The organism is Brevibacterium yomogidense, assembly GCF_900163715.1.
GTDB classification, from domain to species: Bacteria; Actinomycetota; Actinomycetes; order Actinomycetales; family Brevibacteriaceae; genus Brevibacterium; species Brevibacterium yomogidense_A.
In genome coordinates this window covers 461372-518286 of sequence record NZ_FWFF01000017.1, presented here as the reverse complement: position 1 = coordinate 518286, position 56915 = coordinate 461372, and the positions used below count along the sequence as shown (strand labels likewise).

56 protein-coding genes and 2 tRNA genes (2 of these 58 running past the window's edge) are annotated in these 56915 nt (G+C 69.4%); 12 read left to right on the top strand and 46 right to left on the bottom strand.

Features of this window, described 5'->3' with window-relative positions:
• The 6 genes from rlmN to rpsB form a co-directional block, all read right to left on the bottom strand.
• Positions 1-54, bottom strand: partial view of a 23S rRNA (adenine(2503)-C(2))-methyltransferase RlmN gene (rlmN, locus tag FM105_RS11285; protein WP_087008196.1) — the 5' portion only. The gene continues 1320 nt to the left of window position 1, outside the view; 54 of the gene's 1374 nt are visible here — the first part of the coding sequence; its start codon is at positions 52-54; its stop codon lies off the left edge, out of view.
• 72 nt (positions 55-126) lie between these two features.
• On the bottom strand, positions 127-1251 hold the full coding sequence (locus FM105_RS11280; RefSeq protein ID WP_306298591.1) for a phosphatidate cytidylyltransferase: 1125 nt from the start codon (positions 1249-1251) through the stop codon (positions 127-129).
• Positions 1252-1257: 6 nt separating this feature from the next.
• Positions 1258-1815: a ribosome recycling factor gene (gene frr, locus FM105_RS11275; RefSeq protein WP_087008194.1), complete on the bottom strand. Its 558-nt coding sequence runs from the start codon at positions 1813-1815 to the stop codon at positions 1258-1260.
• A 116-nt stretch (positions 1816-1931) separates the two neighbouring features.
• Positions 1932-2690, bottom strand: a complete 759-nt coding sequence (pyrH, locus tag FM105_RS11270) for a UMP kinase (protein WP_087008193.1) — start codon at positions 2688-2690, stop codon at positions 1932-1934.
• Between the two features lie 287 nt (positions 2691-2977).
• Entirely contained in the window at positions 2978-3805 is an 828-nt protein-coding gene (tsf, locus tag FM105_RS11265; protein ID WP_087008191.1) for a translation elongation factor Ts, read from the bottom strand.
• 67 nt (positions 3806-3872) lie between these two features.
• Positions 3873-4805: a 30S ribosomal protein S2 gene (rpsB, locus tag FM105_RS11260; protein WP_087008189.1), complete on the bottom strand. Its 933-nt coding sequence runs from the start codon at positions 4803-4805 to the stop codon at positions 3873-3875.
• A gap of 482 nt (positions 4806-5287) precedes the next feature.
• Here rpsB and FM105_RS11255 point away from each other — a divergent pair, with 482 nt between their 5' ends.
• Entirely contained in the window at positions 5288-6370 is a 1083-nt protein-coding gene (locus FM105_RS11255) for a D-alanyl-D-alanine carboxypeptidase family protein (protein WP_256970354.1), read from the top strand.
• A gap of 4 nt (positions 6371-6374) precedes the next feature.
• On the opposite strand, the gene FM105_RS11250 is transcribed toward FM105_RS11255, so the two are convergent.
• The 22 genes from FM105_RS11250 to coaD form a co-directional block, all read right to left on the bottom strand.
• Positions 6375-7436: a tyrosine recombinase XerC gene (locus FM105_RS11250; protein WP_087008187.1), complete on the bottom strand. Its 1062-nt coding sequence runs from the start codon at positions 7434-7436 to the stop codon at positions 6375-6377.
• An 18-nt stretch (positions 7437-7454) separates the two neighbouring features.
• Positions 7455-8732 carry a DNA-processing protein DprA gene (gene dprA / locus FM105_RS11245; RefSeq protein ID WP_256970353.1) on the bottom strand — a complete coding sequence of 426 codons (1278 nt, stop codon included), beginning with the start codon at positions 8730-8732 and terminating at the stop codon, positions 7455-7457.
• A gap of 3 nt (positions 8733-8735) precedes the next feature.
• On the bottom strand, positions 8736-10304 hold the full coding sequence (locus FM105_RS11240) for a YifB family Mg chelatase-like AAA ATPase (protein ID WP_087008186.1): 1569 nt from the start codon (positions 10302-10304) through the stop codon (positions 8736-8738).
• Positions 10301-10657, bottom strand: a complete 357-nt coding sequence (locus FM105_RS11235; RefSeq protein WP_087008184.1) for a YraN family protein — start codon at positions 10655-10657, stop codon at positions 10301-10303. Before FM105_RS11235 ends, FM105_RS11240 begins: the two co-directional genes overlap by 4 nt.
• 176 nt (positions 10658-10833) lie before the next feature.
• The gene (locus FM105_RS11230) at positions 10834-11151 is read right to left on the bottom strand and encodes a DUF2469 domain-containing protein (RefSeq protein ID WP_087008183.1); all 318 of its coding nucleotides are present in this window, start codon (positions 11149-11151) and stop codon (positions 10834-10836) included.
• A 25-nt stretch (positions 11152-11176) separates the two neighbouring features.
• On the bottom strand, positions 11177-11872 hold the full coding sequence (locus FM105_RS11225) for a ribonuclease HII (protein WP_256970352.1): 696 nt from the start codon (positions 11870-11872) through the stop codon (positions 11177-11179).
• Positions 11873-12565 carry a signal peptidase I gene (gene lepB / locus FM105_RS11220; RefSeq protein ID WP_256970351.1) on the bottom strand — a complete coding sequence of 231 codons (693 nt, stop codon included), beginning with the start codon at positions 12563-12565 and terminating at the stop codon, positions 11873-11875.
• A gap of 36 nt (positions 12566-12601) precedes the next feature.
• Positions 12602-13249, bottom strand: coding sequence for a signal peptidase I (gene lepB / locus FM105_RS11215; protein WP_087008181.1), 648 nt, complete (start codon positions 13247-13249; stop codon positions 12602-12604).
• Positions 13250-13268: 19 nt separating this feature from the next.
• Positions 13269-13610: a 50S ribosomal protein L19 gene (gene rplS / locus FM105_RS11210; protein ID WP_087008179.1), complete on the bottom strand. Its 342-nt coding sequence runs from the start codon at positions 13608-13610 to the stop codon at positions 13269-13271.
• Positions 13611-13778: 168 nt separating this feature from the next.
• Positions 13779-14603 carry a tRNA (guanosine(37)-N1)-methyltransferase TrmD gene (gene trmD, locus FM105_RS11205; protein WP_087008177.1) on the bottom strand — a complete coding sequence of 275 codons (825 nt, stop codon included), beginning with the start codon at positions 14601-14603 and terminating at the stop codon, positions 13779-13781.
• On the bottom strand, positions 14603-15172 hold the full coding sequence (gene rimM / locus FM105_RS11200; protein WP_087008176.1) for a ribosome maturation factor RimM: 570 nt from the start codon (positions 15170-15172) through the stop codon (positions 14603-14605). Before rimM ends, trmD begins: the two co-directional genes overlap by 1 nt.
• Before the next feature lie 246 nt (positions 15173-15418).
• The gene (locus FM105_RS11195; RefSeq protein ID WP_087008174.1) at positions 15419-15649 is read right to left on the bottom strand and encodes an RNA-binding protein; all 231 of its coding nucleotides are present in this window, start codon (positions 15647-15649) and stop codon (positions 15419-15421) included.
• A gap of 2 nt (positions 15650-15651) precedes the next feature.
• Positions 15652-16080, bottom strand: coding sequence for a 30S ribosomal protein S16 (rpsP, locus tag FM105_RS11190; RefSeq protein ID WP_087008172.1), 429 nt, complete (start codon positions 16078-16080; stop codon positions 15652-15654).
• A gap of 170 nt (positions 16081-16250) precedes the next feature.
• Positions 16251-17855 (bottom strand): signal recognition particle protein, encoded by a 1605-nt coding sequence (ffh, locus tag FM105_RS11185; protein ID WP_087008170.1) that lies wholly within the window; start codon positions 17853-17855, stop codon positions 16251-16253.
• Positions 17856-17939: 84 nt separating this feature from the next.
• A complete protein-coding gene (ftsY, locus tag FM105_RS11180; RefSeq protein ID WP_087008168.1) occupies positions 17940-19100 on the bottom strand; it encodes a signal recognition particle-docking protein FtsY in 1161 nt (386 codons plus the stop codon).
• Positions 19101-19147: 47 nt separating this feature from the next.
• Positions 19148-19549 (bottom strand): hypothetical protein, encoded by a 402-nt coding sequence (locus FM105_RS11175; RefSeq protein WP_087008167.1) that lies wholly within the window; start codon positions 19547-19549, stop codon positions 19148-19150.
• Between the two features lie 208 nt (positions 19550-19757).
• Positions 19758-23504, bottom strand: a complete 3747-nt coding sequence (smc, locus tag FM105_RS11170) for a chromosome segregation protein SMC (RefSeq protein ID WP_087008165.1) — start codon at positions 23502-23504, stop codon at positions 19758-19760.
• A 55-nt stretch (positions 23505-23559) separates the two neighbouring features.
• The gene (mutM, locus tag FM105_RS11165; protein ID WP_087008163.1) at positions 23560-24483 is read right to left on the bottom strand and encodes a bifunctional DNA-formamidopyrimidine glycosylase/DNA-(apurinic or apyrimidinic site) lyase; all 924 of its coding nucleotides are present in this window, start codon (positions 24481-24483) and stop codon (positions 23560-23562) included.
• Entirely contained in the window at positions 24476-25186 is a 711-nt protein-coding gene (rnc, locus tag FM105_RS11160) for a ribonuclease III (protein WP_087008161.1), read from the bottom strand. The genes mutM and rnc overlap by 8 nt, the downstream gene beginning before the upstream one ends.
• A gap of 7 nt (positions 25187-25193) precedes the next feature.
• Positions 25194-25397, bottom strand: a complete 204-nt coding sequence (gene rpmF / locus FM105_RS11155) for a 50S ribosomal protein L32 (protein ID WP_087008160.1) — start codon at positions 25395-25397, stop codon at positions 25194-25196.
• A gap of 2 nt (positions 25398-25399) precedes the next feature.
• Positions 25400-25921, bottom strand: coding sequence for a YceD family protein (locus FM105_RS11150; RefSeq protein WP_087008158.1), 522 nt, complete (start codon positions 25919-25921; stop codon positions 25400-25402).
• 299 nt (positions 25922-26220) lie between these two features.
• A complete protein-coding gene (gene coaD / locus FM105_RS11145) occupies positions 26221-26736 on the bottom strand; it encodes a pantetheine-phosphate adenylyltransferase (RefSeq protein WP_087008443.1) in 516 nt (171 codons plus the stop codon).
• A 251-nt stretch (positions 26737-26987) separates the two neighbouring features.
• On the opposite strand from coaD, the gene FM105_RS11140 reads away from it, so the two are divergent.
• The 4 genes from FM105_RS11140 to ehuA all read left to right on the top strand — a co-directional run bounded on the left by FM105_RS11140 (position 26988) and on the right by ehuA (position 30179).
• A complete protein-coding gene (locus tag FM105_RS11140; RefSeq protein ID WP_087008157.1) occupies positions 26988-27905 on the top strand; it encodes a transporter substrate-binding domain-containing protein in 918 nt (305 codons plus the stop codon).
• A gap of 108 nt (positions 27906-28013) precedes the next feature.
• Complete coding sequence (ehuC, locus tag FM105_RS11135; protein WP_087008155.1) at positions 28014-28745, top strand: ectoine/hydroxyectoine ABC transporter permease subunit EhuC; 732 nt, start codon at positions 28014-28016, stop codon at positions 28743-28745.
• A complete protein-coding gene (gene ehuD / locus FM105_RS11130) occupies positions 28742-29404 on the top strand; it encodes an ectoine/hydroxyectoine ABC transporter permease subunit EhuD (protein ID WP_087008154.1) in 663 nt (220 codons plus the stop codon). The genes ehuC and ehuD overlap by 4 nt, the downstream gene beginning before the upstream one ends.
• On the top strand, positions 29391-30179 hold the full coding sequence (ehuA, locus tag FM105_RS11125) for an ectoine/hydroxyectoine ABC transporter ATP-binding protein EhuA (protein ID WP_087008152.1): 789 nt from the start codon (positions 29391-29393) through the stop codon (positions 30177-30179). Before ehuD ends, ehuA begins: the two co-directional genes overlap by 14 nt.
• A gap of 7 nt (positions 30180-30186) precedes the next feature.
• Here ehuA and rsmD read toward each other — a convergent pair whose 3' ends face one another.
• From rsmD to FM105_RS11105, 4 genes are all read right to left on the bottom strand, one after another.
• On the bottom strand, positions 30187-30837 hold the full coding sequence (gene rsmD / locus FM105_RS11120; RefSeq protein ID WP_256970350.1) for a 16S rRNA (guanine(966)-N(2))-methyltransferase RsmD: 651 nt from the start codon (positions 30835-30837) through the stop codon (positions 30187-30189).
• A gap of 112 nt (positions 30838-30949) precedes the next feature.
• Positions 30950-33181: an ATP-dependent DNA helicase RecG gene (locus FM105_RS11115; RefSeq protein WP_179207132.1), complete on the bottom strand. Its 2232-nt coding sequence runs from the start codon at positions 33179-33181 to the stop codon at positions 30950-30952.
• Entirely contained in the window at positions 33174-34796 is a 1623-nt protein-coding gene (locus FM105_RS11110) for a DAK2 domain-containing protein (RefSeq protein WP_087008148.1), read from the bottom strand. Before FM105_RS11110 ends, FM105_RS11115 begins: the two co-directional genes overlap by 8 nt.
• Entirely contained in the window at positions 34797-35957 is a 1161-nt protein-coding gene (locus tag FM105_RS11105; RefSeq protein WP_087008440.1) for a thiamine-phosphate kinase, read from the bottom strand.
• Between the two features lie 217 nt (positions 35958-36174).
• Between FM105_RS11105 and FM105_RS11100 the strand changes: the two genes are divergently transcribed.
• The gene (locus tag FM105_RS11100; RefSeq protein ID WP_101599426.1) at positions 36175-36705 is read left to right on the top strand and encodes a DUF3515 domain-containing protein; all 531 of its coding nucleotides are present in this window, start codon (positions 36175-36177) and stop codon (positions 36703-36705) included.
• Between the two features lie 21 nt (positions 36706-36726).
• Here the strand turns inward: FM105_RS11100 and FM105_RS11095 are convergent, their stop codons facing one another.
• From FM105_RS11095 to leuC, 7 genes are all read right to left on the bottom strand, one after another.
• Entirely contained in the window at positions 36727-37848 is a 1122-nt protein-coding gene (locus FM105_RS11095; RefSeq protein ID WP_087008146.1) for a D-alanine--D-alanine ligase family protein, read from the bottom strand.
• A 9-nt stretch (positions 37849-37857) separates the two neighbouring features.
• Positions 37858-38385, bottom strand: a complete 528-nt coding sequence (locus FM105_RS11090; protein ID WP_087008145.1) for a YbhB/YbcL family Raf kinase inhibitor-like protein — start codon at positions 38383-38385, stop codon at positions 37858-37860.
• A 34-nt stretch (positions 38386-38419) separates the two neighbouring features.
• The gene (locus FM105_RS11085) at positions 38420-39424 is read right to left on the bottom strand and encodes an NAD(P)H-dependent glycerol-3-phosphate dehydrogenase (protein WP_087008143.1); all 1005 of its coding nucleotides are present in this window, start codon (positions 39422-39424) and stop codon (positions 38420-38422) included.
• A complete protein-coding gene (locus FM105_RS11080) occupies positions 39421-40299 on the bottom strand; it encodes a lysophospholipid acyltransferase family protein (protein ID WP_218777945.1) in 879 nt (292 codons plus the stop codon). Before FM105_RS11080 ends, FM105_RS11085 begins: the two co-directional genes overlap by 4 nt.
• Entirely contained in the window at positions 40296-41624 is a 1329-nt protein-coding gene (gene murA, locus FM105_RS11075; RefSeq protein ID WP_087008141.1) for a UDP-N-acetylglucosamine 1-carboxyvinyltransferase, read from the bottom strand. Before murA ends, FM105_RS11080 begins: the two co-directional genes overlap by 4 nt.
• A gap of 127 nt (positions 41625-41751) precedes the next feature.
• Entirely contained in the window at positions 41752-42348 is a 597-nt protein-coding gene (gene leuD / locus FM105_RS11070) for a 3-isopropylmalate dehydratase small subunit (protein ID WP_087008139.1), read from the bottom strand.
• Between the two features lie 2 nt (positions 42349-42350).
• Complete coding sequence (gene leuC / locus FM105_RS11065; protein ID WP_087008138.1) at positions 42351-43895, bottom strand: 3-isopropylmalate dehydratase large subunit; 1545 nt, start codon at positions 43893-43895, stop codon at positions 42351-42353.
• Positions 43896-44110: 215 nt separating this feature from the next.
• On the opposite strand from leuC, the gene FM105_RS11060 reads away from it, so the two are divergent.
• Positions 44111-44833: an IclR family transcriptional regulator gene (locus tag FM105_RS11060; protein ID WP_087008136.1), complete on the top strand. Its 723-nt coding sequence runs from the start codon at positions 44111-44113 to the stop codon at positions 44831-44833.
• Between the two features lie 503 nt (positions 44834-45336).
• Here FM105_RS11060 and FM105_RS11055 read toward each other — a convergent pair.
• From FM105_RS11055 to FM105_RS11040, 4 genes are all read right to left on the bottom strand, one after another.
• Positions 45337-45409: transfer RNA gene (locus FM105_RS11055), tRNA-Glu, on the bottom strand.
• 44 nt (positions 45410-45453) lie between these two features.
• Positions 45454-45525: transfer RNA gene (locus tag FM105_RS11050), tRNA-Gln, on the bottom strand.
• Positions 45526-45671: 146 nt separating this feature from the next.
• A complete protein-coding gene (gene gltX / locus FM105_RS11045; RefSeq protein WP_087008134.1) occupies positions 45672-47153 on the bottom strand; it encodes a glutamate--tRNA ligase in 1482 nt (493 codons plus the stop codon).
• A 77-nt stretch (positions 47154-47230) separates the two neighbouring features.
• Positions 47231-48040: a fumarylacetoacetate hydrolase family protein gene (locus tag FM105_RS11040; protein WP_087008132.1), complete on the bottom strand. Its 810-nt coding sequence runs from the start codon at positions 48038-48040 to the stop codon at positions 47231-47233.
• Positions 48041-48203: 163 nt separating this feature from the next.
• Between FM105_RS11040 and FM105_RS11035 the strand changes: the two genes are divergently transcribed.
• Positions 48204-51164 (top strand): ATP-dependent helicase C-terminal domain-containing protein, encoded by a 2961-nt coding sequence (locus FM105_RS11035; protein ID WP_256970368.1) that lies wholly within the window; start codon positions 48204-48206, stop codon positions 51162-51164.
• A 61-nt stretch (positions 51165-51225) separates the two neighbouring features.
• A complete protein-coding gene (locus tag FM105_RS14725; protein ID WP_087008128.1) occupies positions 51226-51447 on the top strand; it encodes a hypothetical protein in 222 nt (73 codons plus the stop codon).
• A gap of 100 nt (positions 51448-51547) precedes the next feature.
• Here FM105_RS14725 and FM105_RS11025 read toward each other — a convergent pair whose 3' ends face one another.
• Complete coding sequence (locus FM105_RS11025) at positions 51548-52435, bottom strand: LysR family transcriptional regulator (protein ID WP_087008126.1); 888 nt, start codon at positions 52433-52435, stop codon at positions 51548-51550.
• Between the two features lie 91 nt (positions 52436-52526).
• Here FM105_RS11025 and FM105_RS11020 point away from each other — a divergent pair, with 91 nt between their 5' ends.
• The 3 genes from FM105_RS11020 (at position 52527) to FM105_RS11010 (ending at position 55796) form a co-directional block, all read left to right on the top strand.
• Positions 52527-53552, top strand: coding sequence for a malate dehydrogenase (locus FM105_RS11020; protein ID WP_087008124.1), 1026 nt, complete (start codon positions 52527-52529; stop codon positions 53550-53552).
• 142 nt (positions 53553-53694) lie between these two features.
• Positions 53695-54717 (top strand): 3-methyladenine DNA glycosylase, encoded by a 1023-nt coding sequence (locus FM105_RS11015; protein WP_256970349.1) that lies wholly within the window; start codon positions 53695-53697, stop codon positions 54715-54717.
• A gap of 29 nt (positions 54718-54746) precedes the next feature.
• Positions 54747-55796: an alcohol dehydrogenase catalytic domain-containing protein gene (locus tag FM105_RS11010; RefSeq protein WP_087008122.1), complete on the top strand. Its 1050-nt coding sequence runs from the start codon at positions 54747-54749 to the stop codon at positions 55794-55796.
• A 116-nt stretch (positions 55797-55912) separates the two neighbouring features.
• On the opposite strand, the gene FM105_RS11005 is transcribed toward FM105_RS11010, so the two are convergent.
• Both FM105_RS11005 and thyX read right to left on the bottom strand, forming a co-directional pair.
• A complete protein-coding gene (locus FM105_RS11005; protein WP_087008121.1) occupies positions 55913-56659 on the bottom strand; it encodes a maltokinase N-terminal cap-like domain-containing protein in 747 nt (248 codons plus the stop codon).
• A gap of 6 nt (positions 56660-56665) precedes the next feature.
• Positions 56666-56915, bottom strand: partial view of an FAD-dependent thymidylate synthase gene (thyX, locus tag FM105_RS11000; RefSeq protein WP_087008119.1) — the final stretch only. 536 nt of this gene lie beyond the right edge of the window; only the last 250 of its 786 coding nucleotides appear in the window; the start codon falls outside the window, past its right edge; its stop codon occupies positions 56666-56668.

Sequence of the window (56915 nt, the reverse complement as noted above, 5' to 3'; positions counted from 1 at the left end):
CTGCTTCCGCGAGGAGGTCCGCCTGGGCACCGAGGAGGGAGTGGTCTCAGACATATGCGTTGATTATCTCATGCTCATGGGCTTCTGACGGGGAACGTCGCCTGACGCGCGCCTGGGAGGTGTCCGTCAGTCCACGAAGCCGGGCAGGAAGCTGAAGAGGACCAGGACGACCGGAGCGGTCGGCAGGATCGAGTCGAGGCGGTCCATGATCCCGCCGTGCCCGGGCAGGAGCGAGCCCATGTCCTTGAGCTCGAGGTCTCGCTTGATCATGGACTCGGAGAAGTCGCCCAGTGTGGCGAATGCGGGCACCAGCACCCCCAGAGCGATCCCGGTCCACATCGGCGCGTCGAAGGCCCAGATCGCCATCGCGACGCCCACCGCGGTGGACAGGAGCGCCGACCCCGCGTAGCCCTCCCACGACTTCTTGGGCGAGATCGACGGCGCGATGGGGTGCTTGCCGAAGAGGACCCCTGCGATGTACCCGCCGATGTCGCTCGCGACGACGAGTGCGAGGAAGCAGATGACCAGCAGATTCCCGTCCGGCAGCGTGAGCAGGTAGACGATGAGGCTGGCCATGAGGCCCACGTATGTGAGTGCGAAGAGGCTCAGGCAGACGTCCTTGACGGCGTTCCCGGTGCGCCTCTCCAGCAGAGCGAAGAGCAGGACGGCGCCGGCTCCCGCGGTGAAGGCGACCCACAGGGCCTCACGGCCACCAGCGTAGGTCGCGAGGACCATGCAGGCGCTCGCGACGATCACCGGGATGCGCGACACGTGAGCACCGGAGCGGGACAGCGCCTCCGCCAGTTCCCACATGGCGAGGCACACGCCGACCAGCACGATGATGAGGAATGAGGGGGGATAGAAGATGAGCGACGCGAGGACGGAACCGCCCAGCACGACGCCCACGCCGATCGCCGCGGGCAGGTTGCGGCCGGCCTTCCCGTAGTCCCTGGGCGCGACCGGCTCCTCCGCCGGCTGTCCACGGGTCCCGCTCGGTGCGGCCGGGGTCACGAAGCCGTGGCCGATCGGGATCCCCGCGGTCGACGGGTCGGTCGGGATCCCCGCGGTAGACGGGTCGGTCGGGGTTACGCCCTCCGCCGCGTCACGGGACGCGACGGCGCGCCGCAGGAGCTCGTCCTGCGGCAGCGGCCCCTCGCCGCGCGCTTCCGCCTCCTCCGCGATCCGGCGCAGCTCTCGCCGTGATGGGAGCGGGGAGTCAGCGGTGTGCGCGGCGTCCTGAGTCTCTGCCACGTCCGGTCAGACCTCGAGGAGTTCGGCTTCCTTGGCATCGAGCAGGCGGTCGACCTCGTCCGCCTTCGACTTCGTGATCTCGTCGAGCTCCTTGATGCCGCGGTCCGCCTCGTCCTCGCCCACGTCGCCGTCCTTGGACATGCGCTCGAGGGTCTCCTTCGCCTTGCGGCGGATGTTGCGGATGGACACCTTGCCGTCCTCCGCCTTCGTCTTCACGAGCTTGACGTACTCCTTACGGCGCTCCTCGGTGAGCTGCGGCAGCACCACACGGATGACGTTTCCGTCGTTCGCCGGGTTCGCCCCCAGATCGGAGTTGCGCAGGGCGTTCTCGATGTCGCCCATCGCGCTGCGGTCGTACGGGGTGATGAGGACGGTACGGGCCTCCGGCACCTGGAACGATGCGAGCTGCTGCATCGGGGTGGGCGAACCGTAGTACTCGACGGTGAGGTTCGCGAAGAGCGCCGGGTTCGCGCGTCCGGTGCGCACGGCTCCGAACTCCTCCTGCGTCACCTCGACCGCCTTGTCCATCTTCTGACGAGCCTCTGTCAGAGTCTCTTTGATCACGGTGTCCTCGATTCCTCGATCATGCCGGGACCCCGGGTGCGTCTCATGCTGGTCCGGCCGGCAGGGGTGTGGTCAGTGCTGGTGTCGATTCTACGGTCTCAGTGCCGTCCGGGTGGTCAGGCGGTGACGAGTGTGCCGATCGGGTCGCCCGCGATGGCCCGGCCGAGGTTCCCGTCGCCCTCCATGCCGAACACGCGCATCGGCAGCGCATTGTCCATGCAGAGGGAGAACGCCGTCGCGTCGACCACCTTGAGGCCGCGCACCAGCGCATCCTGGTAGGTGAGGGTGTCGAGCTTGACCGCGTCGGGGTTGCTCCGAGGATCGTCGTCGTAGACACCGTCGACACCGTTCTTGGCGATCAGGACCTCGTCCGCGCTGATCTCCAGCGCCCGCTGCGCGGCGACGGTGTCCGTCGAGAAGAACGGCATCCCCGCTCCCGCGCCGAAGATGACGATCCGGTCCTTCTCCATGTGGCGGATCGCCCGGCGCGGAATGTACGTCTCCGCGACCTGCGACATCGGGATCGCGGTCTGCACACGGGTGTCCACGCCCGCCTGCTCGAGGAAGTCCTGCAGGGCGAGGCAGTTCATCACCGTGCCGAGCATCCCCATGTAGTCCGCGCGCGTGCGGTCCATGCCGCGCTGTGACAGTTCGGCGCCCCGGAAGAAGTTGCCGCCGCCCACGACGATGCTCACCTCGACCTCGGGGATGGTCGTCGCGATCTGACGAGCCACCTGCGACACGACGTCCGGGTTCACACCGACGGACCCGCCGCCGAACACCTCACCGGACAGCTTGAGCAGTACGCGCCTCTTGTGCGTCCTCAGCGACGGGGCGTTGTCGCGGGATGAGGTGTGGACCGGCGTGTGGTTCATTGTCGTATCTCCTGCGAGCTCGGGGGCCACCATTCCGCTGGCAGTCCGCTCGAGCGGATCATCGCCCAGCGGACCGCCGCCGATTCTACCGGTCGCCGATCGCGCGCACGCACGCGCCACCGGTGAGCCCGGAGAACGAGCCCGGAATGCCGACAGGGCGGCACCCGTCGGGTGCCGCCCTGTCGTGGCGGAGTGAGTCCGCCGATGCTACCTCAGTGAGGAGATTCCCGTCAGAGACGAGGCTCCCTCAGAGAGGAGGCTCCCTCAGAGAGGGATCGGGTTCCGTATCAGGAGCCCACGCGGAAGCGCACGAAGCCCGTGGCCTTGACGCCGGCCTCCTCCAGGACGGAGGCGACAGACTTCTTCGGCTCCTTGGCGAAGCCCTGATCCAGCAGGACGTTCTCCTTGAAGAAGCCGTTCACGCGACCTTCGATGATCTTCGGCATGGCCTGCTCGGGCTTGCCCTCGTTGCGAGCAGTCTCCTCAGCGATCGCACGCTCCTTCTCGACCAGTTCGGCCGGCACCTCTTCGCGCGAGAAGTAGGTGGGCGTGAGAGCGGCGATGTGGACTGCCACATCATGTGCGGCAGTCGCGTCGTCACCCTCGTACGCGAGGAGCACGCCGACCTGCGGGGGCAGGTCCTTGTTCGTGCGGTGCAGGTACGACTCGACCTTGGCGCCCTCGACGCGGACGACGCGCTTGAGCTCGACCTTCTCGCCCAGCGATGCGCCGCCCTCGGTGATGATCTGCGAGACCGGCTTGCCGTCGATCTCCAGAGCGGAGAAGGACTCCGCGTCCGTTGCGCCGTGCTCGACTGCGAGAGCGAGGATGCTGTCCGCGAGTTCGATGAACTTGTCCGACTTCGCGACGAAGTCCGTCTCGGAGTTGAACTCGATCATCGTGCCGACGCCGCCTTCGACGTGCGTCGCGACGAGTCCGTCCGAGGTCGAGCGGCCCTCACGCTTGGTCGCGCCCTTGAGGCCCTTCACGCGGAGGATCTCGATCGCCTTCGCGTGATCGCCGTCGGACTCGTCGAGAGCCTTCTTGACGTCCATCATGCCCGCGCCGGTCTTCTCGCGGAGCTCCTTGATGTCAGCTGCGGTGTAGTTGGCCATACGCACTCCTTCTTCTGGGAGGTCTGTGCCCGCAGCCGGCCGGTGGGCCGGCTGCGGGCGGGAACGATCAGGCTTCGGTCGACTCGGCGTCAGCCGCAGCGGCTTCGGTGGTCGCCTCAGCAGCGGGGGCCTCGGCGGCCTCGGCGGCGGGGGCTTCAGCTGCGGGTGCCTCTGCAGCAGGTGTCTCAGCAGCAGGTGTTGCTGCCTCAGCGGCCGGTGCCTCGTCGGACGATCCCTCGAGGAGCTCGCGCTCCCACTCCGGCATCGGCTCGACGGCGGAGACGTTCTTCTCGCCGCCCTCGTCGACACCGTGGCGGGTGATGAGGCCCTCCGCGACTGCATCCGCGATGACGCGGGTCAGCAGGCCGACGGAGCGGATCGAGTCGTCGTTGCCGGGAACCGGGTAGTTGACCTGGTCCGGGTCGCAGTTCGTGTCGAGGATCGCGATGATCGGGATGCCGAGCTTGCGCGCCTCATCGACTGCGAGGTGCTCCTTGTTCGTGTCGACGATCCACACGGCGGACGGGGTCCGCTGCATGTCACGGATGCCGCCGAGCGTGCGCTCGAGCTTGTCCTTCTCGCGACGGAGGATGAGGAGTTCCTTCTTCGTGTACATCGACGATGCGACGTCGTCGAAGTCGACCTCCTCGAGCTCCTTCAGACGCGCGAGGCGTCCGGAGATCGTCTGGAAGTTCGTGAGCATACCGCCCAGCCAGCGCTGGTTGACGAAGGGCTGGCCGACGCGCTTCGCCTGCTCGGCGATGGCCTCCTGGCCCTGCTTCTTCGTGCCGACGAAGAGGATCGAACCGCCGTGTGCGACGGTCTCCTTCACGAAGTCGTACGCGGAATCGATGTAGCCCAGCGTCTGCTGGAGGTCCACGATGTAGATGCCGTTGCGCTCGGTGAAGATGAAGCGCTTCATCTTCGGGTTCCAACGGCGGGTCTGGTGTCCGAAGTGGACGCCGCTGTCGAGCAGCTGGCGCATGGTGACGACGGCCATGCCGACGACTCCTTCCACGTGCGCCCCGCTTCCGCGGCTGCGCACGTCTGTCAGGCTGAGTGCACGGACGCCCGCGCGCACACCCGGATGTGGAAGCCATATCTGGGGGTGAGCGGAAGGGTCCGTTTCAGCGTTTCCGGTTTGTGCCTGGCATCCGCGATCCCCACCGGCGAGCAGTTGCTCGCACCGTCGGCCGGGATCGTAGAGATCGGATGCGCGAAGTCAGTCCGTGACCGTGCTTCCGGGAGCCGGCCGCGCGACCGGAGTCGCACGGCGAGAGCCTGAGAGCAGACGGACACAGTACTGCTGTCCGTATCGTACTGCCGTCCGCACGGCGAACCAAACGGCGAGGTCGGGGCGCGCACTGCGGCTGTGGGTCGCACACGTATCCGTGCGCACGCGCGGCTGTGCAGGAGCGGTGATCCGTCCACAGCTGTCGCGGCGCTCTGGTCGCGCCGCGGCGTCAGGGCTTTCCTGTGCACATGGACACGCGTCGGCACCCCGCACCAGGATCACCGCCTCCCGCACTGGGACGGTCATCCCCTCTGGGACGCAGCACCCGACGGCTCGTCGCAGCGGTGTGCTTCGTCCTGACCATGGTGATCGGTCCAGCTGTGGCGGCCGGGCAGGTGCTCGCCGCAGCGCCGCCCGCTCCAGCCGCCGATCAGTCGAGCCTGGATCCGGCAGCGCATCCCACCGACTGGATCGCACCGGTCCCGTCGCCGACCGTCGTGCGCGGATTCGATCCCCCGGACGCCGACTGGCACACGGGCCATCGCGGCGTCGACCTCGCGGCGCTCCCCGGAGAATCGATCCGCGCACCCGCCGCCGGCACGGTCCGCTTCGCGGGCGTGGTGGGCGGGAAGCCGGTCGTGAGCGTGGCAGTGGGTGCATGGGTCCTCAGCGTCGAGAACGTCGATGCCACGGTCAGCACAGGCGATCAGGTGCATCCCGGGCATCCGATAGGCGCCGTGGCCACTCCCGCGCACTGCTCGGACGGGTGTGTGCACGTCGGTGTCTGGCCCCAGGACAGGAAGACCGAGTACGTCGATCCCATGCCGTTCTTCGGCCGGGGCGACATCATCCTGCTCCCGGAGGCGGAGGCGCCGGAAGAGCTCCCCGAGGTCCCTTCCGATTCAGGTCACTCCGGTGCAGGCCCGTGGGGCGGGCATCGCAACGGCCGGATCCCCGCCGTCGCACTCTGCGCGGTGCAGACTGCACCGGGACACCTCCTGCGCTGCGACGCGGCACGTGCCTTCGACGAGATGAGTCACGCGTATGCACAGCGATTCGGCGCGCCGATCTCTGTCACGGACTCGTATCGCGACTACGACACGCAGGTGATCCTGAAGCGGAGGAAGGGACGCATGGCGGCCGCCCCGGGAACGTCGAACCACGGGTGGGGACTGGCCATGGATCTGGGCGGTGGGATCAACCGCTTCGGTGCGGAGACCCACATCTGGATGCAGACGAATGGGCCGCGCTTCGGGTGGATCCACCCGTCATGGGCACGGCAGAACGGATCGCTGCCGGAGGCGTGGCACTGGGAGTTCGCGGGCGGATGACGCGTCAGGCCCGGGGATGCGCTCGGTCGTACACCGCGGCGAGCCGGCCCAGCGACACGTGGGTGTAGATCTGGGTCGAGCTGAGTGCCGCATGCCCCAGATACTCCTGGACCTGACGGATGTCAGCGCCGTTCTCGACCATGTGGGTCGCAGCCGAATGACGCAGGCCGTGGGGAGACAGGTGGGGCGTACCGGGAACCGCATCAGTCGCCGCCTTCACGACGCGACGCACCTGTCGGACATCGAGGCGGGCCCCGCGCACACCGAGGAACAGGGCGGGGCCGGAGTCCTCGTGGGCGAGCGCGGGACGTCCTGCCTCGCGCCACGCGTCGACGGCTCGGGCCGCGGGAGCGCCGAACGGCACTCGTCGCACCTTGCCGCCCTTGCCCAGCACCGTGACGAGGCCCGCCGCCCCATCGACGTCGTCGAGGTCGAGGCCCACGAGCTCCGACACCCGCAGTCCCGTCGCGTACAGCAGCTCGAGCAGCGCCGCATCGCGCAGGCCCACCGCGCTCCTCGTCGGATCAGACGGCTCGGACGCCTTCGTCGCTTCCGGCACCTCCATCGCATCCGAGACGTCGGACAGTACCGCGGACGCAGGCGGCCTGTCTGTCCGCGCGCTGTCCGTCCGTCCATCGGCACCGTCCAGGACGCGCGCCGCGTGCTCCTGCTGGAGCACGGTGGGGAGCCGTGACGGCTTCTTCGGTGTGCGGAGCCGAGTCGAGGGATCCTGCGCGATCCTCCCCGACCGGAGGCACTGGCCGAAGAACCTCCGCACAGAGGCGATCCGCCGGGCGGTGGTCGCCGGTGACGACCCGGTGCGCGACATCGTCAGCACCCACTCCCGCAGATTGCCCGCCTCGATGTCGGTGAGCGGCAGCCCTCTGCCGTCCGGCCCCTCGAACGTCGCGAGCAGCCGACAGACGTCGCCGACGTACGCGCGGCGCGTGTGCTCGGATGCTCCGCGCTCAAGCCTCAGGTGCGCGTCGAAAGCCTCCACCGCGTCGATGTACGCGGGATCGTGCAGTGAACGGCCGATGAGATCGCCCGTGGGGGAAGCAGGCATGCTCCCAGGGTAGCCCCGTCACCCGGGGCACTTCACCCAGCCGTGATCCGTCCGCCGCGCATGGCCGGCGAGCTCCAGCATCCCCAGGGCCGCCATGGCCGCCCCGACGCCGAGCCCCGCACGAGCGGCCAGCGTCGGCACATCCACGCCCCTGCGGACAGGCAGCGCCGAATACAGCTGCAGCTCGTGAGGCTGCATCGCATCGGTGATCCGCAGGGCGGTCTGCACGTCGCCTCCCTCGTCCACCGTCTCCGTGAGCGGCGCGGCGAGCTCGATCACGTCCTGCGCATCCGTCACGAGCACCGCGGAGCCCTCTCGGATGAGCCGGTGGCAGCCGGCGGACTGGTCGCTCATGACCGATCCGGGAACGGCGCCCACGGGACGGAGGAGTTCCGCTGCTCGGTTCGCGGTGTTCAACGCCCCGGACCGGTGACCCGCAGCCGTCACGACGGTCGTGCGCGATGCGGCCGCGATGAGCCGGTTCCTCAGCAGGAAGCGGTGTCGCATCGCCGTCTGACCGGGTGCGGCCTCGGAGACGATCGCGCCTGACCTGAGGACATCGGTGAGCAGCTGGTCGTTGCCGCGGGGGTAGAGCGCGTCGGCACCGCCGGCCATGAATGCCACGGTCGACGCATCCGCGGCGAGCGCCGTGCGGTGGGCGGCGGCATCGACCCCGTAGGCGCCGCCGGAGACGATCGTCCATCCGTCACCCGCGAGGTCCCACGCGAGCATCTTCGTGACCGTCAGCCCGTACGAGTCCGCGGCACGTGCGCCCACGATCGCCACCGATCGCTGGAGCACGGTTCTCAGCCGTGCCGGTCCGCGCACCCACAGCGCGATCGGAGCGTGGGTCCCCAGATCGTCGAGGCCGATCGGCCATTCGTCATCGGTGGGGATCACCAGGCGTCCGTCGAGCCGTGCCATGATCCGCAGATCGCGGGCGCCGTCCAGCTCGTCGACGCGTACGGCCCACCGTGCGAACGCCTCCTCCATCCGCGTTCCGAGGCCGGCGGCATCCGCTCCTCCGCCGCGTCCGCCCAGCTCCTCGACCACCGCCTCCACTGCGCGTCGTCGATCCCCGCCGGCGCCGCTGACTGCCAGACCGCGTGCATCGACTAAGCCGACGGCACGGACGAGTGCGGCCAGCAGCACATCGCCGGGCTCCGCCATCCGCACGAGGTCTGCCGCCGCCGCGCGCTCGCGCTGTGTTCCCCGGTCGCTCTGCAGTTCCTGGGCGTCCGGCGGTTCCTGGGCGTCCATCCCCGTCTGATCCGCATCATCCATGTGTGCGTCCACGTCTCAGGCCTCCTGTGTGCGCATGAGCAGGGCCGTGCCCAGTTCGTCGGCGCCGGGACGTTCCCGGCCGGCAAGATCTGCGATGGTCGTCGCGACGCGCAGCACCCGGTCATAGCCGCGCATCGTGAGGACTCCGGTCTCCAGCGCACGGTCGAGCACACGGGTCTCGCGTGCGGCGAACCGGAACTCCCCGCGCAGCCAGCCGCCGGGGGCCTGGCCGTTGGTGGACCATCCCATCCCCGCATAGCGATCCGCCTGCACGGTGCGTGCGGCGATCACACGACGCCGGACCTCCGCAGACGACTCACGCGGTTCAGCCGCGTGCACGTCGACTGCTGTGACCGGGAGCATCTCGAGTCGCATGTCGATGCGGTCCAGCAGCGGACCCGACAGTCGCCCCCGGTAGCGCAGCCGGTCACGCGGCGTGCAGCGACACCCTGCGGATCCGGTCGCGCCCATCCCGCACGGACAGGGATTCGCCGCCATCACGAGTTGGAATCGACTGGGCAGGTCGACAGACCCCCAGCTGCGGGACACGCGGCACCATCCCGACTCCAGCGGTTCGCGCAGTGCTTCGAGCACGTCGCGTGAGAATTCTGGAGCCTCGTCCATGAACAGGACTCCGTGATGCGCACGCGAGAAGACCCCGACGCTGTTCGGCCGTGAGCTGCCGAGCATCGCGGCCGTCGTCGTGCGATGGTGCGGCGTCTCGAACGGCGGCAGGGGCGGCACGTCCCGGGTGGAGAGGGTCCCCGCCAGCGAGGCCAGGGCGAGCACCTCGACAGCGGCGTCCTCGTCCAGGGGCGGCAGGATCCCCGGCAGGCACCCGGCCAGGAGCGTCTTCCCCGCGCCGGGTGCACCGGTCATCAGCAGATGATGCCGCCCCGCCGCTGCGATCTCCAGCGCCTGGCGGGCGTCGTCCTGGCCCTGCACCTGAGCCAGGTCATGGACCTCCGGCCGCTGTGCGTGGGCCGTGCTGCGGTCACGAGCGATCTCGACCGGGTGCGGGACCATGTCCGCACCGAACCATGCGGCGCATTCGGCCAGGCTCGCGACCGGGATGATCTGCGCACCGGGGACCACGTGGGCCTCCTCCGCGCAGCCCGCGGGGACGACGAAGTGCGTGAAGCCGGACCGCAGGCCAGACACGATGGTCGGCAGCACTCCCGGCACGGGCAGTATCCTCCCGTCCAGTCCCAGCTCGCCGCAGAACACTACTCCGCGCGTCCGGTCCGGATCCACCACCTGTTCGGCTCCGAGAACGGCGGTCGCGATCGCGAGGTCGAATCCGCTTCCGATCTTCCGGACGCTGCCGGGAGACAGGGAGACCGTGTACCGCATCGCCTTGAGCCGCACCCCCAGGTTGCTGAGTGCCGCGCGGATCCGCTTGCGGGATTCGCTCACGGAGGCGTCCGGCAGGCCCACGACGTCGATGCCGGGGATCCCGGGGTTCACACTCGCCTCGACCACGACGGGCGTGCCGTCGAGCCCGGAAAGGGCGATCGCATCGGTCTGGCCCAGGGTCACCGGCGGTGGCGCGGTGGGCGGTCGCTCCGCCCCGGTGCGGCTCATTCCAGCCCCTCGAGGTGCGTGAGCTCCGGCTGCGTTCCGGCCCAGATGAGTCCGATCACGTCGATCCGGAACCGCGGGACGAACTCATCCTGCGCGGACAGCCACGCTCCCGCGGTGCGGCGCATCCTCGCGGCCTTGCGCACTCCGATCGTCTCCAGGGGATGTCCCGCGTTCACCGATGAGCGTGTCCGCACCTCGACGAAGACGACTGTCGTCCCGTCCGGTGTGATCGCGATGATGTCGATCTCGCCGTGGCGACAGCGCCAGTTCCGCTGGTGGATGGTCCATCCGTGCGCTTCGAGGTGCTGGACCGCGAAGTCCTCGCCTCGTCTTCCCAAAGTCTGTCTGGACATGCCCCCATGGCACGCTCACGAGGCTGCGGATGGAAGGCCCGTCGGCACCTGTGGACGGACGAGCGGCTGCCCACAGTCCGCTGTGCGCGCCGTGGCATCGCTGCGCGCGAGCCTGTGACCGTGAGTCACATGCTCGCGCGGATCACCACCGGAGCGACATCACCGCCGGAGCAACATCACCGCCGCAGCGACGAGGGCGGCTCCAGATCGGATTTCGCGAGCTCCTCGATGTTCACGTCCTTGAAGGTCAGCACGTGGACGTGCTTGACGAAGCGTGCGGAGCGGAAGGTGTCCCACACCCACGCGTCCTTGAGAGTGAGCTCGAAGTAGACGTCCGTGCCCGCCTCGTGGGCCTTCAGATCCACCGAATTGGCCAGATAGAAGCGTCGATCGGTCTCCACCACATAGGAGAAGAGTCCGACCACATCCCGGTACTCCCGGTAGAGCTGGAGCTCCTGGTCCGCTTCGTAGTCCTCAAGATCCTCGGCGCTCATAGGGGCCATCCTAGCCATGCAGCGCTCATAGGGCCCAGGACCTCCGGTGATGGTGTGTGACGCCCAGCGAGGCGATCGCCTCGCGATGGGCGGCCGAGCCGTACCCCATGTTCGACTCCCAGCCGTAGGACGGCACCTCACGGTGGAGGGTCCGCATCCTCGCGTCGCGATCGACCTTCGCGAGCACGCTCGCAGCCGCGATCGTCGCCACGGACCCGTCGCCCTTCACGATCGTGCGCACGCGCGGCACCTCGACATCGACGGCGTCTCCGAAGACGAGCGCCGCATCGAGGGTCAGGGGTGTGGACAGCCAGTCGTGGCTGCCGTCCAGCAGGACGAGATCTGCAGGGCCGAACGGCGTGAGCGCAGCCAGAGCCCGGCGACCTGCCAGGCACAGCGCCAGAGTGATCCCCACCGCGTCGATCTCCTCCGCGCTCGCGTACGCGACCGCGTGCTCGGGCCGCCATGCTCCGACGGCCTCTGCGAGAGCGGTGCGACGGGAGACGGGAACCTGCTTCGAATCCCGCAGCCCCTCCGGGACCCGGCACACATCGTCGTCGACGCCCGCAGCCAGCGCTTCCACGTCCACGCGGACGGCGCCGACTCCGACGGGGCCCGCGAGCGCGCCGCGGCCCACTTCGTCCATGCCGATGACGAACCGTGCACCCTCACGGTGACATGCGATCTCCACCGTGTGCTCGGTGATCGCCGGGACGGGCACTCAGCCCTCCCCCGCGTCGGGCACACCGTCGAACGCGGGCTCGTCGCCGCCCATCCACCGCAGGCGGTCCATCGGCCAGTTGATGACGAACACCTCGCCCACCACGTTGTCGTCGGAGACGAAGGGGCCCCCCTCCGCATCCGTGTTGTAGCGGGAGTCCAGCGAATTGCTGCGGTTGTCGCCCATCACCCAGTAGTGGTCCTCGGGGACTTCGACGGAGAACGGCACGTCGGACGGAGTGACCCCCGGCTGCAGGTACGCGGATTCGTCGATCGGCTCGCCGTTGACCATCAGCGTGCCGGCATCGTCACAGCATTCGATGGTGTCGCCCCCGACCCCGATCACGCGCTTGATGAGCTGAGTCCCCGCATCTGCGGGCTGGAGTCCCACGAACACGAGCACCGGATTCGGCTCGTACTGCGCGGCGACTCCCGGCTCCAGCCATCCGCCCGGATCGTCGAAGACCACGACATCGCCGCGCTCGACGTCGTTGAAGAAGAGCTGATTGACCATCACGCGGTCACCGACCTGGAGCGTCTGCTCCATCGACGCGGACGGGATGTGGAAGCTGCGCACGACGAAGGTCTTCAGTGCCCAGGACACGATGAGGGCGATGACGATGATGATCGCGAATTCGCGGAGGGTGCCCCACAGGGACTTCTTGTCACCGGGCTCGCCGTCTCTTCCACTCACGATCGCCAAGTCTAGCCGCGCGCAGCCTCCGGGCCGTCATCCGACGCTGGTGACGGTCCCGATGACCCGGTCGTCACGGATCATGCCGCCGCCCGGTCGACCCAGCAGCGCGCGCGAATCGGTCGAGTCGTAGCGGTTGTCGCCCAGGACCCAGAGCCTGTCGGCGGGGACTTCGACGGCGAACTCCACGCCCGAGGCCGCCCGGGGCCGCTCCTTGAGATAGGGCTCGTCGAGGGGCCGGTCATTGACCAGCAGTCGGCCGTCGTCGTCGCAGCACTGCACCGTGTCGCCGCCGACCCCGATGACCCTCTTCACGTAGTAGACGTCGCGCGGGCCGATCCCGAACCAGGCGCCCATCTGGGCGAACGTGTCCGGCGGAAGGCTGCCGACGAAGGAGCCCCGACCGTCGAAGACGATGACGTCGCCGCGCTCGACGGTATCGAACAGCGCCGGCGCCCGCAGCGCGACGATCCGGTCACCGGGTTCCAGCGCAGGTGACATCGACGCGCTGGGGACGGTGAAGCTCTGGACGCCCACTCCTCGGATGAGGCCCGCGGCCACGACTGCGATCAGGACGACGATCCCGCCCACCCTCAGCCAGCGGCGCCACCCGCCGGACGACGCACGAGGGCGCGAACCGGTCGACCGGTTCGCGCCCTCGTGAGCAGCGTGCGAATGGTGCACTGCGGCGGAGTCCGCCGGGTCAGCGCTTCTCGCGGATGCGTGCGGCCTTGCCGCGGAGGTTGCGCAGGTAGTACAGCTTCGCGCGGCGGACGTCACCGCGGATGTTGACCTCGATCGTCTCGATGCTGGGCGCGTGCAGCGGGAAGGTGCGCTCGACGCCCACCCCGAAGCTGATCTTGCGAACGGTGAAGGTCTCGCCGACGCCGTGTCCCTGACGACGGATGACGACGCCCTTGAAGACCTGGATACGCGAGCGGCTGCCCTCGATGACGCGGACGTCAACGGAGACGGTGTCGCCTGCGCGGAACTCCGGGACGTCGGTCTTGATCGACTTCTGGTCGACGAAATCAAGCTTCTGCATGATGTCTCTCCTGATCGCGCGCCTCGGGTCGTGGGATCGTGGTTCTGCCCGCGGCCAAGCCGTGGGAGCGGTGGATTCGTCCGCCCGGTGCGGGCCCCGTGAGGGGTGACCCGTGCACCGCGTGCGTCGTCTCCCCCGAGGCAGAGCGACCGCAGCGAACGCAATCGCCTATTGTGCCAGATCCGGCCCGTCACGTTCAACACGGGCCTCATCCAGGACGGCGCGGTCCCTGTCGTCCAGAGATTCAGGCGGCAGCGCGGCGAGCAGGTCGGGTCGGGTCTCCGCGGTGCGACGCAGTCGCTGGTCGCGCCGCCAGCGAGCGACCTTCCCGTGGTCGCCGGAGAGCAGGACGGCCGGCACCTCATGCCCCCGCCAGACGGAGGGCTTCGTGAAGACGGGGTATTCGAGGAGTCCGTCCTCGTGGCTCTCCTCGTCGAGCGACTCCGGATTCCCGATGACGCCGGGGAGCAGGCGTGCTATCGCCTCGACCATGGCGAGCACCGCCACCTCTCCCCCGTTGAGGACATAGTCGCCGATGCTCATGGGGCGGACGTCCATCCGCTCCGACGCCCAGTCGACGACCCGCTGGTCGATGCCCTCGTAGCGTCCGCATGCGAACACCAGGTGCTCGCGGCCCGCCAGCTCCCGCGCGGTCTGCTGCGTGAAGACCTCACCGGCAGGGCTCGGCACGATGAGGACCGGCCTCCCGCCGGCATCAGCGGCCGGCTGGTCGGCGGCGTCGGCCGCGTCGGCCGGCGCCCCGGAGGCTCCGAGCACCGCGTCGAGGGCCTCGCCCCACGGTTCGGGCTTCATGACCATTCCGGCACCGCCGCCGTAGGGAGTGTCGTCCACTGTCCGGTGGCGGTCATGGGTCCAGTCGCGCAGGTCGTGGACCGTCAGCTCCAGCAGGCCCTTCTCCCGTGCCCGGCCGATCAGGCTGAGCTCCAGCGGCGCGAGGTACTCCGGGAAGATGCTCAGGACGTCGAGCCGCATCACGGCGCCGTGCCCTCCGCGGACTCGGCAGTCTCGTCACTGTCCGCAGTCTCGTCGTCCTCATCGTCCACCGCTTCGATCAGCCCGGGCGGCGGGGTCAGCAGGACGCGGCGGTCGTCGAGGTCGACCTCCGGCACGATCTCCTCGACGAAGGGGACGAGCACGTCCTCACCGGCGAGCGTCCGGACGTGGAGGAGGTCCTGCATCGCACCGACGGTGAGGTCCGTGACCGTCCCGACGCGCGTGCCGTCCTCCAGGTGCACTGCGAGGTCCACGAGCTCTTCGACCCTCCATGCGTCGTCCTCGACCTCGTCGTCGGCGCCGTCGATCAGGATCTCCGTGTTGCGGACCTCCTCTGCACGGGACCGGTCCCCGACCTCCTCGAATGTGAGCAGGAGGCGATCACGGTGCCAGCGGGCGCGCTCGAGCGTGAGCGCGCCGATGTCCGGCTCCGTCGTGAAGACGGCCCCCGGCACGAACCGCGACTCCGGATCGTCGGTGCGGACCTGGACGGTGACCTCTCCGCGGATGCCGTGCGGCTTGCCCAGACGGGCGACGACCTGGCTCATGCTCCTCCTGGTTTCGTGCACGTGCGCGTGCATGTGCGTGTGCGGCGTGGTGACTGCCGCGCGTCGTCCTCATGGTGCCACAGGAGCGCCCGGGGTCTCCCTCCCGACGAGAGCCTCCTTGCACCCCCTGGCACCGCAGACAGGAGGAAGGGCGGGCACGGGGTGATCCCGTGCCCGCCCTTCACCTGCGCCGTGCTCGTCCGGAGGCGTCCTCCGGCGAGCACGGATGCTCAGCTGCCGGTGTGCTCAGTCGTCGACGAGGTCGACGCGCACGCGTTCGCGTCCGGCCAGCGCACCGATGACGGTCCGCAGGGCCTTCGCGGTGCGACCGGCACGCCCGATCACACGACCGAGGTCGTCGGGGTGGACCCGGACCTCGAGCGTCGTCCCGCGCCCGCCTCCGCGCGTACGCACGGACACGTCGTCGGGATGGTCCACGATTCCGCGGACCAGGTGGTCGAGTGCGTCAGAGAGCATGATCAGGCCTCGGCCTGGTCGGTGTCCTCAGCCGGGGTCTCTGCCGGAGCGTCTGCCTCAGCCTCAGCGGGCTTCTCAGCCTCTGCGGGCTTCTCGACGATGACCGACTTCGCTGCGGGCGCTTCGAAGGATTCCTTCGCAGCGCGGCCGCGCACGGTGTTGACGGCTTCGCCCTCACCGGTGAACTTCTGCCAGTCGCCGGTGAGCTTGAGGAGGGCCTTCACCTGATCCGTGGGCTGTGCGCCCACGGAGAGCCAGTACTGAGCGCGCTCCGAGTTGATCTCGACGAACGAGGGCTCCTCGAGGGGGTGGTACAGACCGATCTGCTCGATCGCAGGGCCGTCCCGGCGGGTGCGGGAATCGGCGACGACGACACGGTAGGACGGTGCATGGACCTTGCCCAGGCGGGTGAGACGGATCTTGACTGCCACGAGAGTGGTGTCTCCTTCTGATGAGGTGTGAGGGTCCGGGCCCGTCCGTGGGGACAGACGGTGTGCGGACACTGCATGTAGTCGAGCGTCCGCGGTTGAGAGGGTCCGCGCACGCCCGGGTACAGCGACTGATTATGCCAGAGAAAGCGCGAGGATCGGAAACCGGGGCGTCAGAAGCCGCCGAAGCCCTTCGGCAGCTTCGAGAGGTCGAAGTCGTCATCGCCCATGTCGATCCCGCCGAACGCTGCGCCCTTCTGCTCGGGAGCCTTGCCCTGGCGCCGCAGTTCGGCCGCCTGGGCCTCCTGCGCCCGCTTCGCGGGATTGCCGGACTTGCCGGCGGGCTTCTTCTTGCCCTTCTTCCGCTTCGACGATGCTCCACCGCCGCCGTGACCGCCCATCCCCGGCATCGCGGGCATGCCCGGTGCGGCCTGGGGGCCTCGGGAGCGGCCGCCGCCCATCCCCGGCATGCCGCCGCCGTTGCGCATCTGCCGCATCATCTTCTGCGCCTGCCCGAACCGCTCCATGAGCTGGTTCACCTGGGTGACGGTCGTGCCGGCACCGCGCGCGATGCGCTGTCGGCGGGATCCGTTCAGCAGCTTGGGGTTCGCACGCTCCTGCGGGGTCATCGACCGCACGATCGCCTCGATGCGGTCGACCTCGCGCTCGTCGAATGACTCGAGCTGCTCCTTGTGCTCGCTCATCCCCGGCATCATGCCGAGCATCTTCTTGAGCGAGCCCATCTTCTTCAGCGACGCCATCTGCGTGAGGAAGTCGTTGAGGTCGAAGTCCTCGCCGGACTCGACCTTCTTCGCGAGCCGTTCGGTCTCCTTCTCATCGAAGGTCCGCTCCGCCTGCTCGATGAGCGTGAGGATGTCGCCCATGTCGAGGATCCGGTCCGCCATGCGGTCGGGGTGGAAGAGCTCGAAGTCCGTCATCGACTCGCCGGTCGAGGCGAACATGATCGGCTTGCCCGTCACCTGGGCGACGGAGAGCGCCGCGCCGCCGCGCGAATCGCCGTCGAGCTTGGAGAGCACGACGCCGGAGAAGTCGACGCCCTCGTTGAAGGCGTTGGCCGTTGCGACCGCGTCCTGACCGATCATCGCGTCGATGACGAAGAGGATCTCGTCCGGCTGGACTGCGTCGCGGATGTCCCGCGCCTGCTGCATGAGCTCCTCGTCGATGCCGAGGCGACCCGCGGTGTCGACGATGACGACGTCGTGCAGCTTGGACTTGGCGACGTCCATCGCGTCGGTCGCCACCTGGACGGGATCGCCCACGCCGTTGCCCGGTTCCGGCGCGTACACGTAGGCGCCTGCGCGCTCACCGACGATCTGGAGCTGATTCACCGCGTTCGGGCGCTGGAGGTCCGCCGCGACGAGCATGGGGCGGTGCCCCTCCTGCTTGAGCCAGTGCGAGAGCTTGCCGGCGAGCGTCGTCTTGCCCGCACCCTGCAGGCCCGCGAGCATGATGACGGTGGGCGGACGCTTCGCGAAGGCGATGCGGCGGGTCTGTCCACCGAGGATGCCCACGAGCTCCGCGTTGACGATCTTGACGATCTGCTGGCCGGGGTTGAGCGCCTGCGACACCTCTTCGGACAGCGCGCGTTCCCGCACGCTGCCGGTGAAGGCGCGCACGACAGGCAGCGCGACGTCCGCGTCCAGCAGGGCACGGCGGATCTCGCGGATGGTCTGGTCGACATCGGCCTCAGACAGGCGGCCCTTGCCGCGCAGGTTCTTGAAGGTCGTTGTCAGCCTGTCGGACAGTGAGTTGAACACAGCACTCCTCGCAGGAATCGGTCATGAGCTCCCCCGCAGGGTCAGCAGTCCAGCGTACCAAGCGTCCATGGGGACGCCGTCACGTCACCCGTCGACGATCGCGTCCACGAACTCGTGTGCGTCGAAGGGCGCCAGGTCGTCCGCGCCCTCGCCCAGACCGATGAGCTTCACGGGCACGCCCAGCGTCCGCTGGACAGCGACGACGATACCGCCCTTCGCGGTGCCGTCGAGCTTCGTGAGGACGATCCCGGTGATGTTCACCGCTTCAGAGAACACCTTCGCCTGCTGCAGCCCGTTCTGCCCGGTCGTGGCGTCGAGGACCAGCAGGACCTCGTCGATCTCACGCTCGTCGCCCAGCGGTCGGGCGGCGACGCGCTTGACCTTGCCGAGCTCGTCCATGAGCCCCTTCTTGTTCTGCAGCCGGCCCGCGGTGTCGATCATGACGACGTCGACGCCCTCGTCGATCCCCCGCTCCACAGCGGTGTACGCGACGGAGGCCGGGTCCGCGCCCTCCTCCTTGCGGACGGTCTCCACGCCCACGCGGGATCCCCAGGTGCTCAGCTGCTCTGCGGCGGCCGCGCGGAAGGTGTCCGCCGCACCCAGGAGCACCGACCGGTCCTGTGCGACGAGGACGCGCGCGATCTTCCCGACGGTGGTCGTCTTGCCCGCACCGTTGACGCCGACGACGAGCACGACGCGAGGCGAGCCGTCGATCGGTTCGACCGCAAGCGCCCTCTCCATCGTCGGGTCGACCGCGCGCACGAGCTCCTCACGGAGCAGCTCCGTGAGCGCCTGCGGATCGCGCGTGCCGAGTACCCGCACCCTCTCGCGCAGCGAGTCGACGATCTCCGTCGTCGGGTCGACGCCGATGTCCGCCATGATGAGGAGGTCCTCGACCTCTTCCCACGTCTGCTCGTCCAGCGTCTCGCGCGACAGGAGGGTCAGGAGTCCGCGGCCCAGCGTCGTGTTCGACTTGGCCAGGCGGTCCCGCAGCCGCGCCAGGCGCGATGTGGGTTCCGTGGGGGTCTCGAGGACCGGCGCCGAGGCCCCGGCCGGCTCCTCCTCCCCCTCGCCCGGAGCCGTCTCCCCCGGGCCGGTGCCGACGCCCGTGCCCGGTGCCCCGGGCGTGGTGACGGGTGCCGACTGGTCCCTGCGACGGCGTCGCGAGGGCGCCAGCAGGAACACCCCGCCGATGACGACGAGCAGAACGAGCAGGCCGATGCCCGCATAGATCAGGGATTCCATGACTCAACTCCCGGAAGACGAAGTGGTGGCGCGGGAAGCACGCCGGCTCAGCCCGCTCCCCGACCGAACAGCAGGCCCATCGAGGTGCGGAGTCCGGTGCCGGACTCCGGCTCCTTCCAGTGGCGCGTCCGCGGACGCAGGGAGCTCCACGGCGGCGCCGCGTGGCGTGCGGGCTGCGGACGCAGTGCGTAGGAGTGCTCGCGCATCGCGGTGACGGCGGCCTGTTCGCGTGTGACGAGAGAGGCCGTCTCGTCATCGCCGAAGTAGCCGTGGACCTCTGATTCGTAGCCGGTCCAGGCCTGCGGCAGGCGGAAGCGGTCGTTCTCGTGGGAGCCGAACCGACCGTCGCGGCGCAGGCCGGGCAGTGCGACGAGCATGACGATCACGAGGCCGATCACGAAGGTGACGGCGAGCCCGATGATCACGACGAGGAAGCCGCCAGAGGCCATCAGGCGGCTCCCTTCATCATGAGTGCGGGCATGGGGAAGATCTCCTCGCGGTCATCACGGTCGTTCGACCCGGGCTCCGCAGCGCAGCGGTTCCGGCCGATCATCGTGCGACAGTCTATACGCGCCGTCCGCGCGACCGGTCGACCACACGACGTTGTCGTGCAGATCTCAGTCTCCTCAGAGGAAGTGCTCCCGCGGTGCGGATCGCTCATGCGTCGACTGCCGCGGGACGCGCCGCGGACTCTGCGGTCTCCGCATCGCCGGGAGTGTCCGCCTCACCGGCACGCGCCTCCAGGCGCTGGGAGATCACACGGGAGATGCCGTCGCCGTGCATCGTCACGCCGTAGAGCGCGTCGGCGATCTCCATCGTGCGCTTCTGGTGGGTGATGACGATGAGCTGGCTGGTCTCCTGCAGCTCGCGGAAGATCGTCAGCAGGCGGGACAGGTTGACGTCGTCCAGCGCCGCCTCGACCTCGTCCATGACGTAGAACGGACTGGGCCTCGCCTTGAAGATGGCCACGAGCATCGCCACTGCGACGAGCGACCGCTCGCCGCCGGACAGCAGGGACAGCCGCTTGACCCGCTTGCCCGCGGGCCGAGCGCTCACCTCGACGCCGGTCGTGAGCATGTCATACGGATCCGTGAGGTCGAGAGAGCCCTCGCCACCGGGGAAGACGCGGGAGAAGATGTCCGCGAACTCTCGCTGGGTGTCGTAGAAGGCGGATTCGAAGACCTCCTGCACGTGGCGGTCGACGTCCTCGACGAGCCCCATCAACTCCTCGCGGGTCCGCTCCACGTCCGTGATCTGCTTCTCGAGGTAGTCGTGCCTCTCCTGCAGCGCCGCGAACTCCTCGAGCGCCAGCGGGTTGACCTGTCCGATCGAGGAGCGCTCCTTCTTCGCCTTCGCCAGGGTCCTCTCCACGTCCGCGCGCACGTACGGCTGGGAGGGGACCTCGTCGGCCTCGCCCACTTCGTCTGCCTCGTCTGACTGGGCTGCAGCGGCTGACTGGCCCGCAGCCGCGCCGCCGTCTCCGGGCCGTGGGTCGAGGACCGGCACCGGGAGATGCGGGCCGAACTGCTCGATGAGGTTCTCCGCGGACAGGCCGACGTCGTCGACGGCACGCCGCTCGAGCTCCTCGAGGTGGAGGAGGTGACGCTCGCGGGCGAGCCGGGCCTCGTGCTCCGCATCCGCCGCCTTCGCGAGGTCGTCCGCGGCCTCCGCTCGGCGTGCGCGGAGTCCTGCCACGGCCTCCTCGAGGCGCCGGCGCTCGCCGGAGCGCTCCGCGAGAGCGGCCTCGGCCTCCTGCTGCCACACGCCCACGCGTTCGGCCACGGCCGCTGCGATCCTCGCGATCTCCCCCGCCGCATCGGCCTGGCGCCTGCGCGCCTCCGCCGTGCGCGCGGCCTGTGCGCGGGCCGCCTCCTCCTGGTCCGCCTGGCGGCGCAGCGAGCGGATGCGGTCCGCCAGGAAGGTCACCCGGTCCTCGGCGCTCCGCAGTCCGACCCGTGCGTCGACGGTCCGCTCGCCCATCGCGACGCGCGCGTCCGCCAGCTCGTCGCGCACGGCGGTGTCCGGCTCATCCTGATCGTCGCCGTCGGCCTCGTCGTCCGCGACCGCCCTGCGGGCACCCTCGAGTTCCGCGACCGCGGCCTCCCTGCGCTTCGCCGCCTGCGTGAGTGAGTCCGCCGTCGCCGAGGCCCGCGCTCCGAGCCGTTCGAGCTCACCGGTCGCGCGGGCGAGCTCCTCGCCGGCGGCCATGATCGCGGCGTCGGATTCGTGGAGCGCCGCCATCGCGGTCCTCTCCCGTTCCCGCGCGGCGGCCAGCGGTTCGTCGAACGCCGCGATCCGCTCGTCCAGGTCGCTGATGCGCGTCTCAGCCTCATCCATCGCGGCGAGCGTCTCGTCGAGAGCGGCGCGGGCGGCGATCTGGCCGGCCTCCGGCGACCCGGCACGCGCTGCGCGGCCGTCCGCGTACACGGTGCCGTCGAGTGCGATGACGGTCTCCCGCGGATGCTCATCGAGCCGTGCGAGCGCCGCATCGCGGGACCCGGCGAGCGTGATGTCGGTCAGCAGTCCGGCGAGGGCCTCTGCGAGGTCAGGAGCGGAGGCAGTGACGGCCGAGGCTGCGGGGAGGGTCGCATCCGGCTGGGGAGCCGCCTCTGCGGTGGGCACAGGGGCCGCGGATCGAACGGATGCCTGCTGCCCCGCTTCTGAGCGGGAGGACGCTGCGGTCGACTGCGATGCGCCGGCTCGCGGATGGAGGACATCGACGAGGCCCTCCTCCCCCACGTAGTCGAGCAGGGCCAGAGCGGACGCGCGGTCCTCCGTGAGCACGGCGCTGGAGAGCGTGCCGATAGCCGCCGTGACCGCCACCTCGCAGCCGGGAACGATCCGCAGGTGCTGCGCGACGGCGCCGCGCAGACCCGGCAGTCCCGCATCGACGAGATCGGTCAGTTCGGCGGTGAGGCGACTGCTGGCGCGCTGTCCCTCGGCCTTCGCACGCAGGCCGACGAGCTCAGCCTGGCAGGCAGACCGGTCGTCGACGAGCGCCGTGCGCTCCTCCTCGAGGCCGGCGACCGCCTTCGCTGCGGCGGTGTGGTCCTCGTCCAGCGAGGATTCGCCCGCCTCCGTCGCAGTGAGCCGATCTCGTGCGGCTGCGACTGCGGCCTCGGCTCGCTCGATCTGCTCGTCCGACCCGGACGACTCCGCCTCGAGTGAGCTGATCGCAGACTCCGCGTGGGCGAGCGTGCGCTGGGCGACGGCGACGGCGGATGCCAGCTCCGCCCGGTGCTTCATGCGTGCGGCGATCCGGGCGCGCTCAGCGGCGAGTTCGCGCTCTGCGGCGGCGAGTCGCGCGTCGACGTCCTCCTTCTCCGCGGTGAGGTCGGCGAGGGTCGTGCGGCGCTGCTCGGCGTCGGACTCCGCCTCGCCGTGCTCCGCCTCGAAGCGCTCCGCCCGGCCGCGCAGTGCGTCCGGGGATTCGCCGGCGGGCCGCTGCTGCTCTGCCGCGGACCGGAGCATGCTGACGCGGTCGCCCGCGCGCTGGGCGAGTGCCCCTGCCCTGGTGTGCTGCGCCGCGATCGTCGTGCGCCGCTCATGCACCGCGTCCGTCTGGGTATCGAAGGAGCGACGAGCCGCCTCCGCCTCCCCGATCTCCTCATCGAGCAGTCGGACGCGCTCCTCCTGGGCCCGCCTGCGCTCTGCGGGATCGTGGTCCGGCGTCGTCGCGGCGATCCGCGCCTGGGTCTGGACCAGGTCATCCGCGAGCAGTCGGGCGGTCGCGTCGCGCAGCACGGCCTGCACGATCTGGGCGCGCTGCGCGGCCTTCGCCTGCCTGCCCAGCGGGCCCAGCTGACGCGCGAGCTCGGAGCGCAGGTCGGAGAGCCGATCGAGGTTCGTCTGCAGTCCCGTGAGCTTCCGGAGCGCCTTCTCCTTCCGCTTGCGGTGCTTGAGCACGCCCGCTGCCTCTTCGATGAAGCCGCGGCGCTCGAACGGGTCCGCGTGGAGGATCGCGTCGAGGCGGCCCTGGCCGACGATGACGTGCATCTCCTTGCCCAGACCGGAATCGCTCAGCAGCTCCTGGATGTCCAGCAGGCGAGCAGGCTCGCCGTTCACCCTGTACTCGCTGCCGCCGGAACGGAACAGGGTCCGGGAGATCGTGACCTCCGTGTAGTCGATCGGCAGCGCACCGTCGGTGTTGTCGATCGTCAGTGCGACCTCTGCGCGTCCCAGCGCCTGCTTCTTCACGGTGCCGGCGAAGATGACGTCCTCCATCTTGCCGCCGCGCAGGTTCTTCGCGCCCTGCTCGCCCATCACCCACGCGAGCGCATCGACGACGTTCGACTTGCCCGATCCGTTCGGGCCCACCACACAGGTGATGCCGGGCTCGAGCTCGAGCTTCGTCGCCGACGCGAACGATTTGAATCCGCGCAGGGTGAGGGTCTTCAGATGCATGGTGAGTCGAGTCTAGCGAGACGGGACGCCGGTCGTGGTGGTTCGGGAGCGGCCGTCATGGGCGACGCGGACGCTGGGCCGGTTGGCACCGCGGACAGAAGTGCGTGCCGCGGGCGCCCACCACGATGCGGCGCACAGTCTCGCCGCAGTCGCCGCAGGGTCGCCCCACCCGTCCGTACACGCGCAGCGAGCGCTCGAAGTAGCCGGATTCGCCGTTCACATGGACGTAGAGCTCATCGAAGCTGGTGCCGCCCTGCGCGAGCGCTTCGAGCATCACGATGCGCGATTCCTCAAGGACGCGGCGGATGCGGGAGATCCTCATGCGCGACGGGATCGACTGGGGGTGCACGCGGGCTCGATGGAGCGCTTCGTCCGCATAGATGTTGCCGATCCCGCTCACCACGGCCTGGTTCATGAGCACCGACTTGAGTGCGGAGCCGGACCGCTGGACGACCCGTGCCGTCGCTTCAGCGTCCCAGTGGACGTCGAGGGGGTCGCGGGCGATGTGGGAGCTGCCGCGGGGCACTGCGTCCGGGCCGTCCTGCACCAGATCATCCACCCCGATGTGGCCGAAGATCCGCTGATCGAGGAAGCGCAGTTCGCGCAGGCCTTCTGCACGCTCCAGTGTGAGCACGGCGCGGGTATGGCGGTGGAGCTCATCCTGGGGCGCGTGGACGCGGAGCTGTCCGCTCATCCCCAGATGCAGCGTCAGCGCCGATGACGGGAGCTGCGACCGAGTCTCGGAACGGTCGGGCCGGTCGAACGGCACCCAGAGGAACTTGCCGCGGCGCTCAGGCGCCCGTAGGGAGATGCCGGCGACGGCCTCGGCGAAGGCACCGACGGCCTCGGGCGGGATGCGGCGCTGGGAGGTGGTGCCGAGGATCCGCGGGTCCAACACGCGGGCGGCCGTCACACGCGTCCCGGTGACCCAGTCCTCGAGTCCGCGGCGGACGGATTCGACTTCGGGAAGCTCAGGCACGTCGGGAGTAGTCGGGATGCGCGGCGGAGATGGCCTGCATGGCTGCCTCCGCGGCGACCGCCTCCGCAGCCTTCTTCGAGGACCCGTCTCCGCGTCCCCACACCGTGCCGCCCGTGCTGGCGACCGCGGTGAACACGCGAGCGTGCGCGGGGCCGTCCCCGGTCACCTCGTAGTGGACTGTGCCCAGCGACAGGTCGGCGGAAGCCTCCTGCAAGGTCGTCTTGTAGTCCATGCCCGCGCCCAGGGTGACGGCGTCGGTGAGCATGGAGTCGATGAGGCGGTGCACCAGCGCGAAGGCGGGCTCCGGGCCGCAGCTCACGTAGCAGGCGCCGATGAGCGCTTCGACGGTGTCGGCGAGGATCGAGTCCTTGTCGCGCCCACCGGTCGCGTCCTCGCCCTTGCCCAGCAGCAGCACCGACCCCACGTCGTGGCGGCGGGCGATGGATGCGAGCGCGCGGGTGTTGACCACCGCAGCGCGCATCTTCGCGAGTCGACCTTCGGGCAGGTCCGGGTTGTCCAGGTACAGCGACTCAGTGGCGACCAGCTGCAGCACGGAGTCCCCCAGGAACTCGAGTCGTTCGTTCGTGGGGATGCCGCCCTGCTCGAACGCGAACGAGCGGTGTGTGAGGGCAAGACGAAGCGTCTCGGGGTCGATATCGACCCCGAGACGCTCAGTGAGACCCGTGAGTCTCTCGTCAGTCATGCTGAGATCAGACGTCAGCGACCTTGCGACCCTTGTACTCGAGGAACAGCGGCGTACCGGCCGAATCCTCGACCACCTTGGCCTGGTGGGGGCGCGAGTACACGACGCGGCCGTTCTCGACGGTCTTGACCAGCGCCGGAGCCTTGGCCTTCCATGCCGAGCGACGGTGGCGCGTGTTGCTGCGCGACAGCTTGCGCTTTGGAACAGCCATGATCAGCTCTCCTTCTCTTCGTTCAGAACACTCTTGAGTGCCGCCCACCGAGGATCCTCCTCGGGTTCGTCCTCGGTGATGTCCTCACCCAGCGTGTAGTGGAACTCTCCGTCGTCCCCATCCTTGAGCGGACGGAACGGCAGAGACATCACCACAGCGTCTCGGACGGCGGGCTCGAGGTCCAGCAGACCGGCTTGCACCAGCTGCGATTCCTCGTCCTGCGGATCCGCTTCGTAGACGAAGAGCTCCTCGATGGCGGCATCGAGGGGCATCTCCAAGTCGTCGAGTGTCCGGGCGTCCTGTCCCTTGGCCGTGGCGCGCACGGTGCCGGAGACGAAGATCCCTTCGACGACGCTCTCGAGTCGGAGGTCGAGGTCGACCGGATCGCCTTGCGGCACACCGATCAGCTCGACCCGCAGGTCCTCAGGTGCTCTGACTGTCGTCGCGATGGACTCCCACGAACCCGGGGAGCCGGCGAGGCCCAGCTTCCTCACGTCGATGACGAATTCCGACGATCGTTCCACTGTCCACCTCCACCCGGTCTCGTTCGAACACAGCGCACCCTGAGATGACACGCAAGGACCCATCTTAGACCTTCTGCAGACCCCGCACAAACTGCGGCGCAGCACGTCCGCGGGGCGTCCTCGCGGGCGCGCGAGCGACCTTCGGGTGAGTGCTGCGGATGAGTGCTGCGGGTGACTCCGGGAACGGTCGACCTCGGGAGCGGGCAACCCCGGGAGTGCGCCTGCGTCCAGGTCTGCGCCCAGGTCGTCGCCCAGGCCTGCACCTCAAGTTCGAGATCAGCCCTGCGAGAAGTCCGGGATCAGCCCTGCGAGCGCGCCGCCCGCAGGTCGTCGAGGGCGGTGAGCACCGCGGTCGGGACGAGGCCCTCGACATCGCCGCCGAGCGTGTGCACCTCGCGGATCAGGGACGAGGACACGTGCTCGAACCGCGGGTCGCCCGGGATGAACACGGTCTCCAGCTCCGTGAGGTGGCGGTTCATGTGCGCCATCGGCAGCTCGTACGCGAAGTCCGTGGCGGACCGGAGGCCCTTGAGGACTGCGGTGGCGCCGATCCGGGTGCAGTAGTCGACCAGCAGGCCGCCGGCGACGTCGTCGATGATCAGCCGCCCGTCCGCGAGCGCCTGAGCCGTGCGGGGATCCTCCTCGAGTCCTGCGCGGATCAGCTCGACGCGCTGCTGGACCGGGAAGGCTCCGGACTTGTTGGGATTGTGGACGACGGCGGCGACGATCTGGTCCGCGAACCGCAGGCCGCGGGCGAAGACATCGATGTGGCCGCTCGTCACGGGGTCGTATGAGCCCGGGCAGACGATCTTCATGGGATCGATCGTATCGGTGACGCGCCCTGCCGCGAACACCCCTCCTCACAGCCACAGACCTGCTGCTCCACGCCACAGACCTGCTGCTCCACGAGGTGCACCTGCTGTCTTCCGGACAGTCCGCTCAAAGTCACGAACCTGTAACCATCAGGGCCTCCTCCCTGAATGTTCGGAGGATTCACATAGCGTGATGTGAAGTCGGTCATAGCGGACCGTCCTCACAGGACGACGAAACACGGAGGAACCAGGTCATGAGAACCACACGCATCGCACGCATCGCCGGATCGGCAGTCGCAGTCACAGCGCTCGCCCTGACCGCAGGCTGCGGCGGCGGCGACAGCGGTGGTGGCGGCGGCGAGGGCGGCGGCGAGGCCAGCACTCTGCAGGACGCGATCGACGCCGGGACCATCACCGTCGGGTTCGCGGGCGAGGTTCCGTACAGCTTCGAGGAGGGCGGCGAACTCACCGGAGCCACCGTCGCACTGCACCGGGAGATCTTCTCCGAACTGGGCATCGACGAGGTCGAGGGCGTCAACGCCGACTTCGGCGCGCTCATCCCGGGGCTCACGGCAGACAGGTTCGACGCGGTGTCCGCCGGCATGTCGATCCTGCCGGAACGCTGCGAGCAGGCCGCGTTCTCGAACCCCGAGTTCATGTACACGACCGCGCTCATGACCCCGGAGGGCAATCCGGAGGACCTCGCGACCATGGACGACCTGGTCGACACGGACCTCAACGTCGCCACCATGACCGGCGCGATCGAGTCCGACTACGCGACCAGCCTGGGCCTCAGCAACCACAGCGAGGTCTCCACCCCGCAGGACGGCATGGACGCCGTGAGCACCGGCCGCGCAGACGTGTTCGCACTCACCGGCATCTCGCTGAACTCGATGGCGGACAACAACCCGGACGCCGGCGTCGAGGTGACCGAGTCCTTCGTGCAGGAGATCGACGGCGTCCCGCAGGTGGGTGCCGGCGGCACCGTCTTCCGCACCGATGACTCGGAGCTGCTCGAGGCCTACAACGAGAAGCTCGACGAGATCGTCGCCGATGAGGAGCGCTACCTGGGCATCGTCGGCGACTTCGGCTTCACCGCGGAGGAGCGCCCCGACGGTTCGCTGACGACCGAGATGCTGTGCGAGGGCGACCTCCCCACCGGTGACGAGTGATCGGTTCCACCACCGCACTCTTCCCGCGCACACGCTCGGTCGGCCGGAGGTCCCGCACTGCGGAGTCTCCGGTCGACCGGGCGTGTGCGTGACTGAGAACGGATTCCCATGGGTGACAATCTCACACTTCTCATAGACTCCCTCCCCCAGCTCTGGGACGGACTCCTCATCACGCTGCAGCTCACCGTGGGCGGCGCGATCGGCACGGTGCTCATCGCGATCGTGCTGGGCCTCGGCATGCTGGCGCCTACGGGATGGATCTCCGTTCCGTGCCGCGTCATCGTCGAGTTCTTCCGCGGCACCTCTCTGCTCGTGCAGCTGTTCTGGTTCTTCTACGTGCTGCCGATCGTGCTGGACATCGACCTGGGGCCGCTCACCTGCGGCATCCTCGCGCTGGCGCTGAACTACGGCGCGTATTCGGCCGAGGTCGTCCGCTCGTCGATCGTCCACGTCCCGAAGGGCCAGTGGGAGGCGTCGATGGCACTGAGCCTGTCGCCTGCCCGCCGGATGTTCCGGGTGATCTTCCCGCAGGGCTGGGCGCTCATGATCCCGTCGCTCGCAACGCTGCAGATCCAGCTGCTCAAGGGGACGGCAGTCGCCTCCTTCATCACGCTGCAGGACCTCAACGACCGCATCGACATCCTCCGGCAGGCGACGGGCGACACGATGTTCTCCTACACCGTGGGGCTCCTCATCTACTTCGTCCTGGCCTGGCTCATCCAGGTCGGCATGGACGCGCTGGAGCGCAGCGCCAAACGGCGACTGGGCCGCGGCGACGGGAAGAAGGGGCTGTTCTCCCGACTCACCGGACGTCCTGAAGCGAAGGTGGTGACGGCATGAGCTGGTGGAACTGGCAGAGCGCGCTGGACGCGCTCCCCCTCCTGCTGCAGGGCTTCGGCACCACGCTCGTGGCCACCATCGGCGGTACGGTGATCGCGGTCTTCCTGGGCCTGCTCATCGCAGTGCTGCTGCGCACCCTTCCCGCCTGGGTGAACTGGCTGCCGAAGCTCGTCGTGGCGTTCATCCGCAATACACCGCTGATCGTGCAGCTCGTCTTCATCTACACGCTGTTCTCGATGAACGAGGCCCTGATCCAGGTCCCCGCGCTCACCGTGGGCATCCTCGTGATCGGCATCCACTACTCGACCTACATGTCGGAGAGCTATCGCGCGGGGATCGACGCGGTGCCGCAGGGGCAGTGGGAGGCGATCAGCGCACTGTCGCTGCCGCCCGTCCGGTCCTTCCGGTCGATCGTGCTGCCGCAGGCGCTGCGCGCCACAGTCCCCTCACTGGGCAACTACGCGGTCGCGATGTTCAAGGACACCCCGTTCCTCATGGCGATCTACGTGACGGAGCTCGTGCGCACGGCCGAGCAGATCGGCGGCCGCACCTTCGCCTACACCGAGGCCTTCACGCTGGCGGGTCTGATCTTCCTCGCCGCGAGCTACCCGACCTCGCTCTTGATCCGACGATTGGAGAAGTCTCTTGCCACCTACTGAGTCCGGCGGAACGCCCGCCATCGAATTCCGCGATGTGGTGAAGCGGTTCGGCGACCACACGGTCCTCAAGGGTCTGAACTTCACCGTCAGCCCAGGTGAGCGCGTCACCCTCATCGGCCCCAGCGGGTCCGGGAAGACGACGATCCTGCGTCTCATCATGACGCTGGAGAGTCTGACCGGCGGATACATCGACGTCCACGGGGAGCCGCTGACCCACGAGCAGCGCGGCGGAAAACGAGTCGCCCTGCCCAGCAAGCGGGTGCGTGCGAACACCAAGCGGATCGGCATGGTCTTCCAGCACTTCAACCTCTTCCCGAACATGACCGTGATCGAGAACCTCGTCGAGGCGCCGATCCATGTGCTCGGGATGGCGAAGGCCGACGCCGTGGAGAAGGCTCGGGGCCTGCTGCAGAAGGTCGGGCTGTCCGACAAGGAGAACGAGCATCCGTCGCGGCTGTCCGGTGGTCAGCAGCAGCGCGTCGCGATCGCCCGTGCGCTCGCGATGGATCCGGACATCCTCCTGCTGGACGAGGTGACGAGTGCGCTGGACCCGGAGCTCGTCGATGACGTGCTGCAGGTGCTGCGCGACATCGCGGAGGAGACTGACATCACGATGCTGATCGTCACCCACGAGATGCAGTTCGCCCGCGATGTCTCGCAGCGGGTCATGATGTTCGACGGCGGTGTGATCCTCGAGGAGGGGCACCCGGACGACATCTTCACGAATCCTCGTGAGGAGCGCACCCGGAAGTTCCTGTCAGCCGTCCTCGACTGACCGCGCCTCAGCCTTCTCTGTCGCCCACAAGGTCGCCGCCTTCGCCCATCAGGTCGTCTCCTTCGCCCTTCTGGTCGTCTCCGTCGCCCACCAGCTGGAGCAGCCACATCCGCGTCTCCCCGTACGTGCGGTCGCGGTAGAGCTCGAGTCGTTCCGGCAGAGTGGGCTGGGGAGAGCGGACCGACCGTTCGACGACCGCCAGCGCGCTCAGATCCCGCAGCAGTCCGGCGACGGTCTTGAGCAGACGACCCACCTCGTCCTCCCCCATGGGGTACGGAGGATCCGCGAAGACCACGTCGAACCGCTGGTCGTCCTCGAGCAGCCTGTCCACGGCTGTCTGCGCGCGCTGGGACAGGACCTGGGTGCGGCCCTCCTCCCCCAGGTCTGCGATGCTGCGCGTCAGCGCGCTCACCGGCCCGGACGCCTGGTCCACGAACACCACGTCGTGCGCTCCGCGGCTCAGTGCTTCGAGCCCCAGCGACCCCGACCCCGCGAAGAGGTCCAGGACCCGGGCGTCCTCGAGGACGCCCATCCCATCCAGCGACGCGAACAGGGATTCCCTCACCCGGTCCGGAGTCGGCCGGGTGTCACGGCCCTTCGGTGCGTGGAGAGGACGCCCGCGGTGGCGGCCGGCGATGATCCTCATGCCAGCGCCCACGTATCGAGTGCACCGTTCGGCAGTCTGCTTCTCGTCGGCATGTTTCTCGTCGGCCTGCTTCTCTTCGGCCCGCTTCTCGTCAATCCGCGTCTCCTCGTCGGCCCGCGTCTCATCAGCCCGCCTCGATGAGGTCTTCGTCGGCGGTCGAGAAGATCTGGGCGATGAGCCGGGCGAGTGCGCGATTCTCGTCCAGCGCGGGGTCCGCCTCCAGCAGCCATGCCGCGTCCTCCCGCGCATCCTTGATGATCGCCTCGTCCCGGAGCACCGACAGGTGGCGGAGGCTCGACGTGCCGCCCCACTGCGCACGGCCCAGGACGTCGCCCTCACGACGGGAGCGGATGTCGTACTCTGCGAGTTCGAAGCCGTCCAGAGTCGACGCGACCGTCTGCAGCCGCTCGTACGCCTCCGATTCCTCGGACGCGTACGACAGGAGGAAGCAGAGGGAGGAATCGCCGGCACGTCCGACGCGACCGCGCAGCTGGTGGAGCTGCGCGACGCCGAACCGGTCCGCGTCGACGATCACCATGACTCGTGCGTTGGGGACGTCGATCCCCACCTCGATGACCGTCGTCGACACGAGGACATCGATGTCCCCCGCCGCGAACGCCTTCATCCGATCGTCCTTGTCCTGGGAAGGCATCTGTCCGTGGAGGACCTCGATCCGGGCGCCTTCCAGTGCCGACGCCCCGCGGAGGTGCTCCGCGTAGTCCTCGACGCCGGGCTGAGGAGCGCCCGTCGCCTCGTCCGGGGAGCTCGTCTCGATGCGGGGCAGCACCACGAAGGCCTGCTGGGAGCGTGCGGTGTGCTCCGCGATCACTTCGACGACGCGATCCGCCCAGTGGGGGTGCTGCGCCAGCGGCACGAGGTGCGTGGTGATCTCCCTGCGTCCTGACGGCATGTGGTTGAGCGTGGACACGTCGAGGTCGCCGAACACGGTCATCGCCGCGGTGCGCGGGATCGGTGTGGCCGTCATGACCAGTGTGTGAGGGGTCCTGCCCCCTGCCTTCTGCCGCAGCGCCTCGCGCTGCTCCACTCCGAAGCGGTGCTGCTCGTCGACGACGACCATCCCCAGGTTCGCGAAGATCGTCGTCTTCGACAGCAGGGCGTGGGTGCCGACGACCAGGTCGATGTCTCCGATCGCCAGGTCGATGAGGATCCGTCTGCGTTCGGCCGTCGACAGCGATCCGGTCAGCAGTGCGACGACCACGCCGTTCTCCTGGCGCAGGAGTGCGGATTCAGCGGCGAACTCGCCCAGGGCCGCGGTGATCGAGCGGTAGTGCTGAGCGGCGAGCACCTCCGTCGGCGCGAGCAGCGCGGCCTGTGCGCCGGAGTCGATGGCCTGGAGCATGCCCCGCACCGCGACGAGGGTCTTGCCCGACCCCACGTCGCCCTGCAGCAGGCGGTTCATCGGCACATTGCCCGTCAGCTCGCCGCCGATGTCTATGCCCGCATGCTTCTGCGACAGCGTGAGAGCGAAGGGCAGTGCCTCGTCGAATGCGGCGAGCACGCCGTGCTCCTTCCCCGCGAGCGCCGACGCGCTGAGTGCTTCGTGCTCCCTGCGGCGCTGCAGGAGCACCGTCTGGAGCGCGAGCGCTTCCTCGTAGGCCCACCGTGATGAGGCGCGCTTCACCTCATCCATGGTGGTCGGCCGATGCATCGCGTCATAACCCTCCCGCAGGCCGACGAGTTTCCGCTCGCGTCGCAGGGGTGCGGGGATCGTGTCCACGAACCATTCGTCGGAGACCGTGTCGAGCGCCGTCGTGATGAGAGTGTGCATCCGCGTGCTCGTCACCTTGCCGACCGTGGGATAGACCGGTACCGGCCGGGAAGGTGAGAGCATCGAGGTGTCCCCGGTGCGCTCGTCGTCCGCGATCCTCCCGTCGCCCGTGAGCAGTGTGGGCGACGAGAGCTGCACGCGACCCCGGTAGTACTTGATCCGGGCGCTGACGAGGATCCGCGTCTCTGCGGTCAGCACTCTGCCGATCCACGGCTGATTGAAGAAGACCACGTCGACGAAGCCTCCCGCGCTGTCGGTGACCGACACCGTGGAGATCGTGCCCCGCCGGTTCTTCATCCGCCGCGATGCGACGTCCGCGACCGTCACGTGGAGGACGACGTCGGTGCCCTCCTCGAGCGTCCCGAGTGCGCGGATGTCGGTGAACTGGCCCGGGTCGACCCAGCGACGGGGGAAGTGGCGCAGCAACGAGTCGACGTCGGTGATCCCGCCCTTCGCGAGCTTCGTCCGATCGGCCTGCCGCGGGAGGATCGTGCGGAACTCCTCGTCCCTGCGGAACCAGTCCGGCTCCGGGACGACGATGTCCTCCCCGGTGTCGTCGTCACTCAACACCGACCACCACCCAGGAGCCGCTCTGCCCCCCGTCGACGACCACGACTTCCGCGTCGGCGTGCTGGGCGTCGATGTGGGTGCGCAGCCGTCCGATCGCGGCCGCGGGAGCATCCGCGCCGGTGAGCAGGGTGACGAGGTCTCCACCCGCACCCAGCAGTCGATCGACGAGAGCGAGGGCCGCTGCCTCTGCGTCACTCTCCACTGCGCGGACACGACCGTCGATGACCGTCAGCGCATCGCCGGCCGCGTACATGAGCGGCCCTTCGCCGTGGTCCTCTCCTGCGGTCACGACCGCGCCCACGCGGGTGCCCGCGGCCGCTTCGGCCATGTCGGCGTGGAGGTCGTCCCCTTCCGCCCAGGGATCGAACACGGCCGCTGCCGCCACGACCGAGGCGACATCGCGCGTCCTCAGCGCCTTCGCGCCCGGGAGTCCGGCGACGGCGTCTGCGGCGGCGGCGGAGTCCGGGAGGATGAACACGGGGCCCTCCGCCAGCGCGACGAGGTCGGCGACGACCTCCCGCAGATCAGCGCGTCCGGAGTGGACGGCGACGGCTTCCGTCAGGGCGAGCGACAGCAGGAGGCCGGGTCCATCGGCCAGTGCGATGAGGCCCGACGGATCCCCGTCGGGTCGGCGCACGGACAGGTCTTCGACGCGCAGATCCACGACGCCGTGGGTGTCCATGACGTCGAGCAGCCTCCGCGCGTCATCGATGCCGCCGCCCTCCGCCGTGTGGACGTGCACCATCGGCCAGTTCACGACGATGCTCGTGCCGCCGGCGCGGGCCAGGGCGCGCTTGAGCGGACGGGTCCGATCCTTCGACTCGCCCAGGTGCGCCACCAGTTCGAGTCCCGTCTCCCCGCCTCCCAGGTGGAGCGTCTCGAGCGGGCCGCGGTCGGCAGGCGCGTCGCCGCCGTCGTCAGCTGAGTCGTCAGTCCCGCTGTCGCGGCCCGTGGGATCGCTGCCGGTGACCGTGAGGTAGAGCAGATCGAAGAGTTCGACGATGCCGGAGGACCCGGCGTCGACGACGCTGTTCTCCCGGAGGACGGGCAGCTGGCCGGTCGTCTCGCGCAGTGCTGTGCGGGAGCGATCGCGCACGGCACTCACGAGCCTGATCAGGTCGTCGCCGGCGTCCGCCCGCTCACGTGCCTCCTCCGCCATCGCATCGAGCACCGTCACCATCGTGCCGTCCACGGGTGCGACGATCGCTTCGCGCGCACGGGACGCGGCGAGCTCGAGCGCCGCGGCGAACGCGGGAGAGTCCGGCACTTCGACTCCCACCAGTGCGTCCGCGACACCGCGCAGCGCCACAGAGAGGATGAGGCCGGAGTTGCCGCGCGCCCCGCGCTGGGCGCCGGTCGCCATCGCGTCGATGACATCCGGAAGCGTCACCGCCCCGTCGAGCGATTCGACGGCGCGGTAGGCGGAGCGCACCGTGTGATAGAGGTTCGTGCCCGTGTCCCCGTCCGGGACAGGGAACACGTTGATCGCGTTGATGCCGCCGCGCTCGCGCCGCAGGCGGTCGACGGTGCGCTTCGCCCAGCGGGCGGCGAGGCGTCCATTGATGCGGACGTCTGCCCGCGGGTCACGCCCGGACCCGTTCCTCCTGCGCACTCATCCCTCCACACCACTGAAATGTCGGAAGCCGCCGTCAGGGTCCGCACGGACGAATCCCGAGTCCGCCAGTGGGACTCCGTCCACGCACACTCCTGGTGAGCCGAGCGCGTCGTCGCCTGATCCGGTGACCGATCGCACTCGTCCGATCGACGTCCACCCTAGCGGATCCGCACCTGCGGGCACCGCCGTGAGGAAGCCGTGGTCCTCGCCTCCTGTCAGCACCCATCGGCGCGCCAGGGCCAGCGCCCGGTCCTCGCCGGTCGCCGCGTCGTCACCCGAAGACTCCGGTGCCCCTCGCCTCGCGAGCACGTCCGCCGCGAGCGGTATGAGGTCCTGGGCAAGCGCATCGAGCGCCGTCCCGTCGAGGTCGATCACCACGCCCGAGGCCCGTGCCATCCTGCCGGCGTCCGATGCCAGGCCATCCGAGAGATCGATGAGAGCGGCACGGGTCGCGTCCGCTGCCCAACCAGCCGCGGAGTCTTCGCCGACTGCCCCGAACGCGTCGAGGCTGGTGCGGAGCACGTCCACGGACTCATACTCCGGTCGCGGGGCGCGCTGGGCCTCGATGGCGCGGGCGTGCAGCGGAGGGACGCTATCGGGGAGGACGCCTCCGGACGCGAGGAGGAGGTCGAGTCCGGCAGCCGCCCAGCCCGTCTGCCCACCCAGCAGGACGTCGTACCCTGCTTCCGCCGCGGTGCGGGTGAAGGGCAGCGCGTCGACGGGGAGGCTTCCGAGCGCGGTCACGGCGATGACGATCTGGGGTGCTTCGGAGAGGTCGCCCCCGAGCACCGATGCCCCCGCCCGCGCCGCTTCTTCGACGAGCCCGTCCACCAGTCCGTCCACGAACGCGGCAGACGTGCTCCCCGGTGCGGCCAACGACAGCAGCAGACCGGTGGGCCGAGCACCCATGGCGCAGACATCCGCGAGGTTCTGCGCGGCGGCTTTGACCCCGAGCCTGCGGGGGTCGAGCCAGCCGTGCAGGAAGTCCTCCCCCTCCACCAGCATGTCCGCAGTGCTCACGAGCCGTCCCGGCGCCTCCGACACCGCCGCGTCGTCACCCGGTCCGATGAGGACCTGTTCCGCGGCGGGGATGCGTGCGAGGATCCGGGCGACGATGCGGTCCTCGCCGAGGTCCGCGAAGGTGGGCTCTGTGCTCATTCCCCCAGTATGCCTGCAGGCACGGACTCGGGATCGACCACCGGCACGCGCAGTGCGTGCGCGGGGCGTGCGCAGTGCGTGCGTGAGGCGTGCGCAGTGCGTGCGTGAGGCGTGCGCGAGGCGTGCGCGAGGCACGCGCAGTGCGTGCGCGGGATCATCGGTCCCGTGCCGCGACACGACGGAACGGGTCTCCGCCACGACCAGTACCCTGAGCACTATGCGCTTCCGTCCCCTCCGCTCGCCGTCCCGCCGCACGCTCTTCCGGACTTCCGCCGGGGTCGCTGCGGCCGCGGCCCTCGTGACGCTGGCAGGCTGCACGAGCATGCTGGTGGTCGATCCCGCGGAGGACGCGGCGGACCCCGACTGCGCGCTGCCGATGCTCCTCATGCCGGATGAGCTCAATGAGCTGCAGCAGCGGACCACGTCGTCCCAGGGCACGACCGCATGGGGCGAGCCCGCGAGTGTGATCGTGCGCTGCGGGGTCGCACCGCCGGCACCCACGACGGACCCCTGCGTCAACGTCGACGGCGTCGACTGGGTGCAGGTGCGCGCGGACGAGGACACCTGGCAGTTCGTCACCTACGGCCGCACCCCCGCTGTCGAGGTGCTGGTCACCCCCACAGAGGTCTCCGGTGCCACGGCTCTCGCGTCGGTGTCCTCCGCAGTGAGCGACATCGAGCAGACGGCGGAGTGCGTGTCCGTCGAGGACGCGGAGCAGGTGGACGGCGAGGCTCCCGCAGGAGCCTGAGCCCGGTCGGATCTGCCGGACTCAGCCCGCCGCGCGGTGGTCGCGCAGTGCGATGTCCACAAGCGCCTCGACGAGCTCCTCGTAGCGCATGCCGCTGTGCTCCCAGAGCACCGGGAACATCGAGGTGGGGGTGAAGCCGGGCAGTGTGTTGATCTCGTTGACGAGGACCTCACCGGACTCCGTGACGAAGGTGTCGACGCGTGCGAGGCCCGAGCAGTCGAACGCGTCGAACGTCCGGCACGCGAGATCCTGCACCCGTGCCGATGCCGCCGCGTCGATGTCCGCCGGGCAGCTGATCCTCACGGCGTCCGCATTCATGTACTTCGTGTCGAAGTCGTAGAAGTCCGCGCCGGTCACCTCGATCTCTCCGGGCACGGAGGCCCGCGGACCCTCGTGGAAGCGCGTGCCGATCACTCCGCATTCGATCTCACGGCCGACGATCATCGGTTCGACGATCGCTGCGGAGTCGTGGGCGAATGCCTCTGCGAGTGCGGCGTCCAGTGCCGCGTCATCCGACGGATCCGACACCTTCGTCACGCCCATGGAAGATCCCGCGTTCGCGGGCTTCACGAACAGCGTGGATCCCAGCGTGCGGATCCGTTCGACGACTGACGCGCGATCAGTGCGCAGCTGGCGCACGGTGACGGGCTCCCACGGGCTCGTGGGAACCCCCGCATCGCGGAGCACGGCCTTCATGAACCGCTTGTCCATGCCGATCGCAGAGCTCAGGACGCCGCTGCCCACGTACGGCACGTCCATGAGCTCGAAGACGCCCTGCACGGTCCCGTCCTCACCGAACGGACCGTGGAGGACCGGGAAGAAGACGTCGACGACGGCGAGGTCCTCTACCATTCCGTCCGCGCCCCTGACACGCAGCGGGCTGCGCCGCACGTCGAGGGGGAAGATGATCTCCGTCCCATCGTCGACGACCTCCGGCATCAGCTCCGGATCGAAGCGGAAGCCCTCAGCATCCTCGACGATCCGACAGACGCCGTCGCGGGTCATCCCGATCGGCAGCACCCTATAGCGCTCGTCGTCCAGCGCCTTGAGGACGCCGGCTGCCGTGACGCAGCTGACGGAGTGCTCGGACGAGCGTCCGCCGAACAGGACGGCGACGACGGGACGGGGATCAGGTGAGTTCATGCGCTGGTGTCACTTCGCTTCGTAGGTGGTCTCGATCCACGCACGGCCGATCGAGTGGAAGAACAGGTTGAAGCCGACGAATGCCGGCGTCGCGTCCGCGTCGACGTCCAGTGGCTCGTCGAGCGCGTGGACGATGAAGAAGTACCGGTGCGGTCCGTGCCCGGCGGGCGGTGCCGCACCCACGAACTCGTGCGCGCCGGCGTCGTTGCGGACGGTGATCGCGCCTTCCGGCAGCAGGCCGCTGTCCGGGGCACCCGCACCGGACGGAAGCTCGGTCACATCCGCGGGGAGATTCGTGACCGTCCAGTGCCAGAATCCCGAACCGGTGGGGGCATCCGGGTCGAAGCTCGTGACGGCGAACGCCTTCGTGCCCTCGGGGAATCCCGACCACGACAGCTGGGGTGAGACGTCCTCGCCGCCGGGGACGCCCATCTTCCCGGATGTCTGCGGTGCGGCGAGCTCCTGGCCCTCCGCGATGTCCGTGCTGGTCACGTCGAAGCGGGGAAGATCGTTGAGCTTGTGGAATGGGGAGTTCACAGGTGGTCCTCTCGTGTGCGTCGCGCCGGACCGCTCAGCGGACCGGACCTTCGTGCTTGCGCTTTCGAGCCAACAGGAGAGGTCCCAGTTCGTCAACCCGCAGACGACCGTCGATGACGGCGCTCACGGCCTGCGTGATCGGCAGTTCGACTCCGTTCGCCTCCCCGATCGCCAGGACCGCGCTCGCCGACTTCACACCCTCGGCGACCTGCTTCGTCCGCTCCGCGGCCTCCTCGACCGTGAGACCGGTGCCCAGCAGCCCCCCGAAGCTGCGGTTGCGCGACAGCGGTGAGGCGCAGGTGGCGACCAGGTCGCCCAGTCCGGCCAGGCCGGACAGTGTGTGGGCCTCGGCGCCCATCGCCAGCGCCAGGCGCGTCGTCTCCGCGAGCCCGCGCGTGATGATCGAGGCCTTCGAATTGTCGCCCAGTCCCTGACCGTCGCACATGCCGACGGCCAGTGCGATGACGTTCTTGACCGCACCGCCCAGCTCGACGCCCACCACGTCCGTGTTCGTGTAGGGACGGAAGTAGGAGTTCGCGGACAGTTCAGCGACGATCTCCGCGGTCCGGACGTCCGGTGCGGCGACGACTGTCGCGGTGGGCTGCTCCTGCGCGATCTCCTTCGCGAGGTTCGGACCGGACACCACGGCGATGCGCGACGGATCGTGGCCGGTCGACTCCGCGATCACCTCGCTCATCCTCTTGCCCGTCGTCCGCTCGATGCCCTTCATGAGGCTCACGATGACCGCTTCCGGCGGGAGCGACGCGGCCACCGCTTCGAGGTTGTCCCGCAGCGACTGCGCAGGCACGGCGAGCACGACGACGTCGGAATCGGCGAGTGCTGCGGCGGCGTCGGTCTGCGCGGAGACGTTGTGCCCCAGCGGGATGTCACCGAGGTAGGCGCTGTTCGTCCCCTTCTCCGTGATCTCGCGCGCGACCTCGTCGCGGCGGGCCCACACCGTGACCGGATTGCCCGCGTCACCGACGACCTTGGCGAACGTCGTGCCCCAAGAGCCTGCTCCCAGCACTGCAGTCCTCATCGTGTCTCCTCATCATCCGCTGTAGCGGTATGCGCGTCTGTGCGGTTCTGAGCATCTGTGCGGGCCCGGGCGTCTGTTCGGTCGTCCGCGTCTGTGCGGTCGTCCGCGTCCCAGGCGTCGATCGTGTCCTGGAAGCGCTGCGGGAGGGGGACCCCGCGCAGCGCGGCGACATCCGCCGCGATGCCAGCCGTCACCCGATCGGCGAAGCCGCGGGCCAGAGCGGACGAGGTGTGCCCGTCGCCGCCGGCCGGCGGCATGAGCGGATCACCGAAGTGCACGCGCACAGCGCTGAACGGACGCGGGGTGAGCTTCTTCGCGCCTACCGGCATGACGCGATCCAGTCCCCAGTGGGCGATGGGGACCACCGGTGCCCCGGTCTCGATCGCCAGCCGGGAGACGCCCGTCTTCGCCGCCTGCGGCCACAGCTGCGGATCCTTCGTCAGCGTGCCCTGCGGGTAGATGACGACGGTCTGACCCGCCGCCAGCGCGCGCTTCGCATGGACGAGTGAGTCCCCGGCCCTGGTCGATGCGCGCAGCACCGGGATCTGCCCCATCGTCACCAGCGCACGCCCCATGAAGCCGCCGAAGAGGCTGGACTTCGCGAGGAAGTGCGGCAGGATGCCCTCGCGCCAGATCGCCATCGCGACGACCAGTGGATCGAGGGCGCTCGCGTGGAACGGCGCGAGGATGACCGGACCCTTCCCGATCTTCTCCTGTCCCGTCACGGACAGCCGGGTGACCAGGCGGAGGAGGAGGCGGATCGATTCCGCCGTGGGTCGTGCCCAGAACAGGCTCCGCCTGAGTGATGCTGCGTCGAACTCCGGGTAGCGGACCTCCGACGAGGGGACCGATCCCTTCGCTGCCTCATCTGTCACGCCGACGCCACCAGCTCTGTCCGGGCGCCGAGGCCGTCGAGCTTCTCGGAGAAGCGCTCGTAGCCGCGGTTGATGACGTCGATCCCGGAGACGCGCGAGGTGCCCTCCGCTGCGAGGGCGGCGACGATGTGGGAGAAGCCGCCGCGCAGGTCCGGGACGGTGAAGTCCGCTGCGGTGAGCGGCGTCGGACCCGACACGATCGCGGAGTGCAGGAAGTTGCGGCGTCCGAACCTGCACGGGGTGCCGCCGAGGCACTCGCGGTAGACCTGGATCTTCGCACCCATCGTACGCAGCGCGTCCGTGAAGCCGAACCGATTCTCATACACCGTCTCGTGGATGATCGACATCCCGGATGCGCGGGTGAGCGCCACGGCGAGCGGCTGCTGCCAATCGGTCATGAAACCCGGGTGGACGTCCGTCTCGAGGACGATGGACTGGAGCTCGCCGCCCGGATGCCGGAAGCGGATGCCGTCCTCCAGCACGTCGAACTCGCCGCCGATCTGCCGGAAGACGTTGAGAAACGTGATCATGTCCTGCTGGCGGGCTCCGGCGACCGTGATGTCGCCGCCCGTCGCCAGCGCCGCCGAGGCCCAGGATGCCGCCTCGTTCCGGTCCGGCAGGCTGCGGTGCACGTACCCCTGGAGGCGATCGACGCCCTCGATCCGCAGGACCCGGGCCGGGTCCACGGTGATCGATGCGCCCATCTTCTGCAGGACCATGACGAGATCGATGATCTCCGGTTCGATCGCTGCGTTCCGCAGCTCTGTCACGCCCTCTGCGCGCACTGCGGTGAGCAGCACCTGCTCCGTCGCACCCACAGACGGGTACGGCAGCTTCACCTTGGTGCCGCGCAGGCGCTGAGGCGCCGACAGTCGGATGCCCCCGGGCGTCTTGTCCACGACCGCACCGAACTTGCGGAGCACCTCGAGGTGGAAGTCGATCGGCCGGTCCCCGATCCGGCATCCGCCGAGGTCGGGGATGAAGGCCTCGCCCAACCGGTGCAGCAGCGGTCCGCAGAGGAGGATGGGGATGCGCGATGAGCCGGCGTGCGCATCGATGTCGACGATCGATCCCTGTTCGACGTCCGCGGGGTCGAGGACCAGCTCGCCGTCGGGCTCACCCTGGTCGGGGCCCTGCGTCACACGCACTCCGTGGAGCTCGAGCAGACCGGTGACGATCTCCACGTCGCTGATGGCCGGAACACCGCGCAGGATCGAGGGGGTGTCCCCGAGCAGGGACGCGACCATGGCCTTCGGGACGAGGTTCTTCGCACCACGCACCTGCACGGTCCCGTTCAGCGGCACTCCACCGTGGACGTTGAGCATTCAGGCTCCTCTGCTGTCAGGAACTGGCGTACGGACGGACACCGTATGCACACGGCCGCCCTGAGGACGACCGTGTGCATGGTATCGGATCTGAGTCAGAGGAGCGGGGACGCGAGGCTTCCTGCGGTCAGAGGACGGGCAGCGTCTTCGGCTTGTGCTCGGGACGCGAACCCTCGAACTCCTCGATGGCATCCGCGTGCTGGAGGGTGAGGCCGATGTCGTCCAGACCCTCGAGCAGGCGCCAGCGGGTGTAGTCGTCGATCTGGAAGGGCACCGTGAGGGTGTCGACGGACACGGTGCGTGCGACGAGGTCGACCGTGATCTCCGTACCCGGATGGTTCTCGATCACCTTCCAGATCAGCTCGATGTCCGACTGCTCGACCTGTGCCGCCAGCAGTCCGCCCTTGCCCGCGTTCCCGCGGAAGATGTCGCCGAAGCGACTCGAGAGGACTGCGCGGAAGCCGTAGTCGTGCAGCGCCCAGACGGCGTGCTCACGGGAGGACCCGGTGCCGAAGTCCGGGCCGGCCACCAGGACTGACCCGTTCGCGTACACCTCGTGGTTGAGGACGAAGTCGGGCTCGTTCCGCCAGCGGGCGAAGAGCGCGTCCTCGAATCCCGTGCGGGTGACCCTCTTGAGGTAGACCGCCGGGATGATCTGGTCCGTGTCGATATTGGACCGGCGCAGCGGCACACCGACTCCGGTGTGGACTGACAGCTTCTCCATGGTCATGCCTCCTTGCCTGCGGATGCCGTGGGACGGACGGCGCCCGGGGTGACGCTGAGCGGGATCTGCGCGGGGCGCGCCTGCGCCTCGGCAGCGGCGGCGGCCTCCGCCTCGCGGGAGGCGGCCACGGCCTCGGGATCGGCAGGCGGCAGGTCCCCCGGTGCGGACAGGGTGCCGAGCACCGCAGTCGCCGCGGCGACCAGCGGGCTCACGAGGTGCGTGCGACCGCCCTTGCCCTGCCGTCCCTCGAAGTTGCGGTTGGAGGTCGACGCGCAGCGTTCGCCCTCCGCCAGCTGGTCGGGGTTCATGCCGAGGCACATCGAGCAGCCCGCGAAGCGCCAATCGCCGCCGGCGGCCTTGAACACCTGGTCGAGGCCCTCCTCCTCAGCCTGGAGGCGCACGCGGGCGGACCCGGGCACCACCATGAAGCGGATGCCGTCCTTCGCCCGACGACCGCGCAGCACGTCGGCCGCAGCGCGCAGGTCCTCGATGCGGGAGTTCGTGCAGGAGCCCAGGAAGACGGTGTCGATGTCGATCTCGCGCAGCGGGGTCCCCGGTGTGAGCCCCATGTAGGCCAGTGCGTTCTCCGCCGACTCGCGCTCGGATTCGTCGACGAAGTCCGCCGGATCCGGGACGTCGGCCGACAGGGGCAGGCCCTGCCCGGGGTTCGTGCCCCAGGTGACGAACGGCTCCAGGTCGGATGCCTCGAGGACGACCTCGGCATCGAATTCGGCGTCGTCATCCGTGCGCAGCGACTTCCAGTACTCGACCGCGGAGTCCCACTCCTCGCCATGGGGCGCGTGGTCGCGGCCCTCGAGGTAGTCGAAGGTCGTCTGGTCCGGCGCGATCATGCCTGCGCGGGCGCCCGCCTCGATGGACATGTTGCAGATGGTCATCCGCGCCTCCATCGAGAGGCTCCGGATCGCTTCGCCGCGGTACTCGAGCACGTAGCCCTGTCCCCCGCCCGTGCCGATCTTCGCGATGACGGCGAGGATGATGTCCTTCGCAGTCGAGCCCTCGGGCAGCGTCCCGTCGACGGTGATCGCCATCGTCTTGAACGGCTTGAGGCTGAGCGACTGGGTGGCGAGCACGTGCTCGACCTCGCTCGTGCCGATGCCGAACGCCAGCGCACCGAACGCTCCGTGCGTCGAGGTGTGCGAATCGCCGCAGACGACCGTGGTCCCCGGCTGCGTGAGTCCCAGCTGGGGGCCCACGACGTGGACGATCCCCTGCTCCGCATCACCCAGGGAGTGCAGGCGGATGCCGAACTCCTCCGCATTGGTCCGCAGCGTCTCGATCTGCGTGCGCGACGTCGGGTCGGCGATCGGCTTGTCGATGTCCTGCGTCGGGGTGTTGTGGTCCTCCGTCGCGACGGTGAGGTCCGGCCGGCGGACAGGGCGTCCCGCGAGCCGCAGGCCCTCGAACGCCTGGGGACTCGTCACCTCGTGCACGAGGTGCAGGTCGATGTAGATGAGGTCCGGCGCGCCGTCCTCGCCCTTGCGGACGACATGGTCGGCCCACACCTTCTCCGCGAGTGTCCTGCCCACAGTCGGGCCTCCTCTGTTCAGTAGCCGCTCCTGCTCACTGGCGGTGCGAGCTGTGGCCCGCACGCGTCGCGATGAGCAGGTGCGCGCCTGCAGTCCCATGCCGCTGTCTCACGCTTCAGGACGTGCGGGGCGCGCTGTTCGTCCGGCAAGGATAGCTCCGGAATCCTGCATATCGGACTTGCATCTCGAATGGCAAGACGTCTAGATTGTGAGACATGACATCCACGAACAGCAGCAGCGGGGTCGGCGTCATCGACAAGGCCGCGCTCGTCCTCTCCGCCCTCGAGGCAGGGCCCGCGTCACTCGCGGAACTCGTGTCGCTCACCGGACTCGCCCGTCCGACGGCCCACCGACTGGCCGTCGCGCTGGAGTTCCACCGGTTCGTCAACCGCGACCTCCAGGGCCGGTTCGTGCTGGGGCCGCGGCTGGCCGAACTGTCGTCCGCCGCCGGCGAGGATCGCCTCCTGGCGGCAGCGGGCCCCGTGCTCGCGCACCTGCGCGATCGCACCGGCGAGTCCGCTCAGCTCTTCCGGAGGCAGGGCGACCTGCGGCTGTGCGTGGCCGCGGCGGAGAGGCCTGTGGGTCTTCGCGATTCCGTGCCGGTGGGAGCGACGCTCAGCATGCGGGCAGGGTCCGCCGCCCAGGTGCTCCTCGCATGGGAAGAGCCCGATCGGCTGCACACGGGGCTGCGCGGCGCGCGCTTCTCCGCCACGATGCTGTCCGGCGTGCGCCGTCGCGGGTGGGCCCAGTCGATCGCGGAGCGCGAGCGGGGCGTCGCCTCCGTGTCCGCGCCCGTCCGAGGCCCCAGCAACCGCGTCGTGGCAGCCGTCTCGATCAGCGGACCGGTCGATCGCCTCACCCGGCAGCCGGGCCGCCTGCACGCAGAATCCGTCATCGAGGCCGCGCGCGTGCTGACAGACGCCCTCATCCGCGGCTGAGCACGCCGCTTGCGGGGCTGGTGCTGGTGGCCGGGCAGATGATCCGGCAGCAGGGCTGATCAACTCCGGTCTGGTCGCGTCTGGCGCGATCGCGTCCGGCCTGGTCACGTCCGGCCCCGGGACCCCACCGCAACAGCATCGAGAGCTCGCAATCCGTACAGATCCAGTCAATGATCTGTGCGGATTGTGAGCTCTCGGCGGCATGCGGGTAGGACGCCGCGGGACGGGGGCACCGGAGCCCCGCAGCGCCGAACCCTCAGAGCTCGCGCCCACAGCAACCGGCCACCGGGACCCAGCACCGGCCACCGCCCCAGCCACCGCTTCGCCGAGTGAGTGCAAACCGGTCCCCGAACAGCCTGCAGGGACCAGGTTGCACTCACTCGCGGGATGTGGCGGGACGCGGGACCCCGGGATGTCGTAGGCCCCGGGATTTCCCGGGACGTCGCGGGATGTGAATGAGAAGGAGCCCGGTTCTTCGTGATGAAGAACCGGGCTCCTGACTGTACCCCCGAGCAGGTTCGAACTGCCGTTTCCGCCTTGAGAGGGCGGCGTCCTAGGCCACTAGACGACGGGGGCGCACTGAAGTGCATCAACTTCATGAGAGACTCGTGAGTCACTCGCTGGGGTACCAGGACTCGAACCTAGACCAAATGAACCAGAATCACACGTGCTGCCGATTACACCATACCCCAATGCCTGGAAGCTCCGGAGAACTCCTGGCAACGAGAGATAACACTACACGGACCCGCGCGCCGGTGCAAAGCGAGAGGGCGCCCCGGTGCGTGATGGTGGTCACGCAATCCGGGGCGCCCTCTCGGAACACGCAGAACCCGCAGGGTCACGCCCCGGCGAGGTGCTCCTGGAGTGCTCGCAGGCGCACCAGCGTCGAGTCCTTCCCCAGGATCTCCATCGACTCGAAGAGCGGGGGCGAGATCCGACGACCTGAAACGGCCACGCGCAGCGGCCCGTAGGCGAATCGCGGCTTGATCTCCATGCGCTCGACGAGAGTCTCCTTGAGCACCTCCTCGAGGCGAGCGGTCGCCCACTCCCCCTCGCCCACGGATTCGAGAGCCGACAGCGAGGCCCGGAGGACCTCGGAGGCAGTGTCCTTCAGTGTCTTGAGGCCGTCCTCCGTGAGCTCGAGGTCCGCGTCTGCGGTGAAGAGGAACGACACCAGATCGGGGGCCTCCCCCAGCAGGTTCATGCGGGTCTGAACGAGCGGAGCCGCCTGCTCCAGGATCCGCGCCTCCTCCTCCGTCACCGGATCGGACACGACCCCGGCCGCCTGCAGGTACGGCACCATGCGGTCGCGGAAGTCCGACTCGTCGAGCAGGCGGATGTGGTCGGCGTTGATCGCCGTCGCCTTCTTCACGTCGAACCGCGCCGGGTTCGGGTTCACATCCGCGACGTCGAACGCCTTGACGAACTCCTCTACGGAGAAGACATCGCGGTCCGGACCGATCGACCAGCCCAGCAGTGCGAGGTAGTTGATGAGGCCCTCGCGGATGAAGCCGCGTTCGCGGTGGTGGAAGAGGTTCGACTCCGGATCGCGCTTCGACAGCTTCTTGTTGCCCTCGCCCATGACGTAGGGCAGGTGGCCGAACTGCGGCGTCTGCACTGCGACGCCGATCGCCTTGAGCGCTTCATAGAGCACGATCTGGCGGGGTGTCGACGACAGGATGTCCTCGCCGCGCAGCACGTGCGTGATGCCCATGAGGGCGTCGTCGACCGGGTTGACGAGCGTGTAGAGCGGCTGGCCGTTCGCGCGCACCACGACGAAGTCCGGGATCGAGCCCGCCTTGAAGGTGATGTCGCCGCGCACCACGTCTGTGAACGTGATGTCCTCATCCGGCATCCTCACGCGCAGCACCGGCTCACGGCCTTCGGCGCGGAACGCGGCCTTCTGCTCATCCGTGAGGTCGCGGTCGAATCCATCGTAGCCCAGCTTCGGGTCGCGGCCTGCGGCGCGGTGCCGCTCCTCGACTTCCTCGTTGGTGGAGAAGGACTCGTAGACGTGGCCGCCCGCGACGAGCTTCTGGATGACGTCCTGGTAGACGTCACCGCGCTCCGACTGGCGATAGGGGCCGTGTGGGCCGCCGACCTCGATGCCCTCATCCCAGTCGAGGCCCAGCCAGCGCATCGCGTCGAGCACCTGCTGGAAGCTCTCCTCTGAATCGCGCTGGGCGTCCGTGTCCTCGATGCGGAAGACGAACGTCCCACCGGTGTGGCGGGCGTACGCCCAGTTGAAGAGGGCCGTGCGGATCATGCCGACGTGCGGGGTGCCGGTGGGCGAGGGGCAGAAGCGAACCTTGGTGGTCACGAGGACGTGGTTCCTTTCGGGTCTGTGTGAGGGGATGCGTGTGGAGGGGTGCAGCGAGGCTCTGCGAGGTGCTGCGCTCAGGCGTCCATGACGGGGTTCTCGAGGACTCCCAGCCCGTCGATGGCGATGGTCATGCGATTGCCCGCTTCGACCCTTCCGACCCCGGCCGGCGTCCCGGTGAGGATGACGTCGCCGGGCAGCAGCGTGATGGTCTCCGTGATGTGCTCGATGAGGGTGGGGATGTCGAAGACGAAGTCCTCCGTCGTCCCGTCCTGGCGGGGGTCCCCGTCGATCCAGCTGCGCAGCCGCACGGCCTCCGGGTCGTACTCCGTCTCGATCCAGGGGCCCAGCGGGCAGGACGTGTCGAAGCCCTTCGCCCGCGTCCACTGCCCGTCGGATCGCTGGAGGTCGCGCAGGGTCACGTCGTTCGCCGCGACGTAGCCGAGGACGTGGTCGTACGCCTTGTCCGCGCTCACGCCCTTCGCGACCCGGCCGATGACGACTCCGAGCTCCGCCTCATAGGACACGTTCTCGCTGACCGCCGGCAGACGCACGGGTTCGCCGGGGCCCACGACCGCCGTGTTCGGCTTGATGAAGGTCAGCGGCGAGACCGGCACGTCGTTGCCCATCTCCGCTGCGTGGTCAGCGAAGTTCCGGCCCACGCCCACGACCTTGGAGCGGGGGATGATGGGGGCGAGCAGCCTCACGTCGTCGTACGTGAGGCGCTCCCCCGTCGACTGTGCGGGGGTGAAGAAGGGATCGGAGTCGAGGACCGCGATCGACAGCCCGGAGGTGTCGACGCTGCCGTCGTCGCCGAGTTCCGGCAGGTCGCCTTCGACGACTCCGTACGTGGGTGCGTCCTTGTGGACGAATCGAACGATGCGCATGCGGACAGTCTAGGTCCGGGCACGGACACACGCCCGTTCGCACGGAACTTCCGTTGGCAGAGTACGCCTGCTCGCAGAGCAGGCCCGCTCGCAGAGCACTCCCGCTCGCACGGCACTTCAGTCCGCGGTGTCCGTGCCGAGTGGCACACTGATGCACGTGACCGTGCACCCCGTCTTCGACCTCGACCGGATCGGCGCCGGGCTGCCCGCGGGAGGCCTGGTGGATCGCATCGCTGTGCTCGCGACGCCGCAGCGCGGACTGCGTGCGGTCATCGAGGCCCCGCCGGGGTCGGGGAAGACGACCGTCATCCCGCCCGCTCTCGCCGTGGCGCTTGCACCACAGACCACCGCTGCCGAGGCCCCAGGCACCCGCGCCCGCATCCTCGTCTCTCAGCCCCGCCGGGTCGCGGCCCGCGCCGCGGCCCACCGGCTGGCGCACCTGTCGGGCCAGGAAGTGGGCGGGGCCGTCGGCTACACCGTGCGCGGCGACCGCCGCACGGGCAGGGACACGCAGATCGAGTTCGCGACGACCGGGGTGATCCTGCGCCGGCTGCTGAACGATCCGGAGCTCTCCGGTGTCGACGCGGTCGTGCTGGACGAGGTGCACGAGCGCAGCCTCGAGACCGACCTGTCGTTCGCGATGCTGCGCGAACTGGTCGACCTGAGAGACGACCTGTCCCTCCTCGTCATGTCCGCCACACTCGATGCCGAAGACTGGGCGCGGCGACTCGCAGGCACAGAGTCTGCCTCCAGCCTCGGCTCCAGTGCCTCAGGCGACTCCGGCGACACAGGCGACTCAGGCGCCCGCAGTGCCGAAGAACCACATGCCGAAGAGGGCAGTGCCGATGGTGGCAGTGCGCCGATCCTGCGCGTCGCAGCGCAGCCGCACCCGCTCACCGTGCGGTGGTCGCCGCCGCCCCGCCGTGCTGTGGATGAACGAGGAGTGCGCCCGGACTTCCTCACCCATGTCGCAGCGACCGTGGACGATGCGCTGGCGGCGGGTCCCGGCGATGTCCTCGTCTTCGCCCCGGGGCACCGCGAGGTCGACCGGATCGCAGCCCAAGTGCGATCGCGCTGCGCGGACGTCGATGTCCTCACGCTCACGGGATCCACCCCGCGCCGGGAGCAGAGCGCCGTCCTCGCAGGCGGCGCCCCTGAAGGCATGAGCCACGCAGGCGGGACCCCTGCAGGGAGGATCCCCGCAGGCGGGGTCCTCCCAGGTGGCGATCGCACAGATCGCGACCACACAGATGGCGACCGCACAGGCGGAGACTACGCAGGCACGAAGACGTCGGGATTCGTCAGACGTCGGGTCGTCGTCGCCACCTCCGTCGCGGAATCGGCGCTCACGGTGCCCGGGGTGCGGATCGTCGTGGATTCCTGCCTGGCGCGAGTCCCGCACTTCGACACGGGCAGGGGGATCGGAGGCCTCACCACTGTGCGCGTGTCGAAGGCCTCCGGCGACCAGCGTGCGGGGCGTGCGGCTCGCGAAGCACCGGGAACGGTCTGGCGCTGCAGCTCTGAGGCCGAATGGGCAGCGTTCCCAGCCCACACGTCACCGGAGATCCTCACCGCTGATCTCACAGGTGCGGTGCTCGACCTCGCAGTGTGGGGGTCGCCCGGCGGTCAGGGCCTGCCTCTCCCCACTCCGCTGCCGGACCTGCCGCTCCGAGCCGCCGCACGCACTCTGCACGGACTGGGCGCGCTCGAATCACCGGATACCGCGGCGCGTGCGACGGCATTCGGGCGAGCGCTCGCAGCCGTCCCTGCGGATCCGCGGACCGCACGGGGGCTGCTCCTCGCGGCTCCTGTGATCGGTGCACGGCAGGCGGCGGAATGCGCCGCGCTCCTGTCCCTCGATGTCCGCGCTGACGGCGGCGACCTCACCGCACTGCTCAGACGTGCGCGCAACTCGCACGACGCCGCCCCTGCCGGCTGGCGGCGAGAGGTGCAGAGGCTCGAGCGCATTGCCCGCGCGCAGGCGGACACAACGCAGCCGGACACACGCGGGAGCTCAGCGTCCACCGCGGGATCGTCCGCGGCTCGCGACCTCGGCATCGTGCTCGCCCTGTCGCGACCGGACCTGATCGCGCAGCTGCGTGCCGGGTCGGACTCCGACTACCTCCTGGCCTCCGGCACCGGCGCGCAGCTGCAGCGCGGGTCAGCGCTGCACGGTGAGGACTGGATCGTCGTCGCGGACGCCGCGGTCGTCGGCGGTCGCACCCTCATCCGCGCCGGTGTGGGCATCGACGAGGAGACCGCTCTGTGGGCGGGGTCGGCTCTGCGCAGCGTCCGTGACTCCGCAGAATGGCGTGACGGCAGGCTGCGCGGCCGCAGGATCGACTCGCTGGGAGCGATCACGCTGACGTCGACTCCGGTCGGCGTGACAGAGGAGTCGGCGAGCGCCGGCATCGCAGACGCAGTGCGGACCGCACTGGGGCGCCTGGGCGACGGCGACTCTCCGGGAGCTGCGTTCGCGGGCCTCGCCGGTGAGGGAGAGGCGGACTCGTTCGCGCTTCTGCGCGGGCGACTGGGCCTGCTTCATCAGGTGCTCGGTGTCCCCTGGCCGGATGTCCGCTCCGCCTCGCTCGCGGACACCCTCGACGACTGGCTGGGACTGGAGATCCGACGTGCTGCCAGGATGCTCGCGTCCGGGAACGCCCGAGCCGCCGGCCCCAAGCGCACCGTGCGACTGCGTCTCCACGACGCACTCCAAGGGCTCCTCCCCTGGCCCGAGGCCGTGGACCTCGACCGTCTGGTGCCACTCCGGGTCGCGGTGCCGTCGGGCTCCTCCGTGCGCCTCGACTATCCGCGGCCGGAGGAGCACACGACCGATGACGGGCCACGCACGTCACCGCCCGTTCTCGCGGTGAAGCTCCAGGAGATGTTCGGAGCGTCGGAGGGGCCTGCCGTCATCGACGGTCGCGTGCCCGTCCTCGTCCATCTCCTGTCGCCCGCGCGCAGACCGCTGGCGGTCACTGCGGACCTCGCGAGCTTCTGGAGCGGCGCCTACGCACACGTCCGCGCGGAGAACCGCGGCAGGTACCCCAAGCATCCCTGGCCCGAAGACCCGCGTTCCGCCCCTCCCACCAAGCACACGTCGAAGCGCTCATCGCGCACATAAGCCCGCGCAGATGAGCCCGCGCACGTGAGTCCACCACCGCGAAGAGAAGGACACCTCCTCCGTGAAGAACTGCCTCTCCATCATCCTCGGTGGACTGTTCCTGCTGTCCAACCTCCTCGTCGTCCTCGCGGGAATCATCGTCGCCACCGACTTCGGCCACCCCGGCAAGTGGGGGTTCCTGGTGGGCACGCTCGTGCTCGCTGTCGTGCTCGGGCTGCTCTTCCGCCTCACCGGCCACCGCGTCCGCGACGCCTACGGCATTCTCGACCTGTTCAGCTGGTGACGAGCTGTCACGCTCCGGCACAGCGTCACCGCACGACACGCCGTCTCCGCACGACGCAGCCTCCCCACACGACGACACAGCCTCACCACACGCCACAGCGTCACACGTGAACAGACCTCGCGAGCACGTGATCGCGGAGCCGTCGTGCGGGCACACTCAGCGCCCCCGACGGCCACGCGAGCGCCACGACCCGTGACAGCCCGCCGCTGATCGGCACCTCACACGTGCCATCGACCGGATCGCGCCTGCGCGGCAGGAGCGCGCACCCAAGATCGAGTGCGACGAGCCTGCGCATCGTCCCGAACTCTGCCGCTTCGACAGCGATGGCCGGCACCTCGTCCACGCGGCGGAAGAGCTCGTCGGTGAGCGCACGCAGATGGAACTGCGGCGGGTTCGCGATGAGCGGCTCGCCCACAAGATCCTCCACATCGACCTCACTGCGTCCGGCCAGTCGGTGGCCGTTCGGCAGCACCGCGACGATCTCCTGCTCCGCAACAACGGTGTGGGGCAGCTGCGCCGGCGGTGGGATGACGAGTGCGAGGTCAAGCGAACCGGTGACCAGGCGCTCGACCAGCGATGCCCCGTGTTCCTGCACGAGGTGGAGCTCCACACCCGGGAAGGCACGCCTGAAGCCTGCGATGACTCCGGGAACAGGTTCCTCGCCGAGGGTGAGCGGGAATCCGAAGCGCACCGTGCCGTGCTCCGCGTCCGTCTCCGCTGCCGCCTCGATGAGTGCACGGTCGATCTCCGCGAGAGGCTCCCCGAGACGGCCCGTGAGCGTTCTGGCACGCGGGGTGAGTGCGACGCGGCGGCCCTGCCGCACGACGAGCGGCACTCCCAGCGCATCCTCGAGTCCCCTGATCCGTCGGCTCATCGTCGACTGCGGCACCCCCAGGGCCGCCGCCGCACCCGTCATGTGCCCGTCCTCACGCGCCAGTGCCACCAGCGCACGCAGATCCGGGGCGAAGCGCAGCGTCCATTCATCCATGAACGGATCATATCGACTAGATCATTCATTGGACGGCGCACAGGGCCGGGGCGGAGGATGCAGGCAACGCCACTCACACAGGAGGACCGCCATGACTCGCACGATCGCCGTCACCGGAGCCGCAGGAAGCATCGCCTACTCGTTGCTCTTCCGGCTGGCCGCCGGAGCCGTCTACGGGGCGGAGCCCGTCCGACTGCGGCTGCTCGAGGTCCCCCAGGCCGTCGACCGGCTGGAGGGCGTCCTCATGGAGCTCGCCGACTGCGCGTACCCGACACTCCTCGAGGCGACCGCGACAGATGATCCGGACGAGGCCTTCGCCGAGGCCGACGCCGCTCTGCTGATCGGCGCCGCACCGCGGACACAGGGGATGGACCGTGCCGACCTGCTGCGCGCCAACGGCGAGGTGTTCCGCGCGCATGGCGCCGCCCTGGGGCGCAGCGCGAAGGCGGACGTGCGGGTCGTCGTCGTGGGGAACCCCGCGAACACCAATGCGCTCATCGCCGCCCATCATGCGTCCCACCAGCAACGTGCCGACGGGCAGAGGATCGACCCGTCGCGCTTCACGGCGCTCACCCGGCTCGACCACAACAGGGCCCTGGGCATGCTCGCGCAGAAGGTCCAGGCACCGGTCGAGTCGATCGAGCGTGTGGCCATCTGGGGCAACCACTCCAACACGCAGGTGCCGGACCTCGCCGATGCGCTCATCGACGGCCGCCCGGCACCCGCGGTGCTCTCCGAGGTCTGCGGAGGTGCGGCGAACGCGCGTGCGTGGGTGAGAGATGAGTTCATCCCTCAGGTGGCGAACCGCGGTGCGGCGATCATCTCCGCACGAGGCGCCTCGTCGGCGGCATCCGCTGCATCGGCCGCGCTCGACCACCTGCGCGACTGGACATTCGGCACGAACGGAGCACGCGTGTCGATGGCGGTGCGCTCCGGCGGCGAGTACGGGGTGCCGGAGGGGCTCGTCTCGTCCTTCCCCTGCACCGTCGATGCTGACGGCGCTCATCGGATCGTCGACGGGCTGGACCTCGACGACGACCGACGCGCACGCATCGGAGCCTCCGTCGCAGAGCTCGCCGCAGAGCGCGACGAGGCGGCGGCTCTGGGCTTCGTCTGATCGGTGTGCTGGACTCCGTGAGAACTGCGAGTTGCCGCATCACGTGTGCGACGAACGTCGGGCACCACCGCCCGCCTTTGCCACCCACCCCTGTCGTCCTGCCACCCACCCCTCGCCGCCTGCCCGCGCCTACACTTGAGCCGTGTCCACACCCGCAGTCCTGACGTCGACAGTCCTCTCCGCCTCCGCCGCCGCGCAGCTGGCCGCCGACCACGCCGCCGCCGTGCACGAACGCACGGCCGCGCACCTCGCGCGCCGCGCCCGCGGGGAGAAGCACCCTGTCGAGGACTTCCTCCACACCTACTACCCCTTCACCCCCGGGCAGCTGTCGACATGGCACCCGGGCGCGGGCGTCGTGGTCCAGGCAGACGACCACGGCTCCGCGTTCCTCTCCGAGCTCGCCGGCCGGAAGTGGTACCGCGCAGTCGACCCGGCCCGGGCCTCGGCGGCGGTTCCGCTTGTCCGCGCCAGCCCGACCTCGGAAGCGGGCTCACCTCCGCAGGCCGCCCCGGCCTCGGCGGCGCCAGTCACCGTCGACCTCGCAAGCTGGCGGACCGCCCGCGGCGACGGCGCGCTGTTCATCCGCGATCTGCTGGCACGGACGCTGGAGCGGGAGGGGACCTTCGGCTGCTTCGGGCTCCACGAATGGGCGATGGTCTACAAGCAGTCCCCCGACGAGGTCCGCCACGACCAGGTGCCGCTGCGGCTCACCCACGCGCAGACCGACACCGTCGTGGAATCGCACCGCGTCCGCTGCTCCCACTTCGACGCGTTCCGGTTCTTCACCCCGGAGGCCCGACCGCTCAACGAGCTCGCCCCCACCAGGGACACGATGCAGGAGATGGAGCAGCCCGGCTGCCTGCACGGCGGCATGGACCTCTACAAGTGGGCGATGAAACTGGGCCCGATCGTCCCGTCCGACGTCACCCTCGCCGCATTCGACCTCGCGCGCGACATCCGGACCCTCGACATGGAGGCGAGCCCGTATGACGTGCGCGACTGGGGATACGGAGTCGTCGCCATCGAGACCACGGCGGGCAAGGCGGAGTACGTCCGCCGCCAGCGCGGCTTCGCGGACCGCGGCAACGAGATCCGCCGCCGTCTCATCACAGCGATCGATACCGCCCTGGCTGACGAGGCCGCCGCGCTGGACACCGGATGCTGACGGGCGCACCACCCTCTAGACTCCGCTCCATGCGCGCAGTCGTCTACGAATCCTTCGGCCAGACTCCGTCCGTCCAGGACGTCGAATCGCCCTCCGCACCCGCACACGGCGTCGTCATCGCCGTCGAGGCCACCGGCGTGTGCCGGTCGGACTGGCACGCGTGGGCCGGGCACGACGATTCGGTGTCCGTCCCCCACGTCCCCGGCCACGAGCTCGTGGGCCGCGTCGCCCGAGCAGGTGAGGCCGTCACCCGCTTCACCATCGGGGACCGTGTGACCGTCCCCTTCGTCTGCGGATGCGGGACCTGCGAGTTCTGCAGATCCGGGAATGCGCAGGTCTGCCCCACCCAGACGCAGCCGGGCTTCACCCACTGGGGCTCCTGGGCCGACGAGGTCGTCATCCACCACGCGGACACGAACCTGGTGACGGCCCCGGAGGACCTGCCCGCCGAGGCCGTCCTCCCCCTGGGCTGCCGGTTCGCCACCGCGTTCCGCGGGCTCCACGACCGTGCCCGGCTGAGCGCCGGCGAGGTCGTCGCCGTGTTCGGGTGCGGCGGTGTCGGCCTGTCCGCGATCATGATCGCCAAAGCGATCGGCGCAGACGTCGTCGCCGTCGACATCTCCCGGGACGCGCTCGAACTGGCGCGGACGATGGGGGCCGGCGCCTGCGTCGACTCGACCGGGCTCACCGAGGCCGAGGTCGCCGCCGCCGTCCGCGACGCCGCTGCCGGACTCGGCACGGACGTCGGCCCGCATGTGACGGTCGAGGCGCTGGGCCTCGAGACCACGCTCAACGCGGCACTCCAGTCGCTGCGGCCGCTGGGTCGCCACGTGCAGATCGGGCTGCTCTCCGGTCGTCCCACCACCGCGGTGCCGCAGGTGATCGGCCAGGAGCTCAGCCTGCTGGGATCCCACGGGATGGCGGCTGCGGATTACGGGCCGCTGGTCGCGCTCGTCGTCGAGGGGCGCCTGCGTCCCCAGGACCTCGTGACGCGCACGATCAGTCTCGAGGAGGCGCCCGCGGCGATGGAAGAGATGGCGCGGGGAAGCTCCACCGGACTCACGATCATCAGGCCGTGAGGCTCATCGGGCCGTGAGGCTCATCGGGATGTGAGGCTCATCAGGCCGTGAGGCTCATCGGGATGTGAGGCTCATCGGGCGTGAACCCAGTCGCGCCCTCTTAGGACCGCGGCAGGTCACACGACGATGCGCGCGAGCGTCACCGGCGGCTTCTGACCATCCCATGTGGCGACGAGCTGTCCGGCATCGACCGACCACCCGCCGGGAACGCCTTCTCCCTCTGCCGACGGGCTCCCGAGGTCCAGCACGTCGTAGACCTCCAGAGCGGTACCGCGCATGCTGATGAGCGTCCTGTCTCCCGCGTACCCGACTTCGGGCAGCGAAGCGGCGAGGGTCGGATCCGCAGAGCGCGCACCCTCGGCGCCGGCTGCTTCGTCCGCGTCCACGGCCGCTCGGGAGGGGTCGATCCCCGGGCCCGTTCCGTTCACGTTCGCAAGCCCCTCCGTGATGCGCGACTTGCTGCCGTCGTCCTCGACCAGGAACTGCTCCGCCGCACCGTCGGCGTCGGTGATCGCGAGCAGCAGCTCCGTCACGTAGACCGGGTCGTGCGCCGCCTCGTACACCCACCGCTCGCCCAGCACCGAATGATCCATGGTGGTCACGAGCGCCTCATCGGGAGCTTCGTCGAGCGGCGCACCGCGGTAGGTCAGCGGCACCTGCACGACGACCTCTCCAGCATCCGGCAGCGTCACCGCGACGATGTGCGTCTCGCAGCCGACCTCGCCGGCTGGATCGTCGAAGCGGAATGAGGTGAGCATCCGCAGGTCGGCTGCGGTGAGCTCCGTTCCGAACCGCGCGGAGAGCCGTCGTGCGACGACCTCCGTCTTCCGCGGGTGCAGGTCTGCGGCGAAGATGTCGGACATGATGGATCAGGCCTTTCTGGTCCCCGGGACCCAGGCGCCGTCCTCCACCGAGTAGTCGGCGAAGACTGCGGGCGCCTCGTCCTTCATGATCTCTGCGAGCTTGCCGAACACGAGGCGGATCTCCTCTTCGGCGCCCGGCGCGGTGCGCATCTCGATGACGTGGCGCAGCGAGCGCAGGTTGGCGGTGTAGACGATGCCGGTCCCCAGCCCTTCCGGTGCGAAGCGGCGCATGAACGAGGTCATGTGCTTCTTGTGC

Excerpts from the sequence above, each read along its gene's own strand:
- pyrH (WP_087008193.1), bottom strand. The coding sequence starts at position 2,690 with ATGAACCACACGCCGGTCCACACCTCATCCCGCGACAACGCCCCGTCG.
- tsf (WP_087008191.1), bottom strand. The coding sequence starts at position 3,805 with ATGGCCAACTACACCGCAGCTGACATCAAGGAGCTCCGCGAGAAGACC.
- rpsB (WP_087008189.1), bottom strand. The coding sequence starts at position 4,805 with ATGGCCGTCGTCACCATGCGCCAGCTGCTCGACAGCGGCGTCCACTTC.
- FM105_RS11255 (WP_256970354.1), top strand. The coding sequence starts at position 5,288 with ATGGACACGCGTCGGCACCCCGCACCAGGATCACCGCCTCCCGCACTG.
- FM105_RS11250 (WP_087008187.1), bottom strand. The coding sequence starts at position 7,436 with ATGCCTGCTTCCCCCACGGGCGATCTCATCGGCCGTTCACTGCACGAT.
- FM105_RS11240 (WP_087008186.1), bottom strand. The coding sequence starts at position 10,304 with ATGAGCCGCACCGGGGCGGAGCGACCGCCCACCGCGCCACCGCCGGTG.
- FM105_RS11235 (WP_087008184.1), bottom strand. The coding sequence starts at position 10,657 with ATGTCCAGACAGACTTTGGGAAGACGAGGCGAGGACTTCGCGGTCCAG.
- FM105_RS11230 (WP_087008183.1), bottom strand. The coding sequence starts at position 11,151 with ATGAGCGCCGAGGATCTTGAGGACTACGAAGCGGACCAGGAGCTCCAG.
- rplS (WP_087008179.1), bottom strand. The coding sequence starts at position 13,610 with ATGCAGAAGCTTGATTTCGTCGACCAGAAGTCGATCAAGACCGACGTC.
- trmD (WP_087008177.1), bottom strand. The coding sequence starts at position 14,603 with ATGCGGCTCGACGTCCTGAGCATCTTCCCGGAGTACCTCGCGCCGCTG.
- rimM (WP_087008176.1), bottom strand. The coding sequence starts at position 15,172 with ATGAGCCAGGTCGTCGCCCGTCTGGGCAAGCCGCACGGCATCCGCGGA.
- FM105_RS11195 (WP_087008174.1), bottom strand. The coding sequence starts at position 15,649 with ATGCTCTCTGACGCACTCGACCACCTGGTCCGCGGAATCGTGGACCAT.
- ftsY (WP_087008168.1), bottom strand. The coding sequence starts at position 19,100 with ATGGAATCCCTGATCTATGCGGGCATCGGCCTGCTCGTTCTGCTCGTC.
- FM105_RS11175 (WP_087008167.1), bottom strand. The coding sequence starts at position 19,549 with ATGGCCTCTGGCGGCTTCCTCGTCGTGATCATCGGGCTCGCCGTCACC.
- smc (WP_087008165.1), bottom strand. The coding sequence starts at position 23,504 with ATGCATCTGAAGACCCTCACCCTGCGCGGATTCAAATCGTTCGCGTCG.
- rnc (WP_087008161.1), bottom strand. The coding sequence starts at position 25,186 with ATGACTGACGAGAGACTCACGGGTCTCACTGAGCGTCTCGGGGTCGAT.
- rpmF (WP_087008160.1), bottom strand. The coding sequence starts at position 25,397 with ATGGCTGTTCCAAAGCGCAAGCTGTCGCGCAGCAACACGCGCCACCGT.
- coaD (WP_087008443.1), bottom strand. The coding sequence starts at position 26,736 with ATGAAGATCGTCTGCCCGGGCTCATACGACCCCGTGACGAGCGGCCAC.
- FM105_RS11140 (WP_087008157.1), top strand. The coding sequence starts at position 26,988 with ATGAGAACCACACGCATCGCACGCATCGCCGGATCGGCAGTCGCAGTC.
- ehuC (WP_087008155.1), top strand. The coding sequence starts at position 28,014 with ATGGGTGACAATCTCACACTTCTCATAGACTCCCTCCCCCAGCTCTGG.
- ehuD (WP_087008154.1), top strand. The coding sequence starts at position 28,742 with ATGAGCTGGTGGAACTGGCAGAGCGCGCTGGACGCGCTCCCCCTCCTG.
- FM105_RS11105 (WP_087008440.1), bottom strand. The coding sequence starts at position 35,957 with ATGAGCACAGAGCCCACCTTCGCGGACCTCGGCGAGGACCGCATCGTC.
- FM105_RS11100 (WP_101599426.1), top strand. The coding sequence starts at position 36,175 with ATGCGCTTCCGTCCCCTCCGCTCGCCGTCCCGCCGCACGCTCTTCCGG.
- FM105_RS11095 (WP_087008146.1), bottom strand. The coding sequence starts at position 37,848 with ATGAACTCACCTGATCCCCGTCCCGTCGTCGCCGTCCTGTTCGGCGGA.
- FM105_RS11085 (WP_087008143.1), bottom strand. The coding sequence starts at position 39,424 with ATGAGGACTGCAGTGCTGGGAGCAGGCTCTTGGGGCACGACGTTCGCC.
- murA (WP_087008141.1), bottom strand. The coding sequence starts at position 41,624 with ATGCTCAACGTCCACGGTGGAGTGCCGCTGAACGGGACCGTGCAGGTG.
- leuD (WP_087008139.1), bottom strand. The coding sequence starts at position 42,348 with ATGGAGAAGCTGTCAGTCCACACCGGAGTCGGTGTGCCGCTGCGCCGG.
- FM105_RS11060 (WP_087008136.1), top strand. The coding sequence starts at position 44,111 with ATGACATCCACGAACAGCAGCAGCGGGGTCGGCGTCATCGACAAGGCC.
- FM105_RS11040 (WP_087008132.1), bottom strand. The coding sequence starts at position 48,040 with ATGCGCATCGTTCGATTCGTCCACAAGGACGCACCCACGTACGGAGTC.
- FM105_RS11025 (WP_087008126.1), bottom strand. The coding sequence starts at position 52,435 with ATGGATGAATGGACGCTGCGCTTCGCCCCGGATCTGCGTGCGCTGGTG.
- FM105_RS11020 (WP_087008124.1), top strand. The coding sequence starts at position 52,527 with ATGACTCGCACGATCGCCGTCACCGGAGCCGCAGGAAGCATCGCCTAC.
- FM105_RS11010 (WP_087008122.1), top strand. The coding sequence starts at position 54,747 with ATGCGCGCAGTCGTCTACGAATCCTTCGGCCAGACTCCGTCCGTCCAG.
- FM105_RS11005 (WP_087008121.1), bottom strand. The coding sequence starts at position 56,659 with ATGTCCGACATCTTCGCCGCAGACCTGCACCCGCGGAAGACGGAGGTC.